Origin of the sequence: Actinotalea alkalitolerans (assembly GCF_023369855.1) — a bacterium.
Classification (GTDB): domain Bacteria; phylum Actinomycetota; class Actinomycetes; order Actinomycetales; family Cellulomonadaceae; genus Actinotalea.
Genome location: NZ_JAMBPP010000007.1, coordinates 57,672 through 111,476 on the forward strand (window position 1 = coordinate 57,672; position 53,805 = coordinate 111,476).

Here is a 53,805-nt window from a genome sequence, read left to right on the forward strand (position 1 = left end):
CTGGACCTGTGCTCCGACCTCCTGCTCGTCACCGCGCAGGACGTCCGTGGCGTGGCCGGTGCGCTCGCGGCCCGGAGCGCGCTGGAGCGTGCTGCCCGGACCGACCTCGTCCCGCACGGGCCGACCGGTGCGCTCGGTCCGCCCGGCGACGCGTCGTCGTCGGCCGCGCGGTGGCCGACCCGCCTGGTCCTGCGAGGGTCTCGACGGGCTCGTGTCGCACCGCTCGAGGTCGCCCACGTGGTGGACCTCCCGGTGGTCGCCGTCCTGCCCACCGAGCCCCGCCTCGCCGAGGCCGTCGACCGCGGCTTCGGGCCCATGGTCAGACGGCGTGGCGCGCTGGGACGTGCCGTGGGGCGGACCGTCCGTGGTCTCGCGGGCGAGGGCCGCTGAGTGCGCGCAGGCACCGGGCCGGTCACCCGGCCCGACCGTCGGGGGTCGGGCGTCGGCGCGGGAGCCGACGCCGAGCTGGTCGCCCGCGTGCGCGAACGCGCCGCGGCGCACGGCCCCGACCTCGACCGGGTGGACCTCGCGACCATCGTCCGAGAGCTCGGTGGGGTGATGGGGCGCACCGACCGCGCCCACCTCGAAGGACTGGTCCGTGCCGAGCTGCACGGTGCCGGGCCGCTCCAGGGCCTGCTCGAGCAGCCCGGTGTGAGCGACGTCCTGGTCAACGGACCACGCGAGGTGTGGGTCGACCGCGGCCGTGGCCTCGAGCGGGCCGATCTCGACCTCGGGGGAACCAGCGTGCGTGCGCTCGCGGTGCGGCTCGCCGCCGCCGGGGGGCAGCGGCTCGACGACGCCGCCCCGGTGGTCGACGCGCGGCTCCCCGACGGGACCCGGTTGCACGCCGTCCTGCCCCCGGTGGCCGGCGACGGCGCGCTGATCTCCTTGCGGGTGCTGCGTCGCAGGGCCTTCTCCCTCGACGAGCTGGTCCGGGCCGGCAGCGTCGCACCGGCCCTGGCGCCGGTGCTGCGCGCCCTGGTCTCCAGGCGGGCGAACCTGCTGGTGAGCGGGGCGACCGGAACGGGCAAGACCACCCTGCTCGCGACGCTGCTGGGACTGGTCCCCGCCCACGAGCGCATCGTGTGCATCGAGGAGGCGAGGGAGCTGGCTCCCGACCATCCGCACGTGGTGGGCCTGGTGGCTCGGCGGGCCAACGTCGAAGGGGCCGGCGAGGTCGACCTCGCCTCGCTGGTCCGGCACGCGTTGCGGATGAGACCCGACCGCCTCGTGCTGGGTGAGTGCCGCGGGGCGGAGGTCCGCGAGCTCCTGACCGCACTCAACACCGGGCACGAGGGCGGGTGCGGGACCCTCCACGCGAACTCGGTCGAGGAGGTGCCGACGAGGCTCGAGGCGCTCGGGGCCCTGGCCGGGATGCCCCGGGAGGCGGTCGCCGCCCAGGCGGCGAGTGCCCTGCACGCGGTGGTGCACCTGAGGCGCGAGGAGGGCAGGCGCCAGGTCGCCCAGGTGGGTGTCGTGCACCGCGAGCCGGGTGGTGAGCTCCAGGTGGTTCCCGCGATCGAGCAGGTCGGTGGACGGGTGCGACGCGGGCCGGCATGGCAGGTCGCCGTCGCTCGGTGGGGGCTCGAGGCCGACGCGGCGACCGCGACCGGTTCCTGGCCGGGCGACGGGTCACCGGGATGAGCAGGGTCGGCCGGCTCCGGCCCGAGCCCGCTCGGACGAGGGTCGGGCACCAGGTCGTCCCGTTCGGGGCGGAGTCCTTCGTCGCGCTCCTGCTCGAGGTCGTCGCAGCGGTGCGGTCCGGAGCGCCACCGGTCGAGGCGTGGCGACGCGTCGGGGTCGCGACCGATCCCGAGGGTCTGCCCCGGCTGGGTGCGCTGGTCGAGCGGACGCCCGACGACCCGGGGCAGGCGGTCGCGGTGCTCGCGGCCGCCACGCTCGCCGCGGAGCTCGGCGCCGCCCCTGGTGTCGTGCTCGAGCGGCTGCTCGTCTCGGTCGTGCAGGAGTGCGAGGCGGCGTCGCAGCGAGACGCTGCGCGAGCCGGGCCGCTGGCGACCGCACGAGTGCTGGCCTGGCTCCCGGTCCTCGGTCTGCTGCTGGGTGTCGCGCTGGGTGCCGACCCGCTGTCGGTGCTGCTCGACGGGGGTGTCGGCTCGGTGCTGCTGCTGCTCGGGGCGGCCCTGGTGCTCGCCGGCCGACGGTGGGTCAGGGTGCTGCTGCTCGCTGCCGAGAGGGCGGGCTCCCGGTGACCCGCGGGAGGGTCGCGCGACTCGCACGCACGACCGGCCCCCCTCGGCTGGACTGGCCACGACCCACGAAGACGGGCGCTCCGAGGCGCTGGGGTCGTCGCCGTGCGGTCGTCGTGCCCGCCGAGGTCGACGTCGCGGTGGTCCTCGACCTCCTCGACGCGGCCTGCTCGAGCGGGGTGAGCGTCCCTCGGGCGCTCGGTGCCGTGGGCGCAGCGGTGGGCGGTGCGCGGGGCCGCAGGCTCGAGCAGGCCGGGACGGGCCTGCTCCTCGGGTCGTCGTGGGTCGCGGCCTGGGGCGGCGGGCCCGGGACGGGCGGCGGGTCAGGTGACGGGGCAGGGGGCGGCAGCGGGGCGGGCCACGGGCTCGGGCCCGTGGTCGAGGCGCTCCGCGCGAGCTGGGAGGACGGGGCGCCTCCGTCCGCGGGCCTTCGCGCCGCCGCGGATCGGGTACGACGCGAACGTCAGGCACGGTCGCTCGAGGCCGCGGGCCGTCTCGGCGTGCGGCTCGTGCTGCCCCTGGGCCTGTGCTACCTGCCGGCCTTCGTCCTCGTCGGGCTGATGCCGGTGCTGATGTCGTTGGCTACGTCGGCCCTCGGGCGGTGAGGTCACCGGTGCTGATCCACAGGGTCTGCCGTCCGGGAGCCGTCCACCCGGGCCCCGGTGTGATCAGACACCTCGTGACCGGTCGGCCGACGGTGGTCGGGCGCGACAGCACGTCGCGCACCCATCGGCCGGAAGGTTCGGCCCGACGAGAGGTGACCACCATGACCACAGCCCTGCTGGAGGACCACGACCCCGTCCAGGACCACGACCCCGCCCAGGAGCACGCGCCCGCCCAGGGCCGCGACCCTGTGCCGGACCGCCCGCCCCTCGAGGGTCGTGATCCCGCGAAGGGTCCCGTCGGGCCGTCCGGCACCACCCCGGGGTCGATCGTCCTCCCGCCGCGCCGGCACCGAGCCCAGGTCCGCCGGCCGAGCCGCTCGCGACCGGTGTCCGGCCCCGCGAGGGTAGGGGCCGCACCACGGCTGCGGGTGCTCCCGGCCGACGCGGGGATGGCCACGGCCGAGTACGCGATCGCGACCGTCGCCGCCGCCGGCTTCGGCGGCCTGCTGATCCTGATCCTGCGCAGCGACGAGGTGCGCGGGCTGCTCCTCGGGATCGTGCGCGGGGCGCTGTCGGTGTGAGCGTGGAGCGACGGCGGCGCCTCCCGCGCGGGGACTCCGGTGCCGTGACCGCGGAGCTGGCTGTCACGTTGCCCGCAGTCGTCCTGCTGCTCGCCGTGCTGCTGGTGACCGCGGCGGCGACCACCGTGCAGCTGCGGTGCGCGGACGGCGCCCGGGCCGGCGCCCGGGTGGCCGCCCTCGGTCAGGACGACGCCCAGGTCGCCGCCGTCGCTCGTCGCGTCGCCGGGGACGCGGTGGTCGTCTCCGTCCGGCGAGAGCCACCGTTCGTCGAGGTCACGGTCGAGGGCGCGGTGGCGCCGGCCTGGTTCACCGGCGGTCTGCTGGGGCTGGCGGCAACCGCCACCGCCTGGGACGAACCGTGAACGGCCGATCGGCGGCCCTGGGCAGTGCTGCGTGGCAGGCGCGCGACGACAGGGGGTCGGGCACCGTCCTGGCACTGGCTCTCGTCGCGGTGATCCTGGTGCTCGCTGCGGGTCTGGGGACCCTGGGCGCCGCGCAGCGTGCCCGGCTGGGTGCTCAGTCTGCTGCCGACCTGGCCGCACTCGCCGCCGCGGGGACGATCGCACTCCCGCCAGGGGTGACGCGGGGGACCGCACCCACGGTGGGCACCGAGGACCCGGCCGTCGCCGCGTGCGCCGTTGCGGCCGAGGTGGTCGCGCGGAACAGGGCGCGCCTGACGGGGTGCGAGGTCCGCAGCGGCGAGGTCGTGGAGCTCGAGGTGGCCAGGGACACGGTGGTCGGGACTGCCACGGCCTCCGCGCGGGCCGGACCGGCCTCGGCGCGTGCCGCTCTGCCCTGACCGCTCTGCCCTGACCGCTCTCACGCCCCTGACGCGTCGACCAGGCGGTCTCTCACCTCGACGCGGCGCCGTCCGGCATCGTCGCGAGGACCGCGTCGAGGAGTCGGACCGCGGCAGCCTTCTCGAGCGGGCTGTTGCTGTTGCCGCACTTGGGTGACTGGATGCACGCCGGGCACCCGGTCGTGCAGGTGCATCCCGCGATCGCGTCGCGCGTCGCGCGCAGCCAGGTCCGGCCGAGGTGGAACCCGCGCTCGGCGAAGCCCGCCCCACCGGGATGGCCGTCGTAGACGAACACGGTCGCGCAGCCGGTGTCCACGTGGAGGGCGGTGGAGACCCCACCCAGGTCCCACCGGTCACAGGTGGCGAGCAGGGGCAGCAGCCCGATCGAGGCGTGCTCGGCGGCGTGCAGCGCCCCCGGGGCCTCGTCCTCGTCGATCCCGGCCTCGGCCAGCACCGACGCCGGGGCCGTCCACCACACCGCAGTGGTGGTCAGGGTGCGTGCCGGGAGGTCGAGCACCTCACCTCCGACGACCGTCATCTCCGGCAGCCGACGGCGCTGGTAGCTGATCACCTGGGTGGTGACGTCCACGGTGCCCAGACCCCAGGTCACCGGGCCGGTGTGCCGCTCCTCGCGAACCCCCCGGATCTCGATCGAGGTCACCCATCGGGACCACGTGCCGTAGTCCACGCTGCGCGGACGGACGAGGGCGACGGATCCCTCCAGGTCGAGGTCCTCGACCACGAAGGTCTCGCCCTGGTGCACGTACACCGCACCAGGGTGGACGGTCGAGTCGGCGGCCCCGGCGTCCACGGTGCCCAGCAGCCGGCCGGTACGTCCCTCGACGACGCGCACGGGGTCGCCCCCCGACCCGCGGAGGTCGGTCAGGCGCGCGGCCGGCTCGTGGTGGGTCCAGTACCAGCCCGAGGAGCGGCGGCGCAGGGCACCTCGTTCGACCAGCACGTCGAGCAGCTCCTCGGTCCCGGGCCCGAAGACCGCGAGGTCCTCGCGACGGAGCGGGAGCTCGGCGGCGGCGGCGCACAGGTGCGGGCCCAGGACGTAGGGGTTGGTCGGGTCGAAGACCGTCGCCTCCACCGGGCGGTCGAAGATCGCCTCGGGGTGGTTGACCAGGTAGGTGTCCAACGGGTCCTCACGGGCGATGAGGGCGACCAGGCCCTCGGCCCCCGCGCGCCCGGCCCGGCCGGCCTGCTGCCACAGCGACACCCGGGTCCCGGGCCATCCGGCGATCAGCACGGCGTCGAGCCCCGTGATGTCCACCCCGAGCTCGAGGGCGTTGGTCGTGGCCAGCGCCCGCAGCGCCCCTGAGCGGATGCCCTCCTCGAGGGCGCGCCGCTCCTCGGGCAGGTACCCGCCGCGGTAGGCCGCGACCGAGCGGCCAAGTCCCGGGCGCACCTGGTTCAGGTGGTCCCGCGTCGTGCTCGCGACCGACTCCGCGGCCCGTCGGGAACGGGTGAAGGCCAGCGTGCGGGCTCCCGCGAGGGTGAGGTCTGCCAGCAGGTCGGCCATCTCGGCGGTGGCCGTCCGGTGGGTCGGTGCCGTGGGGGTGGTCGGGCCACGCACCACGGAGGCCCCGCTCCCGCCCGTGGGACCGGTAGCGCCCACGAGACCGGCGCCAGTGCTGTCGTCGGCGGTGTCGAGCCCGTCGGGCTGGACCGCGAGCCCGGGGAGCTCGGGTGGCTGCCACAGGGCGAAGGTCTTGCGACCGCGGGGAGAGGTGTCGTCGGTGATCGCGACGACGTCCTGGGCGGCGACGCCCAGCAGCCGGGATGCGCTCTGGGCGGGGTCCGCGGTGGTGGCCGAGGCGAGGACGACCGTCGGCGCGGCCCCGTAGTGAGCGGCGAGCCGGAGCAGGCGCCGCAGCACCGCGGCCACGTGCGCCCCGAACACCCCGCGGAAGGCGTGGCTCTCGTCCACGACGACGAACCGCAGCGAGCGCAGCAGCCGCACCCACCGGCGGTGCCCGGGCAGCAGCGAGAAGTGCAGCAGGTCCGGGTTGGTCAGCACGACGTCGGCGTGGTCCTGGATCCACCGTCGGTCGGAGAGGTCGGTGTCGCCGTCGCAGGTCGCGGCTCGTAGGTCGCCGGTGCCCGAGGCGCTCACCAGGCGGTCGAGCCCGGTGAGCTGGTCGGCGGCGAGGGCCTTCGTGGGGCACAGGTAGAGCACCGACCCGCGCCGTCGGGTGGACTCGATGCGACCGGGGTCGAGCAGCCCGGCGGCGGCGTCGGCCCGGACCGCGGTGAGGGCCGGGAGCCAGAACGCCAGGGACTTGCCCGACCCGGTCGAGGTGGCCAGCACGGTGTGACGTCCCGACCATGCGGCGTCGGCCGCCCGGACCTGATGGACCCACGGCCTCTCGACACCCAGCGCCCGGTACCCGCGCACGAGCGCCGGGTCGGCCCACGTGGGCCAGTCGGTGACCTGACCCTCGCGGGCGGGAAGGTGCCGGACGTGGGTCAGCCGCTCCTCACGGCGTCCACCCGCGAGCAGCACGTCGAGCAACGCGTCGGAGCCCACCACGTGCTGATCCTGTCACCCCGCCTGTCGGCGACCGGTTGCCGCCCCCGGGGGGGTGCGGGGTGGCCCGACCCCGCACCCCCCGGGTCGTAGGTCCCAGGCGATGGTGCCGCGATCCCGCCAGGATCACTACATCTTGTGGCTCGGGGATGCGGAACTACTACATCTGGGAGCCGGTGTCCCCTGGACGGTAGTCCGTCCGGATTCAGCGAGGAGAACTCAGATGACTCACCCGACCGTGCCCGCAGGTGTCCTCAAGCGCTCCGGCGCGACCGCGGGCTTCGATGCCGGACGGATCCGCTCGGCGATCACCCGGGCGGGCGCGGCGACCCGTGAGCTCGACGCGGAGCGCGCCGCCGAGCTCACCGACGCCGTGACGGCACGGCTGCGGGTCGAGGGCGCGCCCTACCCCCAGGTCGAGCACATCCAGGACCTCGTCGAGCAGGTGCTGCTCCAGGACGGCAGCACGGCCACCGCGCGGGCCTACATCGCCTACCGCGAGCAGCACGCCCGGCTCCGCGACGACGCCCGTACCGTGGTCGAGGTCGGGACGTCGATCAACGAGTACCTGGACCGCAGCGACTGGCGGGTCAACGCCAACGCCAACCAGGGGTACTCCCTGGGTGGGCTGATCCTGAACACCTCGGGCAAGGTCACGGCCAACTACTGGCTCTCGCACGTGTACGAGCCGGAGATCGGCCGCGCGCACCGCGACGGCGACCTGCACATCCACGACCTGGACATGCTCGCCGGGTACTGCGCGGGCTGGTCGCTGCGCACGTTGCTCACCGAGGGCCTCAACGGGGTGCCGGGCAAGGTCGAGGCGAGGCCGCCGCGGCACCTGAGCTCAGCCGTGGGGCAGATCGTGAACTTCCTGGGGACGATGCAGAACGAGTGGGCCGGCGCGCAGGCGTTCAGCTCCTTCGACACCTACATGGCCCCGTACGTGCGGATCGACGCGCTCACCTACGACCAGGTGCTGCAGTGCATCCAGGAGCTGGTCTACAACCTCAACGTGCCCTCGCGGTGGGGCACCCAGACGCCGTTCACCAACCTCACCTTCGACTGGACCTGCCCCGAGGACCTGCGCTCGCAGGTCCCGGTGATCGACGGCACCGAGGTCGACTTCACCTACGGCGACCTGCAGGTCGAGATGGACCTCATCAACCGCGCCTACATCGAGGTGATGACCGCTGGTGACGCCTCGGGTCGGGTGTTCACCTTCCCGATCCCGACCTACAACATCACCAAGGACTTCCCCTGGGAGAGCGAGAACGCGGCGCTGCTGTTCGAGATGACCGCCAAGTACGGCCTGCCCTACTTCCAGAACTTCATCAACTCCGAGCTCGAGCCCCACCAGATCCGGTCGATGTGCTGCCGGCTCCAGCTCGACCTGCGCGAGCTGCTCAAGCGGGGCAACGGTCTGTTCGGCTCGGCCGAGCAGACAGGGTCCCTCGGCGTGGTCACGATCAACTGCGCCCGACTGGGGCACCGGTTCCGCGGCGACGAGGCGGGCCTGCTGCGTGACCTCGACCGTCTCCTGGACCTGTCCCGTGACTCGCTCGAGGTCAAGCGCAAGGTCATCCAGCGGTACATCGACGAGGGCCTGTTCCCCTACACCAAGCGATACCTGGGGACCCTGCGCAACCACTTCTCGACGATCGGGGTCAACGGCCTCAACGAGATGGTGCGCAACCTGACGGGAGACACGCAGGACATCAGCACCCCCGAGGGTCACGCACTGGCGGTCCGGGTGCTCGACCACGTGCGGGCCCGGATGGTCGAGTTCCAGGAGTCGACCGGTCACATGTACAACCTCGAGGCGACCCCGGCCGAGGGCACCACGTACCGGTTCGCCCGCGAGGACCGCAAGCGGTACGCCGGGATCCTCCAGGCAGGCACCGAGACCAACCCGTACTACACCAACTCCTCCCAGCTGCCGGTCGGGTTCACCGACGACCCGTTCGAGGCCCTCGAGCTGCAGGACGAGCTGCAGTGCAAGTACACCGGCGGGACCGTGCTGCACCTGTACATGGCCGAGAAGGTGTCGAGCTCCCAGGCCTGCCGTGAGCTCGTGCGCCGTGCGCTGACCCGCTTCCGCCTGCCGTACATCACCATCACCCCCACGTTCTCGATCTGCCCCAACCACGGGTACCTGCCGGGCGAGGAGCACGTATGCACCCGCTGCGCCCAGGAGAACCCCGGGACAGCGCCGGTCGAGTGCGAGGTCTGGACCCGGGTCATGGGCTACCACCGGCCGGTCAGCTCGTTCAACGTGGGCAAGAAGGGGGAGCACGCCGAGCGCACGCACTTCCAGGAGGGCTCGGTGGTCCCGACGCTGACCGTGCGGGCTCCGGTCGAACCGGTCCTCGTGTGAGGGGCGGGCAGGCCCGGCCCGAGGAGCTGCAGATCGCCGGGCTGACCCGGCTGTCGACCTGCGACTGGCCGGGGCGGCTCGTCGCGACGGCCTTCCTGCAGGGCTGCCCCTGGGCGTGCACCTACTGCCACAACCCTGAGCTGATCGACCCGCGCACCCCGGGCACTGTGGCGTGGAGCGAGGTGCGCGACCTGATCGCGCGCCGCCACGGGTTGCTCGACGGCGTCGTGTTCTCCGGTGGTGAGCCGACGCGTCAGCCCGCGCTCGTGGCGGCCGCGCGGGAGGTCCGGGACGCGGGGCTCGGGGTCGGTCTGCACACCGGCGGCGCGTACCCCCGTCGCCTGGAGGCGGTGCTGCCGCTGGTCGACTGGGTCGGGTTCGACGTCAAGGCGCCGGCAGATCTGTACCAGGCCGTCACGGGCGTGGCCTCGAGCGCGCGGGCGGTCGAGCGGTCACTGCGGCTGGTCCTGGACGCGGGGGTGGCCGTGCAGGTCCGCACGACCGTGGACCCCACCGTGCTCTCGGCCGACGACGTCTCCCGGCTGGGTCGCGCGCTGGCCGCCCTCGGTGTCACCGACCATGTGCTCCAGGAGGTGCGTCCGCAGGGCACCCGGCCCGAGTACGCCGCAGCCCTCGACGAGGTGCTCCGCAGCGGCGGAAGGACGTTGGTCCGGGACCTGTCGTCCGCAGCGATCTGAGACTGGTCCCATGTCTCGCACACTGCTGGCCCCGCCACCCGCCGCCGCACCCCTCGGGGAGCGGACCGTGACGACCGCGGGCTGGGCGTGCGCGGCGCGCCTGGGCCCGACGGTCTCGCGGACCCCCGCCACTGTGCTCCGGGTGCCCGACCGCCCGGCGCGGGAGGGTGCCGACGGGCTCGAGATCGCCGCGTGGTCGCCGACCTGCGAGCTCGGGTGGAGCGGTCGTCGTCCTGCGACGGTGCTGCTGCAGGGTTGCGCGTGGCAGTGCGCCGCGTGCCCCACGCCCCTGCTGCGCGACCCGATGGTCGGCGGGGCGGTGCCCTGGGCCGAGGTCCGCGCCGGCCTTCTGGGCGGTGCGTCGGCCGACGGCGACACCGCCGGGGTGGATGCCGTCGTGCTGTCGGGGGGCGAGCCGACCCGTCAGGACGGGCTGGTCGCTGCGCTGATGCAGCTGCGCGAGCTGGGCCTGGCGACGGGGCTGCGGACCTCGGGGGCCTACCCGCAGCGGCTCGCCGCCGTGCTGCCGCTGGTGGACCGCCTGTGGCTCGACATCAAGGCCCCCGCAGGCCTGTACCGAGCGGCGACCGGGGCCGGTGCGAGCGCGCACAAGGCCTTCGCGAGCCTGCGGCTGGCCCTGGACGCCGGGGTCGAACTGCAGGTGCGCACCGTGGCGGACCCGCAGCTCCTGGGGCCGGCCGACCTTGCCGAGCTGGCTCGTCACCTGCATGATCTGGGGGTGCGTGACCACGTGATCGAGGCCGCTCGGCCCGCTGAGGGCTGAGAGCTCCGCCACAGGTCGATCACCAACGGGGGCAAACCGACGCAAGCCAGGCGTCCCACGACTCTCTCAGGGTGTGCATCGGGCGAGCCCGTACGAGCATGGGCGAGACCTTTGGTTCAATGTGCAGGACCGACCGAGAAGGAGGGACCCGTGGACGTCTCTGTGACGAGCCGTGCCGTCGGCGACCGTACCGTTGTCGAGGTCGGTGGTGAGATCGACGTCTACACGGCGCCGGTCCTCCGGGAGGAGCTCTCCGACCTGATCGACGCCGACAGCACCGACCTGGTCGTGGACCTCACCGCGGTGCGGTTCATGGACTCGACCGGGCTCGGTGTCCTGGTCGGTGCCCTGAAGAAGGTGCGCACCCTGGGCGGTGACCTGCGCCTGGTGATCGACCAGGAGACCATCCTCAAGGTCTTCCGGATCACCGCGCTGTCGCAGGTCTTCACCATCCACTCGACGCTCGCGGACGCACTCGAGGAGTAGTCCCGCCGCCGCTCTCAGCGCCAGGTCGAGGCGAGCGGGCTCTGGTCGAGGTCGGCGAGCAGGCTCGCGACGTCGGGGTAGACGGCCACCGCGCCCGCCTCGCGCAGCGCGGCCTCGCTGCTGCCCCCGGTGAGCACGCCCACGCACCGGACCCCGGCCCGCGCCGCGGCCTCGACGTCCCAGACCGTGTCGCCGACCATGACGGCCCGCTCGGGCGGCACCCCGGCGATCTCGAGCGCCGCCTCGACCAGGTCGGGCGAAGGCTTGGCGTGCTCGACGTCCTTCGCCGAGGTGATCCCGGTGACGACGTCGTCGAGGTCGAGGACCTCGCGCAGGTGCTCGAGCGAGGTCGGACCGGCCGAGGTCGCCAGGACCGTCCGTGCGCCACGCTCGGCCACCGCGCGGACCAGCTCGCGGGCCCCGTCGAAGGCCCGCTGCTGCGCTGCGAGCTGCGTGTAGAGCTCACCGTGACGATCCTTGAGGGCCTCGCCGTGACGGTCGGCGTCCTGCTGGCCGACCAGGTCGGTGAGCAGGAGGCCCGAGCCCATGCCGATCGCGCGGTGCACCCGCCAGGAGTCGACCGTCAGACCGGCCTCGGCGAACGCCTGCGCCCATGCGTGCACGTGCAGGTAGTTGGAGTCGACGAGCGTGCCGTCGATGTCGAACAGGACGGCGCCCACGCCGGGCTGTGTCGTGCTGTCGTCCGGGTGCGCGGTGCTGGTGCTGGTGTCAGGGGTCACCCGTCAGTATCGACCCGGGCGCCGCCGGTTCGCGCGTCGGGCTACTCGACGACCACCTCGGCCGGGATGTAGTTCGCGGCGAGCAGCCCTGCCAGGGGGCCCTCTGTCGTTCCGTCGGGGTAGGTCACCTCCGTGAGCTCACCCTCGACCACCCCGTACGCCTGGTAGGTGCCCGCCGGCAGCCGCAGGGAGCGGGGCTCGGTGGTGCACAGGTGCAGGCTGCCCTCGACCTCTTGGGACGACGTCGCGCCGGCAGTCAGGTCGGTGAGGACGGTCAGGTCGTCGGCGACACTCCGGGCGACGACCACACCGTCCTTGGCGAGCACCAGGGTCGGCACCGACGTCCTGGCGACCACGTGGCGTTCCTCGGTGGTGCGCAGAGTGACCCTCCCGGTGACGTCCGCCCCGGGTGCGTAGGTCGCCGGGGGAAGGTCGAGGTCGAGCAGCAGCGGGGGCTGTCCGTCGTCGAGCCACACCTCCGACCCGCACGCGGGGAACGGCGCAGGGTTGGGGTTCGCGAGGATCTCGGCCAGGACTCGCTCGCTGTCGGCCGTCAGCGAGACGACCGCCTCCTCCTCGGGAGACCGCTCGTGGACGGAGAACGGCCAGGGTCCACCCAGGTAGATCGAGGCGGGGTCGTCTCCGCGCTGCCCGACGGCGTAGGCCTCGTAGGCGCCCGGCGGGAGCAGGGTCGTCCCCGAGCAGTCCGCGAGGTTGTGGAGCACCCGGTAGATCTGGGTCTCCCCGGGCTCGAGCGCGTCCACGGTGTCGGTCCCTTCCATCGCGTTCCGCGCACCGACGGGACGGCCGTCGAGGGTCACCACGATCTCGGGAGTGAGGGTGCTGATGTCGGTCGCCGTCTCCCCGGTGCCGGTGAGGGTCAGCTGGACATCGAGGTTCTCGCCCAGGGCGACCGGTGCGATCGCCTCGGCCCCGGCGGTCAGACCGATGCCAGCGCCCTCGGCGAGGTCCAGCGGGAAGCAGGTCTCCAGGTCGCTCGCCTGCTCCGACCCGTTCGACGGATCCTCCTGCTGCGGCTCCTCGGTCGCCGAGGGCGCCAGGGCCGTGTCCCTGCCCCCCAGCCCCTGCGCGCCGGCGAGCACGACGGCGGCCACCGCTGCGACCCCGACCACGCCCTGGGCGGTGTGGCGGGCAGCCCGCCGTCGCCGGATCCGGGTGACCATGTGGTGCACCTGACCGGACATGCGTGCCGTGGTGGCGTCGTCGTGCACCGAGCCGGCGATCTGCAGGAGCGCGCGCTCCAGGTCGATGCTCATCGTGAGGTCCTCCCGGTGATGACGGTGATCTCTTCGCTGGTGGTCGTGGAGACCGCCGAGTCCTTCGGCTGGGCATCCTCGGTCCCGGTCGGGCCCGTGGGCAGCGGGCCCAGCAGGGCCTCCATGCGCCGCACCCCGTCGGACAGGTACCGCTTGACCGCGCCCTGGCTGACGAGGAGCTCCTCGGCGATGGCCGCGACGGTGAGGTCCTCGTAGAAGCGCAGCACCACGCAGGCCCGCTCACGAGGAGCCAGCGAGCGCAGGGCGTCCTGCACGTCGAGCCGCTCGGTCGTCACGCCCTCATGACCGGCGGAGGAGTCGTCCCGGCTGACGAGGTGGCGCACCGCCGCCCAGCGTCGCCGTCGGCGGAACCCGTCCAGGTAGGTCGTCAGCACGGCCCGGCGGACGTAGCCTTCGACGTTGGTCGCCCGCAGGCCGGCCCGCCCACGGGAGTAGGTCTTGACCAGTGCGTCCTGGACGAGGTCCTCGGCCTCGCGGCGGTCCCCGCACAGGAGGTACGCGTACCCGACCAGCGCCGAGCCGCGGGTGCGGACCAGGTCGTCCAGGGAGTCCTCCCACGCAGCCATCGGTTCCCTCTCTGGTGGCGCCGACCCGTTGCCTGCACCGCTGACCATGATGACGGCCCGGGCGCGCGAAACGTTGGGGTCGTCGACCGGTGCCGATCCACCCGTAGACTGCGCCCGTCGCGGCTCAGGGGGAGCCGCGACAGGTCGACGGCAACGGTGCCGTGCCGACCGACGCCCGCCGCCGAGGAGGACGAATGCTCACGCTCGGGTCCACGAGCCTCATGATCGTCAGTGTCATCGCCGCCGTCGCCGTCGCTTCCCTGGCGTACGCGCTGGTGCTGCGCAAGCAGGTGCTCGCGGCCGGTGAGGGCACGCAGGGGATGCAGGACATCGCCCGGGCCGTCCAGGAGGGTGCCTCGGCGTACCTGAGCCGCCAGTTCCGCACCCTGGTGCTCTTCGCGCTCGTCGTGTTCGGGCTGCTCTTCCTGCTCCCCGGCGACACCGGCATCCGGCTGGGCCGCTCGGTGTTCTTCCTGCTCGGTGCAGGTTTCTCGGCGGCCATCGGCTACCTCGGCATGTGGCTCGCGACGCGGGCGAACCTGCGGGTCGCGGCAGCGGCCTCGCTGCCCGGCGGGCGAGCCGAGGGTGCGCGCATCGCCTTCCGCACCGGTGGGTTCGTCGGCATGTGCGTGGTCGGGCTCGGGCTGCTGGGTGCGGCGTCGGTCGTGCTCATCTACCGGGGCGACGCGCCGGCGGTGCTGGAGGGCTTCGGGTTCGGAGCGGCCCTGCTGGCCATGTTCATGAGGGTCGGCGGCGGCATCTTCACCAAGGCGGCCGACGTCGGGGCCGACCTGGTCGGCAAGGTGGAGAAGAACATCCCCGAGGACGACCCGCGCAACGCCGCGACCATCGCCGACAACGTGGGCGACAACGTCGGCGACTGCGCGGGGATGGCGGCCGACCTCTTCGAGTCCTACGCGGTGACCCTGGTCGCCGCCCTCATCCTGGGCAAGGCGGCGTTCGGCGAGCAGGGTCTGGTCTTCCCCCTGATCGTCACCGCGATCGGTGCGCTGGTCGCGGTGCTGGGCGTCGTGATCACCAAGGTGCGCGGGTCGGAGAGCGGCCTCGCCGCCATCAACCGCGGCTTCTACACCTCGGCGCTCGTCGGAGCCGTCCTGGCCGGTGTGGCGGCCTTCCTCTACCTGCCCTCGACCTTCGCCGAGCTCACCGGGGGCACCGCGGGCCTGGAGACGCACCCGGGCGACCCGCGGCTCGTCGCGGCCCTGGCCGTCGCGATCGGCGTGGTGCTGGCCGGGGTCATCCTGTGGATCACCGGCTACTTCACCGGCACCACCTCCAAGCCCACGCTGCACGTGGCCCGGACCTCGCTGACCGGTGCCGCGACCGTGGTCCTCTCGGGCATCGGGGTCGGTTTCGAGTCGGCCGTCTACACCGCGGGGATCATCGCCGCGGCGATGTGCGGGGCGTTCCTCCTGGCCGGTGGGTCGGTGTGGCTCTCGCTCTTCCTGATCGCGCTCGCGGGCTGCGGCCTGCTGACGACCGTCGGCGTGATCGTCGCGATGGACACCTTCGGTCCGGTGAGCGACAACGCGCAGGGCATCGCGGAGATGTCCGGCGACGTCACCGAGGAGGGTGCGCAGATCCTCACCGACCTCGACGCCGTCGGGAACACCACCAAGGCGATCACCAAGGGCATCGCGATCGCCACGGCGGTCCTGGCGGCCACCGCGCTCTTCGGCTCCTACGCCGACGCCGTCGGCACGGCGCTCGCGCAGGTCGGTGACGCGACGGTCACCAACGACGTGGTCGCCGCCATGCTGTCCTACTCGATCATCTCCCCGATCACCCTGGTGGGCGTCATCCTCGGCGGGGCCACGGTGTTCCTGTTCTCGGGCCTGGCCATCGACGCGGTCACCCGGGCCGCGGGGGCCATCGTCTTCGAGGTGCGTCGCCAGTTCCGGGAGAACCCCGGGATCATGACGGGCGAGGTGCGGCCCGAGTACGGCCGGGTCGTGGACATCTGCACGCGGGACTCGCTGCGTGAGCTCGCGACCCCGGGTCTGCTCGCGGCCTTCGCGCCGATCGCCGTCGGCTTCGGCCTGGGGGTCGGGCCGCTCGCCGGGTTCCTCGCCGGGTCGATCGGCGCCGGTGTGCTGATGGCCGTGTTCCTGGCCAACGCGGGCGGGACCTGGGACAACGCGAAGAAGATCGTCGAGGACGGCAACTACGGCGGCAAGAACTCCGAGGCCCACGCGGCCGTGGTCATCGGGGACACCGTCGGCGACCCGTTCAAGGACACCGCCGGACCCGCGATCAACCCGCTGATCAAGGTGATGAACCTCGTGGCCCTGCTGATCGCCCCGGCGATCGTGCAGATCAGCGTCGGGGACGACGCGAACCACGTGGTGCGGCTGTCGATCGCGATCCTTGCGACGGCCATCGCCTTCGGGGCGGTCATCATGTCGCGGCTGCGCGCCGCGAAGGTCGACCGCGAGGGCCGCTTCGAGCACGAGGCGCACCTGGTGTGACCCCCGGCGCACCGGGGGCGGTCCCCCTGACCGAGCTCCCGCTCGTGGAGTCCCTGCGGGCGGACCTGGACCGCAGCGGCCTGACGGTCGAGGCGGTCGAGGGCCTGCTCGGCCCGGTGGCCTCGGCCGCGCTGCACCGTGAGCAGCGACTCCCCGCCCTGCGCGAGGTCGACCGCGCCGCGGGCACCGGGTCGCACGCCGTGGCAACCCTCGTGCGCCTCTTCGTGCTCGGGGGAGAGGTCACCCGCGTGGCCCTCGACGCCGCCCTGCCGGGGACCGGGACGCAGGGGTGCGCGCAGCTCGGCCTGGTCGGGGCGGCCGGTCAGGGGCGTGCGGACGCGGTGCGGGCCAGGGTCGACCTGCGCCCCTACGCGGCCGCGGACGCCGCGGGGTCGGTGAACTGGTGGTTGACCTCGGACCTCGGCGAGCTGGCGACCGGGGCGGCGGTGCACCCCGACCACGTGCTCGGCGTGGGTGGGGCCTCGACCACCCTGGCCCAGGTGACCGTGCGTGACCGTCGCCGGCGCACCCTCGACCTGGGCACCGGCTGCGGGATCCAGGCCCTCCACGCGACCCGTCACAGCGACCTCGTGGTGGCCACGGACATCTCTCGCCGGGCGCTGGCCTTCACCGCGTTCAACGCCGCCCTGGCAGGTCTGGACGGACCGGGTCTGGACCTGCGCCGCGGCTCGATGCTCGAACCGGTCACCGGTCCGCTCGACGAGCCCTTCGACCTCGTGGTCTCCAACCCGCCCTTCGTCATCACCCCCCGCGGGGGGCCGGGCGGTGCGGCCGACTCCCCGGGTGTCCCGCACTTCGAGTACCGCGACGGGGGTCGCGCGGGGGACGACCTGGTGCGCGACCTCGTCCAGGGCATGGGCCGGGTGCTCGCGCCCGGTGGCGTCGCGCAGCTGCTGGGCAACTGGGAGCACCGACGTGGTGAGGACTGGCGCGAGCGGGTGGGCTCGTGGGCGCAGGCCTCGGGGCTGGACGCGTGGGTGGTCCAGCGCGACGTGCAGGACCCGGCCGAGTACGCCGAGACCTGGCTGCGCGACGGGGGGACGACGGCCGAGCGTGACCCGGCGGGCTGGGAGGCGGGGTACCTGGCCTGGTTGGACGACTTCGCCGCGCGGGGGGTCGAGGCGGTGGGCTTCGGGTTCGTGCTCCTGCGGCGACCGTCGACCGGTCGGGCGACCCTGCGTCGCGTCGAGGAGGTCACCGGGCCGGTGCGCCAGCCTCTCGGGGCGCACCTCGCGGCCGCACTGGCCGGCCATGACTGGCTCGAGGCGAGGGACGACGACGCGCTCGGTGCCGCCCGGCTGGTCGTGGCGGCCGACGTCACCGAGGAGAGGTACCTGGTCCCGGGGGCGGGCGACCCGAGCGTGGTGCTGCTGCGTCAGGGGGAGGGGTTCGGCCGTGCCGTGCAGGCCGGCACAGCCCTGGCAGGGCTGGTCGGGGCCTGCGACGGCGAGCTGGCGGTCGGCCAGATCGTGGCAGGCGTCGCAGCGATCCTCGACGTCCCGGTCGTTGAGCTGCGGTCCGAGCTCCTGCCCCAGGTGCGGGACCTCGTCCGCGACGGGCTGCTGCGACCCGACACCGGAGTCTCCTCGCTGCCGGACCCAGGCCCTTCCTCGCTTACGGTGGGTGGGTGAGCGCACCACCCTCCTTCCCGCCGGCTCGAGGCGGCCCCGCCGCACCGGGGCACGCTGACGCGCCACCGGCCGGTCCTGCCCTCGAGGGTGGACGGGCTCCGCAGCGACGGCAGGGCGGCCGCGAGGTCCGGGCGGGTCACCTCGCCCCGGCGATCGTGGTCGCTGCCGTGTCCGCGGTGGGTGTGTGGGCGGTGTGGCGGGTGTTCGTCGGCTCGCTGACGGGCCAGCGCCTGGAGGAGGCGGCGTTCGAGGGCGCTGCCCTGGGGCAGCACCGGTTGTGGCAGGTGGCCGAACCGGTCCTCGAGATCATCTCGGTGCCCTTCATCGCGGGTGTGCTGGTCGCCACGATGCTGCTGGCGGTGCTGCGCCGGCGCATGCTGCTCGCCCTGCAGGTCGCGGTCCTCATGGGTGGGGCGAACCTCACCACCCAGCTGCTCAAGCACGTGGTCTTCGACCGCCCCGACCTCGGGGTGGGCGTCTCGCTCGCGAACGCGCTGCCCAGCGGTCACACGACGGCGGCCGCCTCGGTCGCGGCGGCGCTGCTCTTCGTGGTGCCCCGTCGGATGCGACCGGCTGCGGCTCTGATCGGTGCGATGTATGCCGCCGCGACGGGGGTCTCGACGCTCGTGGGCAGGTGGCACCGCCCGAGCGACGTGGTGGCCGCGGTGCTGGTGGTGCTGGTGTGGGCGGGGATCGCGACCGCCCTGTCGGTGCGGGGTGACGTGGCCGCAGGCCCGGACCGTCCGGGCCGGAGCCGCGCAGTGGTCGGGCTGCTGAGCCTCGCCGGGGTGACCGCGCTGATCGGAGGCGGGCTGGCCCTGCAACGCAGTGCGGCCCACCTGGACGCCGGGCTCACGAGCACCACGGACCTGCTCACCGCGTACGGTGGTGGTGCCCTCAGCGTCGTCGGCGTCACGTTCCTGGCCTTCGCGGTGCTGCTGGCGCTGCGGCGTGCGACCGAGCCTCGGACGGCGGTCTGAGCGGCACCGGCGGGTGCCTGTCGGTGCGAGCTGGACGCACCGCGTGGACGGGGCGGTCAGCCGGGAGTTGACCTGAGGTCGTAGAGTGCCCGATCGACAGGGCTCGGTCGTCCGTCGCCACGGCTCGGGCGCCCGATGTGAGCGCCCCGGCGCTCGTACCTCATGCTGGAGTCCCGACCAGGCCACGAACGGTCTCGTCCCACAGGAAGCAGGTCCGTATGTCCGCTGGTCGCAAGCTCGTGATCGTGGAGTCGCCCGCCAAGGCGCGCACGATCGCCGGCTACCTCGGTGACGGCTTCGTCGTCGAGGCGTCCGTGGGGCACATCCGGGACCTGCCGCAGCCCTCCGAGCTGCCGGCCGAGATGAAGAAGGGCCCCTTCGGGAAGTTCGCCGTCGACGTCGACAACGGCTTCGAGCCGTTCTACGTGGTCGACGCGGACAAGAAGAAGAAGGTCGCGGAGCTGAAGAAGCTCCTCAAGGGTGCTGACGAGCTCTACCTCGCGACCGATGAGGACCGCGAGGGCGAGGCCATCGCCTGGCACCTGCTGGCCGAGCTCAAGCCGACCGTCCCGGTCAAGCGGATGGTCTTCCACGAGATCACACGTGAGGCCATCAACCGGGCCCTCGAGGCCACCCGTGAGCTCGACACCCGGCTGGTCGACGCCCAGGAGACGCGACGCATCCTCGACCGGCTGTACGGCTACGAGGTCTCGCCGGTTCTGTGGCGCAAGGTCCGCCAGGGGCTGTCTGCGGGCCGGGTGCAGTCCGTGGCGACCCGCATGGTGGTCGAGCGTGAGCGTGAGCGCATGGCGTTCTCGGCTGCCGAGTACTGGGACGTGCGTGGTGAGTTCGCCGTCGCGCAGCCCACCGACGAGTCCGCCCACGGCGCCTTCTCGGCGCGGCTGGCCTCGGTCGACGGTGCGCGGGTGGCGACCGGGCGCGACTTCGACGACCGCGGGACCCTGACCGGCAAGGGTGTGGTGCCCCTCGACGAGGCCGCGGCGACCGCACTGGTCCGTGGCCTGGCCGAGGCGGAGTTCAGCGTCCGGAGCCTGGACACCAAGCCGTACACGCGCAAGCCGGCGATGCCGTTCACCACCTCGACCCTGCAGCAGGAGGCCTCGCGCAAGCTGCGGATGAGCTCGCGGCAGACGATGCGCACCGCGCAGGGCCTGTACGAGAACGGCTACATCACCTACATGCGGACGGACTCGCCGTCGCTGAGCGCGCAGGCCATCGACGCCGCGCGACGCCAGGCCGCCGAGCTGTACGGACCCGAGTTCGTCCCCGACGCTCCGCGCATCTACGCCCCGAAGAACAAGGGCGCCCAGGAGGCCCACGAGGCGATCCGTCCGGCGGGGGACTCGTTCCGCACCCCCGCGCAGGTCGCCCGCGAGCTCTCGGGCGACCAGTTCAAGCTGTACGAGCTGATCTGGAAGCGCACGGTCGCCTCCCAGATGGCCGACGCCAAGGGATCGACCGCCTCGGTGCGGCTGGGGGCGACGACCACGCAGGACGTCGTCGTCGCCCAGCGCCCCGCGGCGCGGGTCGACGCCGAGTTCGCGGCGTCGGGCACGGTGATCACCTTCCGTGGCTTCATGGCCGCGTACGAGGAGGGTCGCGACACCGACCGGTACGCCGATGCGGGCGGCGCCGTGGTCGACGCCGGCACCGAGGGTGCCTCCGCCACGGCCAAGAAGGCCGATGCGCGGCTGCCGCGGATGTCCGAGGGTGACGCGCTGGACGCCCGGGGGGTCGAGGCCGAGGGCCACCGCACCTCGCCGCCGCCCCGCTACACCGAGGCGAGCCTGATCAAGGCGCTCGAGGAGCGGGGCATCGGCCGTCCGTCGACCTATGCGGCCACCATCTCGGTGATCGTCGACCGCGGGTACGTGCTGCCTCGCGGCCAGGCCCTCGTGCCGAGCTGGCTGGCCTTCGCGGTGATCCGTCTGCTCGAGGAGCACTTCGCGCGTCTGGTGGACTACGACTTCACGGCCGAGATGGAGAGCGACCTCGACCTCATCGCGGCCGGCGACAAGGAGCGGGTCGCCTGGCTCAGCCGCTTCTACTTCGGCGACGGCACCGGGACCCCGGAGGGTGAGGGGCTGCAGCACCTCGTCCAGGACCTCGGGGACATCGACGCACGGGACATCAACTCGGTGCCCATCGGTGACGGGATCACGCTGCGGGTCGGTCGCTACGGGCCGTACGTCGAGGAGGCGGGCGTCGCCGTCGGGTCGCCGGGCGCCGACGGGCCCGAGGGTGCGGGTTCCGGGGCGACGGGTGGCGGTGCAGGTCCCGACGGGCCCACGGTCGAGCCCAAGCGCGCGTCGGTCCCCGACGACCTCGCCCCGGACGAGCTGACCGTCGAGAAGGCCCGCGAGCTGCTCGACAGCCAGGCCGACGGTGACCTGGTCCTCGGCGAGGACCCCACGACCGGGACGACCATCGTCGCGAAGAACGGCCGGTACGGCCCGTACGTGACCGAGCTGCTGCCTGAGCCCGAGCTCGACCCGGGCCTGTCGGCCGCCGCCAAGAAGAAGGCGCTCGCCGCCCAGCCCAAGCCGCGCACCGCGTCGCTGCTCAAGACCATGCAGGTGCAGTCGGTGACCCTGCAGGACGCGCTGCGGCTGCTGTCGCTGCCGCGCGTGGTGGGTGTGGACCCCGAGTCGGGGGTCGAGATCACGGCCCAGAACGGGCGCTACGGCCCGTACCTCAAGCGGGGGACGGACTCGCGGACCCTGCCCACCGAGGAGGCGATGTTCGACATCACCCTCCAGGAGGCGCTCGAGATCTACGCCCAGCCCAAGCGCGGGCGCGGGGCGACCGCTGCTCCGCCGCTGCGTGAGCTCGGCGAGGACCCGGTCAGCAAGAAGCCCGTCGTGGTCAAGGAGGGACGCTTCGGCCCCTACGTGACCGACGGCGAGACGAACGCGACGCTCCGCAAGGAGGACGCCGTGGAGTCGGTGACCCTGGAGCGAGCCGCCGAGCTGCTCGCCGAGAAGCGGGCCAGGGGCCCGGTCAAGAAGACCGCCCGCAAGCCCGCTGCCCGCAAGGCACCGGCCAAGAAGGCACCGGCCAAGACGTCGACCAAGAAGGCCTGAGGGTCACACAGGCTCGTCGTCGGTGCGGAAGCCGATGACCTTGTGGCTGCCGTCGCAGTAGGGCTTGATGCCCGACGCGCCGCACCGGCACAGCGCGACGGTCGAGCGTCGGCGTGGTGCCGGCTCGCCGGTCGCGAGGAGGATCTCGACCTCGCCGCGCACCAGCAGCGGCCCGTCGGGGCATGCGGTGATGCTGGCCCAGGGGGTCGCGGGGGGCGTCGGGGCCGAGGTGGGCCCAGGGCCGGCGTCGCGCAGGTGATCGGTGGTCACCCACCGCAGTCAACCTCGTCGGGGCGGGGTCCGCGCGGCGAGCGGCACGGTGGTACCGGGTGGGGCCTCGGCTCGGCGCAGGGTCGACTCGTGCGGGTCCGTGCACGTGACGACCGTCTCTGCCGTCCCGGATGCGGCACCGCCCGCCCGGTGTCAGCCTGACGGAGCGGCGCTGAGGGTGCCGTGACCCACCGCGTGGCGGTGGCACCTGACGAGGAGGATCTGATGCGACGACCCGCAGCCCGCGGACCGGTGAGCGCTGCGCTCCTCGAGGCGTTGGTGCGTGAGCCCGGACCGGTGGTCACGATGCAGGCGGCCCTCGACCGAGCCCTGGCCGACGGCCGCCGTCCTGCGACGCAGGTGCTCGACGACGAGGACCTCCAGCTCAGCCTCTTCCTGCTCTACGAGCTGCACTACCGGGGCGTCGACGGGGTCGACGAGGCCTGGGAGTGGAGCCCGGACCTGCTGCGGTGCCGTGCTGTGCTCGAGGGCGTGCTCGAAGGTGCGATCCGCGAGATGGTGCCGGTGCCGGCGGGTGAGCCACGCACGGCGTCGGAGGTCGCGGCGCTGCTGTTCGCCCTGACCGCGGCGGACGGTGGGCCGAGCGTCTCGTCGTTCGTCGCGAAGAAGGCCACCGACGAGCAGGTGCGTGAGCTCGTGATGCACCGGTCGGTGTACCAGCTCAAGGAGGCGGACCCTCACACCTGGGCCCTGCCTCGGCTGAGCGGCCGGCCGAAGTCCGCCCTGATCGAGGTGCAGGCCGACGAGTACGGCAACGGGCGCCCTGGTCACACCCACGCCGAGCTGTTCGCCGGGCTGATGCGCGCCCTCGGCCTGGACGACTCCTACGGTGCCTACCTCGACGTGGTGCCGGCGCCGACGCTCGCCTCGGTGAACATGATGAGCCTGTTCGGTCTGCACCGGCGCCTGCGCGGGGCGATCATCGGGCATCTCGCGGCCTTCGAGATGACGTCGTCGATCCCGTCGCGGAAGTACGCCAACGGCCTGCGGCGCCTAGGCCACGGCCCCGAGGCCACGCACTACTACGACGAGCACGTCGAGGCCGATGCGGTGCACGAGCAGATCGCGGGTCGGGACCTCGCCGGCGGTCTGGTCGAGCTCGAGCCGCAGCTGCGCAGCGACGTGCTGTGGGGTGCTGCCGCGTGCCTCGCGGTGGACGGACACGCGGGCGCGCGGATGCTCGAGGCGTGGCAGCAGGGGCGCAGCGCGTTGCGGCCGGCGCGGGACCTCGCTGCCTGAGCGCCCCGTGCCCCCCCGTGCGGCCTCGGCGCGGACTACGGTGGAACCCATGACACACGCCGACGACCCCCGCAGCGCCCCTCCGATCCGCTGGGGGATCCTCGGCCCCGGGGGCATCGCGAACACCTTCGCCGCCGCCGTCAACCACCACACCCGGGCCCAGCTCGTCGCGGTCGGCTCGCGCAGCCGTGACCGCGCCGAGCGCTTCGCCACGCACCACGGCGTCCCGACCACGCACAACGGGTACGACGCCCTGGTCCGGGACCCGCAGGTCGACGCGATCTATGTCGCGTCCCCCCACTCCGAGCACCGCGAGCACGCGCTCCTGGCGATCGCCGCGGGCAAGCACGTGCTGGTCGAGAAGGCGTTCACCCGCAACGAGGCCGAGGCGCAGGAGGTCGTGGATGCGGCGCGTGCCGCGGGGGTCTTCGTGATGGAGGCGATGTGGACCCGCTTCCTGCCCCACGTGGTCGCCCTGCGCGAGGTCCTCGCCCGCGGTGAGATCGGTGAGGTCGTCTCGCTGATCGCGGACCACGGCCAGGCCTTCGGCCACATGCCGACCACGCACCGGCTGCACAACCCCGACCTCGCAGGTGGGGCGCTGCTCGACCTCGGGGTGTACCCCGTCTCCTTCGCGCACGACCTGCTCGGTGTCCCCGACACCGTCCAGGCGACAGGTTCGTTGACCCCCACGGGCGTCGACGGTCAGCTGAGCATCGCCCTGGGCTACGGTGACCGCGTCCAGGCCTCCCTGCACACCACGCTGTGGGCGCGCACCGCGACCACGGCAGTCATCGGCGGCACCGAGGGTCGGATCGAGATCGCCGACAGCTTCTACCGTCCGACGTCGTTCACGGTGATCCGCAACGACGGTGCCCGGTGGACCTACGACATGCCGGTCGACGGCGGCTTCCAGTACCAGGCGGCCGAGGTCGCCCACCGGGTCACCCAGGGGGAGACCGAGAGCCCCCGCATCACGCTCGAGCACACCCTCGAGGTGATGCGGACGATGGACGAGATCCGCCGGCAGGTCGGTGTCGTCTACCCCGGTGAGTGAGGACACCGCCGGGTCTGCGCGGGTCACCGCCTGTCGCCCCTGACGGCTACCCTGACGCGGTGACCGTCCCCTCCCCAGGTGCGCCCGCCCGTGGTGTCTTCGTCTCCTTCGAGGGCGGCGACGGCGTCGGCAAGTCGACCCAGCTCGGGCTGCTGGGTGACTGGCTGCGCACCACCCGGCATCGCGAGGTCGTGACCACGCGTGAGCCCGGCGGGACGGCCCTGGGCCTGGAGCTGCGCGACGCCGTCCTGCACGGCGGCCACGTGAGTGCCCGGACCGAGGCGCTGCTGTACGCGACCGACCGTGCCCACCACGTCGACACGGTGGTCCGACCGGCCCTCGAGCGCGGTGCGGTGGTGCTCACCGACCGGTACCTGGACTCGTCGGTGGCCTACCAGGGCGACGGTCGTGACCTGGGCGCCGAGGAGGTCGAGCGGCTCTCGCTGTGGGCGACCGAGGGCCTGCTGCCCGATCTCACGGTGCTGCTCGACCTCGACCCGGCGGTCGGTCTGGGTCGTCTGACGGGCGCCCCCGACCGGCTCGAGAGGGCCGGCGCGGAGTTCCACGAACGCACCCGCCGCGCCTTCCTGGACCGGGCCGCCGTGGGTGGCGAGCGCTGGTTGGTCCTGGACGCGACGCGCAGCGTCGAGGAGATCCAGGAGCGCATCCGCGCCCGTGCGGCCGCGGTGCTCGACGCACGGCCGGCGGCGACCAGCGGACCGGCGACCAGCGGACCGGCGAGCAGCGAGACCCGACGGTGAGCGTGTGGGACGACGTCGTCGGGCAGAGCGGCGCGGTGGGGGTGCTGCAGGAGGCCCGCCGGGATCCGGGCGCGATGACCCACGCGTGGCTGCTGACCGGGCCGCCCGGCTCGGGACGCTCGAACGCGGCGCGTGCGTTCGCGGCCGCGCTGCAGTGCCTCGACGCCGGGTGCGGGCACTGCCAGGCCTGCACCACGGCCCTGGCGGGCACCCACGCGGACGTCACGGTCGTGGCCACCGAGAAGGTCAGCATCAGCATCGAGGAGGTGCGTGACCTCATCGGGCTGGCCCAGCGCTCGCCGTCCCAGGGTCGGTGGCGCGTCATCATCGTCGAGGACGCCGACCGGATGACCGAGCGCACCTCGAACGTGCTGCTCAAGGCCATCGAGGAACCGCCTCCGCGCACCGTCTGGCTGCTGTGCGCACCCAGCCCCCAGGACGTCGTGGTGACCATCAGGTCGCGGTGCCGCGGGGTGGCCCTGCGCATCCCTCCGGTGGCCGACGTCGCCGCCCTCCTGGTCTCGCGGGACGGCGCCGACCCGACGGTGGCCGACGTCGCCGCGCGAGCCGCCCAGAGCCACATCGGTCTGGCCCGGCGACTGGCCCGTGACCCCGACGCCCGGGCCCGTCGCTCGCGGACCCTTGCGGTGGCAGCGGCGATCCGGGGGGTGGGCGACGCGGTGCTTGCAGCCGCCGACCTGGTCGAGGTCGCCACCGCGGAGTCCAAGGCCGCCACGGAGAACCGGGACGCCGCCGAGAAGGCGGCGCTGCTGCGCACCCTCGGCGCCGAGGACGGCAAGACCCTGCCACCGACCCTGCGAGCCCAGGTGAGGCAGCTCGAGGACGACCAGAAGCGTCGCGCGACCCGTGCCCAGCGGGACGTGCTCGACCGGTCCTTGCTCGACCTCCTCTCGTTGTACCGGGACGTGCTCGTCGTCCAGATGGGCGCCGATGTCGACCTGGTCAACGCCGCGCACGAGGACGAGGTCCGGCGTCTGGCCGGTGCGAGCACCGCGGTGCAGAGCATCCGACGCATGGACGCGATCGGCGAGGCGCGCACCCGGCTCGCCGGGAACGTCGCCCCGCTGCTCGCGATCGAGGCGATGGCCGTCGCCCTGCGTCCGCAGGGCTAGGTCCCGTCCCGAACCACTGTCGCCGGGGGTCTGGCTGCGGGAGGCTGGGTCGATGACGACCTACGCCGACCAGTGGTCCTCGACTCCCGGGTACCTCAACGCCGCGAGCATGGGCCTGCCGCCCCGGGGCGTCCTCGCGGCGCTCCAGGCCACGCTGACCGGGTGGCAGGCCGGGACGGTGTCGGCGCCCGGCTTCGACGCCGACGTGCACGCCGCGCGGACGGCCTTCGCGCGCCTGGTCGGGGTCGACGTCGGACGGGTCGCCGTGGGCCCGCAGGTCTCGACCTTCATGGGCCTGGTGGCCTCGGCCCTGCCCGACGGTGCCCGGGTGGTCTGTCCGACGGGCGAGTTCACCTCGGTCACCTTCCCCTTCATGGTGCACGCCGACCGTGGCCTGATCGTCGAGCACGTCCCGCTGGACGCCCTCGCCGAGGCGGTGCGACCCGGGGTGGACGTGGTGGCGTTCTCCCTGGTGCAGTCGGCCGACGGCGCACTGGCAGACGCTGACGCGGTGGTCCGCGCCGCGCGCGAGGTCGGTGCGCTGGTGGTGGTGGACCTGACCCAGGCGGCCGGGTGGCTGCCGGTCGACGCGAGCGCGTTCGACATCACCGTCACCGGTGCCTACAAGTGGTTGTGCGCACCACGTGGTTCCGCGTTCCTCACGATCAGCGAGGAGGCCGGGCGTCGGCTGCGCCCCCTGCACGCCGGGTGGTACGCGGGGGAGTCGGTGTGGGAGTCGGTCTACGGGCCGCGGATGCAGCTCGCGGCCGACGCGCGCCGTTTCGACGTCTCGCCGGCGTGGATCGTGTGGGCCGGGACGGCCCCTGCTCTCGGGCTCTTCGCCGACCTGATGCGGGGAGATCCGTCGACCGCGCAGGCCGTGCGCCGGCACGGGGCCGACCTGGCCGACCTGGTCCGCGCGGAGCTGGGCCTGGAGCCGACGGGCCTGCCGATCCTGTCCCTGCCCGATCCGGACGGCGCCGTCCTGGGACGTCTGACCGCGGCCGGGTGCACGGCGGCCGCCCGGGCCGGTGGCGTGCGACTGGCCTTCCACCTGTGGAACGACCAGGACGACGTCGACCGGGTGGTGAGCGCACTCGGGGCGGGGGCGGCTCGACCCGAGGGCGTCCAGGTGCAGGCCTGAGGGTCCTGGCGCGCACGGTCACGGGCTGTCACCGGCGTTCGTTACGGTTGACCCCGTGCTGAACGCCAAGAACCCGACCCGTCCACGACTGCGGACAGGGGTCCTGGCCGTCACGCTCGCCCTGCTGCTCGCGGGCTGCGTCGCTCCCAAGGAGCAGACGACCCCCCCGCAGGACAGCGAACCCACGAGCGATGCCCCGGGGCTCGCCGGCGGGATCGAGGGCTTCTACGACCAGGAGGTCGTGTGGTCCGGGTGCGAGGACGGCGCCGAGTACGAGTGCGCGACGGTCAAGGCGCCCCTGGACTGGGACGACCCCGACGCCGCGACGATCGACCTCGCGGTCAAGCGCCTCCCGGCGCAGGGGGCCGCCGCGGACCGGATCGGGTCGCTGATCCTCAACCCCGGCGGGCCGGGCGGCTCGGGCGTCGACTACCTCTCGTACGCCGTGAGCAGCACCCTGGGCGAGGACGTCCTGGCTGCCTTCGACGCGGTCTCGTTCGACCCGCGGGGTGTGGGGCAGTCCTCCGCGGTGAGCTGTGGTGACGACAGCGTCCTCGAGGAGTTCTTCACCACCGACGTCCCTCTGGAGAGCCAGGAGGACGTGGACGCCGCACGCGAGAAGGTCCGCGCCTTCGGTGAGGTCTGCAGCGCCGAGACCGGACCCCTGCTGGGTGAGGTCGACACCGTCAGCTCGGCCCGCGACCTCGACCTGCTGCGCGCCGTCCTGGGTGACGACGAGCTGTACTACGCGGGCTTCTCGTACGGGACGTTCCTGGGGGCCACCTACGCCGAGCTCTTCCCGCAGAACGTGGGCCGGCTGCTGCTCGACGGTGCGCTGGACCCGTCGATGTCCAACGACGACCTCGTGATCGGGCAGGCGATCGGGTTCGAGAACGCCCTGACCGCCTACGTCGCGGACTGCCAGGCCGGGCGCGGCTGCCCGCTGACCGGGACCGTGGACGACGGGCTCGCGCAGATCGCCGCGCTGATGGAACGCGCGTACCGCACCCCGCTCGACGCCGGCGACGGGAACGTCGTGAACCGCACGATGGCCTTCCACGGCCTGGTCGTCACGCTCTACGACGACACGTACTGGCCGCTGCTGACGATGGCCCTCGCCGAGGCCCTCCAGGACAACCAGGGGACGGTCCTGCTCGAGCTCGCGAACGCCTACCTCGAGCGCACCCCCGAGGGTGAGTACCTGTCGAACATGATGATCGCCTTCACCGCGATCAACTGCGTGGACTACCCGACCGAGGAGCGCGACTACGAGGAGATGGTCCTGTTCGCCAAGGAGATCGAGGCCGTCGCCCCGACCTTCGGCAGGAGCTTCGGGATGGCCGTGGGCTGCGAGGAGTGGCCGGTGCGCTCGGAGGTCGTCCGCGCACCGATCGCCGCCTCGGGGGCGGAGCCGATCCTGGTGGTCGGCACCACGGGGGACCCTGCGACCCCCTACGCCTGGAGCGTGGCACTGGCCGAGCAGCTCGAGTCGGGGGTGCTGGTCAGCTGGGAGGGTGAGGGTCACACGGCCTACGGCCGGTCCAACGAGTGCGTGAGCGGGGCCGTCGAGGACTACCTGGTCAGGGGAGTCGTCCCGCAGGACGGGCTGACCTGCTGACCTGGAACCCGGCCCGAGCAGGTGACGCCGCGGCGGCGCACAGGCCCGCTTTGGAGCCTCGCCTGCGGCTGGGTACAGTAGGCCCCGCTCGCCACGTGCCCGCCGGCACGGGGCAGCATCGCCGCCTTAGCTCAGTCGGTAGAGCGTCTCACTCGTAATGAGAAGGTCATCAGTTCGATTCTGATAGGCGGCTCCGACCACGAGGCCCGGTACAGCACCTGCTGATGCCGGGCACTCTGCTGTCAGCCCATGGTCCTGCCGACACCCACCTCGGCGAGACCTTGCCGCTGGGAGTGCGCCCGGAGGATCGTGGCGTGCATGGCGACGGCCGTCTCGGTGCAGCACCTGCAGAAGCGGTACGGCCCGACCGTCGCGGCCGCGGACGTGTCCTTCGACGTCTCCGACGGTGAGATCTTCGGCCTGCTCGGGCCCAACGGCTCGGGCAAGACGACGACGGTCGAGTGCCTCCAGGGGCTCCGGCACGCCGACGAGGGCCGGCTCGAGGTCTTCGGGCTCGACCCGCGGACCGATCCGGCCGGTGTCCGGCGCCTGGTCGGCAGTCAGCTCCAGGACTCGGCCCTGCCCGACCGGCTGCGGGTGGGGGAGGCGCTGCGCCTGTTCTCCACGATCCGGCCAGGTGGTCGTCCGTGGGAGGCGGCCCTCGAGGAGTGGGGGTTGGGGGACCAGCGCCGGACGGCGTTCGGTGACCTCTCGGGCGGCCAGCGGCAACGGCTCTTCGTCGCCCTGGCGCTCGTGGCGGATCCGAGGCTGGTGATCCTCGACGAGATGACCACCGGGCTTGACCCCGCAGGACGCCGCGTCGCGTGGGACCTCGTCGAGGCTGTTCGTGACCGCGGCGCGACCGTGCTCCTGGTGACCCACTTCATGGACGAGGCGCAGCGCCTGTGCGACCGGCTCGCGGTGCTGGTCGGGGGCGGCGTGGTGGCCACCGGTACGCCGGCCGAGGTCGTGGCGTCTCAGTGCCGGTCCGTGGTGGTCACGTTCACGGTCGCACCGGGATCCGACCTGGGCTTCCTCCGCTCCGTCGCCGGGGTGGACGCGGTGGAGCAGGATGGCGGCGGCCGCGCGCGCGTGACGGGCGCTGGCCCCCTCCTGGCCCGGGTCGGGCACGCCCTCGTCTGCCACGGGCTCGAGCCGATCGACCTCCGCGGGGAGCTTCCCACCCTCGAGGACGCGTACCTGGCGCTGACGGCCGGGGATCCTGCATCTCCGGGGCAGGAGGAGGCGGGCGCGTGAGAGCACTGGTCGCGGTGACCGCCACCGAGCTGCGGCTGTTCAGCCGGGAGCCGATGACGGTCCTCTTCGTGCTGGTCCTCCCGGTCGTCATCCTGTACGTCCTCAACGGCGTCTTCGGTGGACAGCCGGCAGACCCGTCGGTGTGGGAGGGCATCGGCGCCGTCGACTTCTACACCTCGGCCTACGTCGCCCTCGTGGCGGCGACCGTCGGTGTCCTGACCGTCCCGGTGCACCTGGCCGGGTACCGCGAGCAGGGCGTGCTGCGCCGGTTCCGCGCGTCGGCGCTGTCCCCCGTCGCGCTGATCGGGGCGCACGTGGTGGTGGCGACGTGCGTGGCGACCGTCGGCGCCGTCGTCGTGGGTTGCGTGTCCGTCGTGGCCTACGGCGCGCTCACCCCCCAGGACTGGATCGGGGTGGTCGCGGCTCACCTGCTGTGCGCGGTCTCGTTCGCGGTGCTCGGTGCGCTGCTCGGCCTCGTGCTGCCGACGGCGCGGGCCGCTCAGGGGCTCGGGGTGCTGCTCTTCTTCGTGTTCGTGATGCTGGGCGGAGCCGGGCCTCCCAGCGAGGTCCTCCCCGACACCCTCGCACGCGTCGGAGACGCCCTCCCGGTGACGTACGGCGCCCGCCTGCTACGCGGACCCTGGCTCGGGAACGGGGTGGACCTGCAGGCCGTCGCCGTCATCTCCGGTCTGCTCGTGGCCTGCGCGGTGCTGACCGCCTGGCGGCTCCGCACCGATGACCGGTTGTAGGACGCTCTCTTCGGGGAGATCTCGCCGAGCGCGCCTGATCCTCCGGTCGGACCTCGGCAGGACCTCTCTCTGCGCAGCGCGTCACGTCCAGCGGAAGAGCTTGGCCGACAGCGCGCCCGCGACCACGGTCCACGCGGTGAGGACCGCGAGGTGCAGGCTGCTCGGTGCCTGGCCGACCCAGGCCGCCGAGAGCGCAGCGCTCGCCGCGCCGAAGGGCAGGCGCTCACCGATCGTGGCCAGCGCGTCGGGGAGGTTCTCGACCGGGCCGAACCCGCCCCCGAGGGCGAGCATGACGAAGAAGGCCACCAGGCCGACCGCCAGGGCCCCGTTGACGCTGCGTGCCGTGGCGGCGATGAGCAGGCCCACGGCGTACATCGAGCCGACCAGTCCCAGGCCGGCCAGCAGGGCCCACCCGGGCGCTGCCGGGAGGGTCGCGCCGAAGGCCACCACACCGAGCGTGACGGCGAGTCCGGCCCCGATGAGGAACTGGACCAGACTCACGGCCATCTGGCTGACCAGCACCATCGAGGGGCGTGCCGGGGTGACGGCGAGCCGGCGCAGGATGCCGTGCTTGCGGTAGGACGCCAGGAACGACGGCATGTTCACCACGCCGACCAGGGCCGCCACCATCGACAGGGTCAGCGGCAGGATGATGGCGCTCATCACGGTGCTCCCGTTCGCGAGCACCTGGTCGGCGCCGTCTCCGATGCCGTTCATCACCAGGATGAGCACCGGCATCCCGATCGGGAGGATGAGACCAGCGGTGTCCCGCACCACCACACGGGCCTCGCCCAGGACGAGCTGCGCCCAGGCGGCGGGGCCGGGCCGGTGGGCCACGGGCAGGGTCTCGGTGTCGTGGCTCATGTCAGTCCTCCGTCATCGCCAGGAACGCGTCGTCGAGGCTCGGTCGGTGCGTCCGGAGGTCGCTCATCACGACGCCGTGGTGCTCGAGCGCGTCGGTGATCTCCCGGACCAGTGCGCCGTCGTGCACGAGGTCGGCGTGGCCCGTCGCGTGCACCACCTCGCCCCGGACGTCGACGTCGTGCACGCTCGCGAGTGCGGTGAGCATCGTGGGCTCGAAGCTGCCGTGAACCCGGAAGCTCACCGCAGGGGCCGCGTCGGCGCGGTCGACCAGGCCCGCCGGGGTGTCGAGGGCCACGACCTTGCCCGCGTGCATCACGGCGATCCGGTCGCAGAGCCGCTCGGCCTCTTCCATGATGTGCGTGACGAGGACGACGGTGACGCCGTCGTCCCGCATCCCTTCGACCAGTCCCCACATGTCGCGCCGGGCCGGGGAGTCCAGCCCTGTGGTCAGCTCGTCGAGCACCGCGACCCGAGGGGCGCCGACCAGGGCCAGGGCGATCGAGAGCCGTTGTGCCTGGCCGCCCGAGAGGTGGGCGAACGGCGTCCTGCGTGACTCCCACAGCCCGAGCCGAGTCACGAGCTCCTCGGGGTCGGCGCCCGTCGGGTAGAACGAGCGATACATCCGGACGAGCTCGAGGACCCGCAGGCCGTCGTGCAGCTCGGCCTGCTGGAGCTGGACCCCGACCACCTGACGCAGCCGGTCGCGATCGGCGTGCGGGTCGAGACCCAGGACGCGGGTACGGCCGCTGTCGGCCTTGCGCAGGCCGACGAGGCACTCGACGGTCGTGGTCTTGCCTGCGCCGTTGCGCCCGAGGACGCCGAAGATCTCCCCTCGCTCGACCGCGAAGCTGACACCGTCCACGGCGACCGTGCCGCCGTAGCGCTTGCGCAGGTCCTCGACCTCGATCGCCGCCATGCGTCCTGCCTCCTCGAGTCGTCCGACCGTTCCGGCTCCCACGCTAGGGAGGTGCGCCCGAGTGCCACATCTGCCGGTCGTCACCGGAGCGCACCATGACTTCCGGCACCTCACCTGGGCATGGCCGGCTCCGTACGCTGACCTGATGCAGCGGAGCCGGTACGTCGAGATGTGGGCCGCCGCGTGCCTGGTGGTGGTGTGCCTGCTCGTCGCCGTGGTCGAGGGCTCGGGCGTCGCGGCGGTCGGCACGCCGCTGATCCTGGGGACCTGGCTCGTGGCCTTCGTGACCTACCTGGTCGGGGTCGCCGTGGTGTCGGTGCGCTCGACACCACGGTCGGTCCGTGGCCGGCTCGTGCTGGTCGCGGTGCCGGTCGTGGCCGGCGCCGTCGTCGTGCTGCTCTCGCCCAACCGTGGCGGGATGTCCGCGATCCTCCTGGTCATCGTCGCCGCGTCGGCAGCCCTTCACCTGAGCGTCCGGGCGACGCTCGCGGTCGTCGCTCTCAACAGCGCGGTGGTGGTCGCAGCGTCCTCGGCGGCCGGGCCGCTGGTGACCACACCCAGCCCCTGGGGTGAGGTCGTGCTCGTCGGCGTGCTGTACGCCCTGCTCCAGATGGCCAGCGCGAGCATGGTCTGGAGCCAGGAGCGCGTGAGCGAGGCGCTCGGTCAGGTGACCGTGGCGCACGTCGAGCTGCGCAGCACGTCCGCCCTGCTGGCCCAGTCGAGCCAGGCCCAGGAGCGTCTGCGGATCTCCCGTGAGCTGCACGACGTGCTCGGCCACCAGCTCACCGCGCTGGCCCTCGAGCTGGAGATCGCGACCCACCGCACCGAGGGTCCGGGCCGCGAGCACGTCGTGCGTGCGCGTGCCCTGGCCAAGGAGCTGCTCGGTGACGTCCGTTCGGTCGTGGGGACCGAGCGGGCCCAGCCCTTCGACCTGCGCACCGCCCTCGCGGAGGTCGTGGGGGACATCCCGTACCCCACGGTGCACCTGGACGTCGATCCTGACCTCGACCTGGACGACGCCCGGGCGACAGCTCTCGTGCGCGCGGTCCAGGAGATCGTCACCAACGCGATCCGTCACGCGCAGGCCGAGAACCTCTGGGTCACGCTGAACCGTGCCGAGGACGGCGACGTGCACCTCGAGACCCAGGACGACGGTGTCGGAGGGGCGCCCGTCGTCGTCGGGAACGGGCTGCGGGGGCTGCAGGAGCGGGTCGCAGCGCTCGGCGGCCAGGTCGAGCTCGACGGCTCCTCCGGCTTCCGGGTCAACGCGGTGCTCCCGCGCCGGGCCGCGGTGCCGACGTGATCCGCGTGGTCGTCGTGGACGACCAGCGGCTCGTCCGCCAGGGGATCGAGAGCTTGCTGGGGCTGAGCGACACGATCGAGGTGGTGGCGCTGGCCGCGGACGGTGACGAGGCCCTCGGCCTCGTGGGCACCTGCCAGCCCGACGTGCTGCTGCTCGACCTGCGCATGCCGGGGCGGGACGGCCTGGCCACGCTCGAGGCGCTGCGCGAGCGTGGCCACACGGTGCCCGTCCTAGTCCTCACGACCTTCGACGACGACGACCTCGTGCTGCGCGCGCTCCGCGCCGGGGCGAAGGGCTACCTGCTCAAGGACGTGAGCCTGGAGGAGCTGGTCGGTGCGATCACCACCCTCGCCGAGGGGGGAACCGTCGTGCGGCCCGCGCTCACCGACAGTCTGCTGAGGGCGATCGAGACCCAGCCGGAGCCCGACGGGTTCGCGCACCTGCCCCCCGCGGAGCCGATGACCGAGCGTGAGACGGAGATCCTGCGGCTGCTCGCCGGTGGCTACACCAACCGTGAGATCGCCGAGGCGATGTTCCTCGCCGAGGGGACCGTGAAGAACCACATCTCGTCCGTGCTGGCCAAGCTCGGCGTCAAGGACCGGACCCGTGCGGTGCTCCGCGCCCTGCACCTGGGGCTGCTCGGCGACGCGTGAGGCTTCCCGGCGGTTCGGAGCGGTCCGCGGTCGACGACGAGCGCCGGTGCGCAGATGTTCACTGACGCGCACAGAACCCTCCCAGAACCCGCCCCCCGAGCGGCGGACACGGCCGGGCGGTGATCTCTAGCGTGACGGACATGGACGACCCCGGCACGCCGCTCCCGCCGACACCCCCGCCCCCGTCGGCACCCCGGCCCCCGTCGGACCGTGCGGTGACACCGACCGCGACGTCGCCGGGCCGGCCCGGTCCGTCCGCGCCGTCCGTCCCACCCGGCCCGACCACCACCCTCCTGCGGGCCCCCGGCCCGACCGTCTCCCTGCCGCGGCCGCCCGGACCCGTCACGACCGCCCTGCGGGACTTCTGGGCCGAGGACCGCCGGACGGTGCCCGCCCCGGTGCTCGTCGGGATCACGGTCTCCGGGCTGGCGGGCGGGATCCTGGTCGTGGGGCACCGGCCGGGTCTGGGCATCGGGCTCGTCGGGCTCGTCGTGTGGGGCGCAGCCGTCCCGGCCCTGCTCCGACGGCGTGCGGTCGGCGACCTGGCGACGGCGGCCCTGTGCGTCGCACTCGTGGCCGTGGTCGCGGTGCGTGACGCGGGCTGGCTGGTGGGACTGTGCGTGGCAGCGGCGGCGGTGGTGGGCGCGACCGCGGCGACCTCCGCGCGGTCGGCACCCGCAGTGCTGCTCGGTGTCCTGAGCTGGGCCGCGGGAGGCCTGCGAGCGGTGCGTTGGCTCTCGCGCAGCGCGGGCGAGCTCGTCGGCCCACGGCGCGCGCAGGCGCTGGTCGTGCTGCGCAGCGTGGCCGTCACGGCGGTCCTGCTGCTCGTCTTCGGGCTGCTGTTCGCTGCTGCCGACCTGGTCTTCGCGAGCTATCTGCGGGTCGACCTCGGCCTGCTCCCCGGACGGGTCGTGGTGGGTGTGCTGGTGGCGGTCCTCGCCGCGACCCTCGCGCACCTGGCTCTGGCACCCCCGGCGTGGTCCACGCTCGGCCTGCCACCGGCCCGGCCGGTCAGCCGTGGCGAGTGGCTGCTCCCGGTGCTCGCCCTGGACGCGATGGTGCTGGCCTTCGTGACGGTGCAGGTCGTGGCCCTGCTCGGGGGCCACCAGCACGTCCTGGAGACCGCAGGACTGACCTACGCGCAGTACGCGCGGCAGGGTTTCGCCCAGCTCGTGGCCGCCACCGCGCTGACGCTCGTGGTGGTCGCCGTCGCCGCGCGGCGGGCCCCCCGGGAGACCGCACGTGACCGGCTGGTGACCCGTGCCGCCCTGGGCGTGCTGTGCGTCGCAACCCTGGGTGTGGTGGTCTCCGCGCTGCACCGGATGAGCCTGTACGTCGACGCGTTCGGGCTCACCCGTCTGAGGGTGTCCGCCGTGCTCGCCGAGATCGTCCTGGGCCTCGTGCTCGTCCTGGTCCTGGTCGCCGGGGTGCGTTGGCGGGGCGGGTGGCTGCCGCGCGCCGTCGTGCACGTCGCCGCGGCGGCCCTGCTGGGGCTCGCGGTCGCCAACCCCGACGCGATGATCGTGCGGTACAACGTCGCAGCCGACCCCGGGGCCGATGCCGGCAGCCGTACGGCTGCCGCGCTGGACGTCACCTACCTGCAGGGTCTGTCGGCCGACGCCGTGCCGACGATGGCCGAGCTCGACGAGCCGCTGCGGTCGTGCCTGCTGGCCGGGGTCGAGGTCGCCCCCGCGTCCGGTGGCCTGGCGGGGTGGAACCTTTCACGCGCGCAGGCGCACTCCACCTGGTCGGACGGTTCGCACCGGTCGCTCGTGACCGGCCGCTGCTAGGACTCGACCCCGAGCCCGCCGACCACCCGGAGCGGGTGCGTCTCGAACTCGCCCGTCAGCATCGGCATCGCACGACTGATCTGCTCGCGCACCGCGGGGAGCTCGAGCGACCCCTCGTGGTGGGCCTGGGACTCCCAGACCTCGCTGACCCACACGAGGTCGTCGTCGGTCTCGCTCACGCCCACCACGTAGAGGTGGCAGCCGGCCTCGCGGAGTGCCGCGGCGCCCTCGGTGAGGATCGCGACGACCTCGTCGCGGCGGCCTGGTCGGGTGCGCATCGACCCGAGGTGTCCGTAGGGCATCGTGGTTCTCCAGAGGTCGGGGGTCTCAGGCCTCGGGGCGCCTGGCTCGGCTGGGCTGGACCCGGGTCGGCTCCCCGGGCATCTTCGGGTACTCCGGGGGATAGGGGAGGTCGTCGTGCCCGTGGTCACGTTCGTCCTTGTCGGCGAGCTCGAGCAACGGCTCGATCGAGTACGCCAGGTCGCCGCGGTCGAACAGGTCACCCACCTCGGCGAAGCGGGCGGGCATGGTCGTGACGTCGAAGTCGTCAGGGTGGACCTGGTCGACCTCCTCCCAGCGCAACGGGGCGGAGACCGTGGCGCGCGGGTTGGCACGCACCGAGTAGGCCGAGGCGATGGTGCGGTCGCGTGCCATCTGGTTGTAGTCGATGAAGATCTTCTGCCCGCGCTCCTCCTTCCACCACTTCATCGTCACCAGCTCGGGCAGCCGTCGCTCGACCTCGCGGCCCAGGGCGATGGTCGCGCGCCGCGCCTGGGTGAAGGTCCAGCGTGGCTCGATCGGCACGAACAGGTGGATCCCGCGCCCGCCCGAGGTCTTGGGCCAGGCCTCCATGCCGAGCTCGTGCAGCAGCGCCCGCACCTCGGGGGCGACCCGCGCGGCGTCGTCGTAGTCGGTACCGGGCTGCGGGTCGAGGTCGATGCGCAGCTCGTCAGGGGAGTCGACGTCGGCCGAGCGCACCGGCCAGGGGTGGAAGGTGAGGGTGCCGAGGTTCGCGGCCCAGGCCACCACGGCGAGCTCGGTCGGGCACACCTCGTCGGCGGTGCGTCCGCTGGGGAAGGAGATGCGGGCGGTCCGCACGTAGTCCGGTGCGCCCTGGGGGACCCGCTTCTGGTAGAACGCGTCGCCCGAGGAGTCGGTGCGGGTCGCGAGCCGGGCGCCCTCGAACACCCCCTTGGGCCACCGTTCGAGGGTCGTCGGCCGATCTCTCAGCGCCCCCAGGATCCCGTCGCCCACCGCCAGGAAGTACTGCACGACGTCGAGCTTGGTCAGGCCTCGCTCGGGGAAGACCACCCTGTCGGGACTGGTGACCCGGACGGTCCGTCCCCCCACGTCGAGCTCGACCGCCGGCGTCGTCGCGCGTGCCATGGCCTCACCGTAGACGTGGGGGGTGCGTGCGGCCAGGGGAATCAGCCGGCACCGATCAGCCCGCGGCGGTGGGCCACCGAGACCGCTTCGGCGCGGCCGGTGACCCCGAGCTTGGCGAGGAGGTTGGACACGTGGACGCTCACGGTCTTGCCGCTGATGAACAGCTGCTCGCCGATCTGCCGGTTCGAGAGCCCTCGGGCCACCAGGGCAAGCACCTCGGCCTCACGGTCGGTCAGCACCGACGACGGCGCACGACGGACCCCCGGCAGGTCCAGGCGCGCACGACGGGCCAGGGAGTGCACGGCCTCGAGCAGCGGGGCGGCGCCCATGGACTGCGCCTCCTCGGCCGCCCGGGCGGCCTGCTCCTGGGCGCCGCGGCGGTCACCCGCGGCCACCAGGGCCTCAGCCCATCGCCACCGGCTGCGGGCCTCCTCGTAGCGGTAGCCGTACCCGAAGCCCTCGACGGCCTCGCGCCACGCGTCGGCACCGCCGTCGCCCAGGAGGCGGGCGTGCTCGGCGCGGGCCCTGGCGAGCCAGGCACGTCCCTCCGGCCCGAGACGGCCTCCCCGGGGTCGCCCCCGCTCAGCGGTGCGGATGGCCCGTTCGACCAGCTCGGTCCCCAGGCGCACCCTCGCGGCGGGATCCTTGCCCGCGAGCCGCTCGGCGGTGGCGGCGTCGGCCAGGGCGGAGATGCCCAGCGCCGCCAGCCAGATCCCGCCCAGGAAGTAGTCGGTCCAGGCCCTGCCCAGGTGGTCGATGAGATCGGTGGCCAGGCTCACGGCCTCGTCGAGGCGCCCGACCCAGGTGAGCGCGTCGATGGTGCAGCCACCCGTGATGAGAGCGACCTGGCCGTCCCATGCCCACACCGGCGGGATCTCCACGGCCGAGAGGATCTCCTCCCACTCGCCGCGCGCGACCGCCGAGTACTGCTGCACGGCGCCCAGCAGGGCCGCCTGGGACTCGGGCAGCGGCTCGGCCCAGCCCGGGTCGACCGCGAGGTCACCGCGGGCGTAGCGCACCAGGTCCCGGAAGAAGCGCTGGGAGACGCCGAACTCGCTCCACGTCAGGCCCGCACCGCGGGTGCGCACCTGCGCTGCCTCCAGCACGGCGGCCGACTCCTCCAGGTGACCGGCGTAGTAGTGGGTCGTCGCGAGGTTGTACGCGCAGCGCTGCTCGGTCACCAGGTCACCCGCCTCGCGCGCCCTGCGCTGTGCGGTCGCCAGCAGCTCGGCCGTGCGGGCGTGGTCGTCGACCACGAGCACCGCGAGGGTCGCGAGCGCGTCCGCCTCGGCTGCCGGGACCTCGGCCGCCCGCGCGGCCTCGATGGCGAGGGTGGCCACGGCGGTCGCCTCCTCGTCGAGGTCGTTGACCAGGCAGCACCGCGCGTGCGTGGCGAGCGTCCAGGCCCGCTCGGCCGGTGGGGTCTGCTCGGTCAGCTCGGCGCGCGCCGCGGTGGACTCCGCGAGGGCCTCACGTTCGCGCTCGGCACCGAGCAGGTGGCGGGCCAGGGCCGCGCGCAGCGGTGCCCGGCGGGCCCGGTCGGGGGCGGCCGAGGCGACGGCGTCCCGGGCCAGGGCGACGGCCCGCTCGGCCTCACCCGCTCGCCCGGCGGCGAGCGCCGTCCGCCCGAGGACGGCGATGCGGTCCTCGCCGACGAGGGTCGCGGCGTCCGGCACCGCGTCCCACAGTCGCAGGACCGTCTCGAGATGACGGAGCTCCTCGGCGGGGGCGAGCACCACGGCCGCGTCCAGGGCGGCCGCGTGGGACGCTGCGAGCGCCGCCGGGAGGTCGTTGGCGCGCAGGGCGTGCGCGGCGACGCTCGACGGGGGGCCCAGCGACGGGTCGGCCCTCATCGCCTCGAGGTAGGCGCGGTGCAGCGTCGTCTGCTCCCCGGGCAGCAGGTCGCCGTAGACCACCTCAGCGAGCAGGGCGTGACGGAAGGCCATCCGGCCGTCCTCACCCACCAGCAGGTGGTGCGTGACCGCCTCGCGGAGGGTCGCGTCCAGCCCTTCCTCGCGCAGACCCGGCCCGGCGTCGGTGGCCAGGACGGCGCGCAGCAGCGGCTCGGCGACCCGTCGCCCGGCCACCGAGGCGACCTGTGCGAGTCGCTGCACCGGGGGGTCGAGCTGCTCGATCCGCGCGCGCAGGACGTCCGCGAGGGTCCCCGGGAGTGCTGACCCCCCGAGCCCGCCTGCAAGGAGCTCCTCTGCGAAGTACGCGTTGCCCTCGGAGCGCGCCATGACGCTGTCGAGCGTCGCCTGCCCCACCGGTGCGCCCGTGACGGCGGTCGTGAACTCGCGGAGCTCGTCCGCGGTGAACGGCTCGAGGTCCAGCCGCTCGACCCGTTGGTGGCGCCACAGCTCGGCGAGGATCGGGCGCAGCGGGTGGCGGCGGTGGAGGTCGTCGGTGCGGTAGCTGGCCACGATGAGCAGGTGCTCGGTGCGCAGCCGGGCCACGAGGTACCGCAGGACGTCACGGCTCGAGGAGTCCGCCCAGTGCAGGTCCTCGAGGATCAGCACCAGGGGAGCGCCCGGCCGGCCGACGGCACCCAGGACCTCGGCGATCCCGTCGAAGAGCTGCAGCCGCACCGACCTGTCCTCGCCGGGCGGGTCCTGCGTGGGTGCCCGCGAGGGCAGCAGACGGCCCAGGGCCGGGCGCACGGCGGCGACCTCGTCGACCACGCCGTCCATGGCCCGTAGCTGGGCCAGCGCCTCGGCGAACGGCAGGTAGGGCAGGCCGACCTCGCCCAGGTCCACGCAGTGGGTGGTGACGGCCGTCGCTCCGGCGTCCGTGCTGATCTCGGCGAAGCGCGACAGCAGCCGGGACTTGCCGACCCCGGCGTCGGCGCCGACCAGGACCGTGCCCGGGACGCCGTCGGCAGCCCGGTCGAGAGCCGCGCGGAGAGCGGCGACCTGGGTCTGCCGGGCGACGAACGGTGAGGTCAACGTGCCACGTGCCATGTCCTCGATCCTGGCAGCGACCACCGACGTCCGGTAGAGCGCGCGGCGGTCCCGCGGCGCACGGCAGCGGAGACGCGAGCGGGTACCGGGGCCGGGTCCTCCGGCGCCGGGCGGGCCACGCGCGGGCGGGCCTGGGCCTGCACGCGCTCCTGTCGGTAGGCGATCTCGGCGTCGAGCGCGGGTCCCCAGGTGATGGTCATGTCGTCCTCCGGTGCGGCCTGCCGAGCGGTTCGCTCGGTGCTTCCACACTCGCCCTGAGGTGCCTTGCGGCACATCGGGAGGTTGACCGGTGCGCAGGACCGGACCGGGCCGCGACCTGTCTGAGGTGCCTCAGACCGGACCGCCGGTACCGGTCGGACCTAGATGACCTCGAGGCGACGGCTGCCCAGGGGGACCCGGAGGATCTCGCCGTCCCCGAAGTCGACGATCACGGCTTCGATGCCGTCCAACGCCACGACGCGACCCATGCCGTGGCGCTCGTGCGAGACACGGGCGCCGATGGGGATGGGGTCCGCGGGGAGCAACGCGCGCTCGCGGGCAGCGTTGAACGGACTGTTGGGCAGGTGCCGGCGTCTACCGGGGGGCGAGGAGGACATCAGGACCAGTGTCCTCCTATCCGGGCCGTTCTGGAACCGCTCTCCGGTGAAGGTTTATCCGGCCGCCGCGCGACGGTCCCATCGGGCCCGTGCCTTGGCGGCCTCGACCTCGCGATCCTTGGCGGGCGCGGTGGTCACCAGCGCCTCGAGGAGGTGCCGGGTGAGGTGGGCGATCTCCTCGACCGCCCGGTCGAAGACCTCCTGGTTGGCCCGGGACGGCCGGGTGGTCCCGCTGACCTTGCGGACGTACTGCAGCGCCGCGGCGTGGACCTCGTCCGGGGTCGCCGCGGGCTCGAGGTTGTTCAGGGGGCGGATGTTGCGGCACATGCTCCGAATGTACGACGGCCTCCTGGTCGGTGGGGAGGGGCCTGTCGGTGCCGCACGTGATGATGGCGGGGTGACCAGAGATGACTGACCGCGGTGACGCGTCCTGGCCCCCGACGACGACGACCGTGGTCGGGGCCGACTGGTACGCCCGGGACATCTCGGGCGAGCATCACACCGGGGTGGCCTTCGTCGACGTCGACATGACCGAGGTGACCGGAGACGGCGCGACCTTCGAGGACTGCGCGTTCCGCAACGTCCGCTTCAACGCCTCGGTGCACCGGGACTCGGCCTTCACCGGGTGCGGCTTCGTGCGGTGCACCTTCTTCGACACCCGGTTCGAGCGGTGCAAGCTCGTGGGCAGCAGGTTCCAGGCGTGCACGATCAACCTGCTCACGGTCGTGGGGGGCAACTGGTCGTTCGTCGGCCTGGCCGGGGCGGACCTGCGGTCGGCGACCTTCACCGGGACGCGGCTGCGGGAGGCCGACCTGACCGGCGCGCAGTGCCAGGGCGGGACCCTGCGCGACCTGGACCTGTCCGGTGCCTGGTTCGAGCGGGCCGACCTGACCGGCTGCGACCTGCGCGGCAGCGACCTGTCGAGCCTGGACCCGCGCACCGTGGAGCTGCGAGGTGCGGTGGTGCTGGTCGACCAGGCGGTGGGGGTGGCCGAGCGGCTCGGGCTCGACGTCCGCGCCGAGTAAGCGCCACGGGGCACGCTAGCGTCACCCCATGGACAGGGTGCGGTGGGGGATCATCGGCGTCGGCGACGTCACGGAGGCCAAGAGCGGGCCCGGCTTCCGGCGGGCCGACCGGTCGGAGCTCGTGGCGGTCATGCGGCGTGACGGCGCGAAGGCGGCTGACTACGCCCGCCGGCACGGCGTGCCGCGCTGGTACGACGACGCGGACGCGCTCCTGGCCGACCCCGAGGTCGACGCCGTCTACATCGCCACCCCGCCCGACTCCCACCGGCACTACGCCGTGCGGGCGGCCAGGGCGGGCAAGGCTGTCTACGTCGAGAAGCCGATGGCGCGCAGCGCCGCCGAGTGCGAGGCGATGATCGAGGCCTGCCGCACCGCGGGGGTGCCGCTCTTCGTGGCGTACTACCGCCGGGCCATGCCCCGGTTCGGAGTCGTCAAGGCCCTGCTCGACGACGGTGCGATCGGCACGCCCCGCTCGGTGGTGGTGCGGACGCAGAAGCCCGCCGACCCGGCCGACCACGACCCGGCCGGGCTGCCCTGGCGGGTCCGGCCCGAGATCTCCGGCGGGGGGTACTTCGTCGACCTGGGATCCCACACCCTTGACCTCCTGGACCACCTCCTCGGGCCGGTCACCCACGTGACCGGCACCGCCGCGAACCAGGCGGGCCGCTACGCGGCCGAGGACCTCGTCACCGCGACCTTCCGTCACGCCTCAGGGGTCGAGGGGGTCGGGCTGTGGTGCTTCGACGCCCACGAGCACCAGGACGAGGTCGAGATCGTCGGGACGCACGGGTCGCTCAGGTTCTCCTCGTTCGGTCAGGAGCCGCTGCGACTGTCGAACGGTGACGGGACCCGGGAGATCGACGCTCCCTACCCGGACACCGTGCAGCTCCCGATGATCCAGTCCGTCGTGGACGCGCTGACCGGGCACGGCAGCTGTCTGAGCACCGGGGAGAGCGCGCTGCGCACCGCCCGGGTCGTGGACACGCTGCTCGCCGAGTACCGGCAGCGCAGCAGCCTGGGAGCCTGACCCGGTGCAGGTCGCAGCGTCCGACTTCGGTCCGGGCGCCCGGACTGGTACACCTGTGGTCGTGAGCTTCGACGAGCCGGTCAGCGCGGGGTTGCGCGACGCCAAGGCCAACGCGCGGTCCACCCACTACACCGTGGGCGAGCTGCGGCAGGACCCGGACGGCACCGTGTGGCTCGAGTGCTCGTGCGGGACGACGCTGTCCAACGGTCCGACCTGGACCCTCGACGAGCACGTGCGGCTGCACCGCGCGGAGGCGAAGTACCTGGCGCTCTCCCAGGCCGCACCGCCCGGGATCCCCCGCCTGATCGACCTCGCCTGGCAGCAGCCCGGCCGTCCGACCGCCTGACGCCCCTCAGCCCGCCGCGACCCGGTCGCGGGCCGACGCGGCGCCCAGCCACGTGTGCGGGTTGCGGTCCCAGCACCAGCCGAGCTTGGCACGCCGGTCGCTGATCCAGACCGCGGGCACCCGCTGGTTGGTCGCACGGGAGCCCATCAGCGAGTAGCAGCGGTTGGGCCGCAGCATGTCGGGTCGCAGGATCGTCAGGGCGACGCCCTCGGTGATCGTCAACGGGGTCCGTCCGGCCGCTCGTACGGCGAGCAGGGCGTCCTCGGGCCTGGTGCCGCAGTAGTTGCTGCCGGTGTCGATGCCGGTCAGCAGGTAGGCGCCGCCCCCGGGGACCTCGACCCCCGCGACATCGCGGTAGGTGGCCAGCTCCTCGCGATCGATCACGCTGACACCGGTGCGGCCCGCGCGTCGCATGGCCGGTACCGCGTCGTTGAGGTCGTAGTCACCGGTGAGGACGAGCACGAAGGGGACGGCGTCGCCCCTGTCGGCCCCCGCGTCACCGGCGCCCGCGGCGGACTCCTCGACGAGGTCGGCCAGGGGGAGCAACGCGGACCGGAACGCCTGCCCGGTGACGCCGAGAAGCTCCGGCAGACCGAGCGCGAGGTACACCTCCGTCTGGCGTCGCAGCTCGGTGCGAGGGTCCGCATCGAGGTCGACGGGCAGGTCCGGGGTCGCTGCGCGGACGGTCGGGAGGTCCGGGTCGACAGCGGTGATCGTGGTGGGCACGGCTGCTCCTGGGGGTCGGGGTACGCCGCTCGGCGAACGGGCCCCTGGTCAACGTGGGGCGTGGAGCGGGAGTTCCGCGACGTCGCGCCGTGGCGGTGCACGATGTCGGCCGCAGGGCGTGGAACCCTGGGGCGGTGAGCACCAGCGCGCGCGACGCCGTCCGGGGTCGCGCCCCCGGACTCGTCCTGGACCGGACCTTCAGCGCGGTCCTGTTCGACATGGACGGGACGCTCATCTCCTCGATCGGCTCGGTGGTCCGTTCCTGGACACGGCTCGCCCAGGAGTTCGCGATCCCGGCGGAGCGGTTCGGGGACTTCCACGGGACGCCGGCACGTGCCCTGCTCGACCACCTCATGCACGACCGGACGGCGAGCGAGCGGGCACGGGCCGTCGAGCGGGTCGAGGAGCTCGAGGTCGCGGATCTTGACGACATCGCGATCCTGCCCGGGGCGAGCCGCGCACTGCACGCCGTGGACGCCCCGGGCCGGAGCGCCATCGTGACGTCGTGCACGCGCCGGCTCGCACAGGCCCGCCTGGTCGCGACCGGGCTGCCGGTGCCGCGTGTCGTGGTGACCGTGGACGACGTGACCCGCGGCAAGCCCGACCCCGAGCCCTTCCGGCTCGGCGCCGACCGGCTGGGTGTACGGCCGGAGGACTGCCTCGTCGTGGAGGACGCGACCGCGGGGGTCCAGGCGGGCGAGGCTGCAGGGGCGGCGACGCTGGCCTTGACCACCACCGCGGCCGACGGCCGGATCGAGGCGGATCTCGTGGTGCGCGACCTCTCGGCGGTCCGTCTGCTGCTGGTGCCCGACGGCGTCCGGGTCGAGCTGTGCTGAGCGCGCACCTCGGTCAGGTGCCACGCCCGGGAGGTCCGGCAGGCGGTGGACAGGTGAGGCCTACCCTGGGGGCAGGGCACGTCGTCGTCCCTGCGGGAACCGGGCTTGAGGTCCGTCCTGGCGGGGTCGACGCGCCAGGGAGGCCCTGATGGACCACCCTAGGGGGGTGTGGTGAGCCGATGGCGTGGTGTCGAGGAGACGAGGTGAGGTCCGTGAGCGGTGAGCATGCTCGTCGCACCTCCTCGGGCCGCACCCTCCGCCTCGTGCTCGGTGCCCAGGAGCCGCCACCGGAACCGCCCCCCTCGGAGACCGCCGGCGGGACGCAGGACTCCGACGGCATCGTCCTTCCCTCGCAGCGCAGGTCAGTCGCCGTCGGTCGCCACTGGGTGGTGCAGAGCGCCGTCGGGCACGGTGTGACCGGGATGGCGAACCAGGTCGTGGAGCTGCTCTCGAGCGAGCTGCTCGCCAACGCGGTGCTGCACGGTCCCGAGGGCGGGGCGATCGGGGTCCGGGTGCACCACGACTCCGGTGTCCTGCGGGTCTCGGTCGCGGACACGGGCGCGCAACCGCCGGTCGTGCTGCGTCAGGAGCCGACGGCGGCCAGCGGCCGGGGCATGGCGATCGTCGAGGCCATGGCGACCCGCTGGGGCGTCGAGGAGCACGGAGATGGCGGCAAGACGGTCTGGTTCGAGCTCGACCTCGACGACTTCTGACCCACCTCAGGGCAGTGTCGTGACCGTCCGCACCGGTCCGGTGACTGTGCCCAGCGAGTTCGTGGCGACCAGCCGGTAGTGGTAAGTCCTGCCGGGGAGCAGGCCGTCGAGCCTGAACGTCACGGTCTTCTCCCAGGTGAGCGCGTCGACCTGCTGCGGGACGGTGCTGCTGCCCAGCGCCGGGGACGTGCCCCACTCGAGCCGCGCGGAGGTGGCGAGCAGGTGGGGGTGGACCCCTACCCGCACGGTGGCCGAGGTGCGGGTGCGGTCCGCGCCCAGGGTGCCGGTGCTCGTCGGTGGGCCGTGGGTGTCGGTGACCCGCGTCAGCACCGACGTCCCTGCCACGGTCGTCGCGGTGACCCGCCAGTAGACCCTCGACCCCACGGGCAGCCCGCTCGCGGTGTGGGTGACGTGCTTGGCGTAGGGGACGTCTGCGACGTCGATCACCGGGCTCGAGCTGCCGTAGCCGGTGGACGGGCCCCACTCGAACCGGACCGTGGCCGCGTGACCGTGCGGGTTCACCCAGGCGTTGAGCTGGATCGACGTCGCAGTGCGCTCCCGCTCGCTCGCGGTCAGGGTGGGCGCCGGCGCCGCCTGCACGGTGCGGCGGTCGACGTTGCTCGAACCGGTGGCGTCGGTCACGGTCAGCCGAGCCTCGTAGGTCCCCGCGGCGTAGGTGTGCGTGAGGTCCGAGGGTGGCTGGCCCTGTCCCGTCCGCACGGTCCCGTCGCCCAGGGCGAGGGACCAGCTCGTGATGCCGGAGCCGTTGCGCGAGGCCGTCCCGGTGCTGCCCGACGCGTCGAGGGTCAGGGTGAGCGGCGCGGTCCCGTGCGTGACCGAGGGGCGCAGCCACGCGTTGGCCCGGGCGTGGGCGGTCGATCGGGCACCTGCGTCGACGAAGCCCTGGAGGGACGTGGGGGTCGAGTCGACCCACCAGGCGCAGTTGCCGTGCGCGTGGAAGGCCACGACTGCCTTGACCTCGGGCCACCCGGCCAGGGTGGACATCGACTCGCGGTACCAGTTGGCCTTGCGGGTCGAGGAGGTCGAGTCCTCGAACGAGCCCCACTCGGCGAGCATCAGGGGCTTGCCGCGCGCCTGACCCCAGGCCCGGAAGGGACCGGCGATCTCCGACATGGGTCGCCAGCGGGAGGGGACACCGGTGGTGCAGGCGTTCCAGTTGTACGGGTCGAGGGCGAGCCAGTCCACGACGTCGTCCCCCGGGTAGTAGGCCTCGGCGCCCGCGGTGACCGCTGCGGCACCGAAGCTGCCCGGGGTCATCACCCAGGTCCACGCGACGTTGGTCGCACCCTCCTGGCGGAAGACCTCCACGAAGTGCCGCCACGCCGCACGGAACTCGGCGGGGGTCCCGTGCCCGGTGGCGTAGTCGGGCTCGTGGTGGAAGGTCAGGAAGACCGGCACCCCGAGGGAGCGCACCGCTGCGGCCTGCTCGCGGATGCGCGTGTCGTGGGCGCCCTGGGCGATCTGCGCCCAGGGGAGCCGGGTGCGGTCCTCCAGGGTCGGCTCGATCGAGAGCACGGGTGTCCGTCCGCGCTCGATCGTCCGGACCACCGGGTTCGGGGGCATCGGGGTGTCCCAGCGGACGTACCACCGCATCAGGTCGAGCTTGCGGCCGATGTCGGTCTCGAAGGCCGCGACGCTGCTCTCGGCGTCGCCCGCAGCACGGCCGGCGACGTGCGCACCGAAGAGCATCCCGCGGGCGGGGGTGAGCTGCTCCGACGCCGTGCGCGGGTCGGTCTCGCCGACCGAGCTCGCTGCGGCAGGGGATGCCTCGGCCGACGGGACGGTGAACGACCCCGCGGCGACCAGGGCCGCGGCCAGGGTCATGACGGTGGTGACCCGGACCCGCAGGGTCGTCGAGGGTGGGCGGACTGAGGGCACGGTGACCTCCGAGAGGTGGCGCGCGGCGACCCGCGGCGCGATGGCGTGGACGGCGACGGAAGATGACCGCTGCGACCGGCCGGGGTCACCCGCCGTCGGGTGCCGGTCTGGTCGCGCGCTGGTCAAGGGGTGCTACGACTCATCGCCGGCCCGGGCCCGTACCTGAGGTGTCCGACCGGGTGGTTCGGTGCCGGGACCCCTAGGGGAGTCTGCGTGCGAACCGGGGTCGGGTCAGGGCTCATCCCGGAGGTGCGCGCCGTCCGGCCGCGGCAGGGTGGTGGTGTCCGGACCGGACCGCCCGACCCATCGACCAGGAGAAACCCGTGAGCATCCAGGACAGCTTCACCCGTCAGGGCCTCGTCCGGCCCCGTGACGGACGTGTCATCGCCGGCGTCTGCGCGGGGGTCGGTCGCCGGCTGGGACTCGAGCCGTGGCCGACGAGGTTCCTCTTCCTCCTGCTGCTGCTCGTGGTGCCGGGCAGCCCGATCCTGATCTACCCGATCCTGTGGATCCTCATGCCGAACGAGCCGACCCAGGTGACCTGGGACGTGCCACGCGACTGAGGTCGTGGCCACGGCCGAGGTGCGCGGCCCCGCGGGCGCGTCCAGGTCGCGCGGGGATCAGGACGCGTGGCTGAGCTCGGAGAGGGCTCGCGCCGGGGCGAACTCGGGGGGCGGACCGCCGAAGAAGCAGCGGCACGCACCGTCGAGGTGGAGGAAGCCGGTGGAGGGCCGCGCTGCGCACGGGACGGCTGCATCGGTGAGGTCGTGCTCTGAGGGGTGCATCAGGACCTCCGGGTCCGCGTTGACCGCTTCCATACCAGAACATTCGGCACGGCGGTGGCGTTCCTGAGGGGTTGGCCGCGAGGGATGGTCGCGATCCCACGCAGGTCACCCGTCGGGACGGGCTCCGGTCCGAGCGCCTCGCCCGGCCCCGGGCGTGCGACGTCCGGTCCGGCCGAGCAGACTGTGAGCTCCGGCCGGGTGGTCGGTGGCCCGCCCGGACCCGAGGGCGGCACCTCCTGGCCGGGCGCGGACGAGGAGGAGCACCGTGTCTCGTGGACCGACCCCGGACCCCGACCACGAGGGGGGCGAGCAGGACTCCCGGCCCCGGGTCCTCGTGCTCGCCGCGACGCCGTTGCTGAGCCTGGTGATCGAGCCCACGCCTCCCGACGACGCGCCCCAGGTGCACCTGCACCTCGGTGGTCAGGGGCTGTGGCTGGCTCGCATGGCCTCGGTGCTCGAGGCCGACGTCGTGGTCTGCGGACCCTTCGGGGGAGAGTCGGGTGAGGTGCTCGCCCACCTGGTCGAGCACGAGGGGATCGGCGTGCGTCCGACCCCCTACGCAGGGGCCAACGGCACCTCGATCCTGGATCATCGTGACGGCGCCCAGGTCGAGGTGGTCCGGACCACGCCGTCGCCGCTCGACCGCCACGAGATCGACGACCTCTACGGCACCGTCCTGGTCGGGTCACTGGACGTCGACGTCGTGGTGGTTGCCGGGGCCGACCCGCCCACGACGCTGCCGGCCGACGTCTTCGGCCGGCTGGCCGACGACCTGCGCGCCACGGGCCGGACGGTGGTCGCCGACCTCTCGGGGGAGGCCACCCGGGCCGTGCTCGGTCCCGGGGTGGACGTCCTGAAGATGAGTCACTCGGAGATGCTCGACGGGGGGTTCGCCGAGCGCAGGTCGCGGGCGGGTCTGGTCGACGGCGCTCGTCGGATGCTTGCCGACGGGGTGCGCGCCATGGTGGTCTCGCGTGCGCAGGACCCGACCCTGGTGGTCACCCGGGAGCGGGCCGTGGAGGTCAGGGTTCCGCACGTGACGCCGGTCGAGCACCGTGGCGCCGGGGACTCGATGACCGCGGGGATCGCCGTCGGCCTCGGGCGCGGGCTCGACCTGGAGGAGGCGGTCCGGCTGGGAGCCGCCGCGGGGGCGCTCAACGTGGCGCGGCACGGACTGGGCACCGGTCGGCGCGAGCAGATCGAGCGCTTCGCGCACGAGGTGGCCGTCCACGAGATCACCTGACCGGCCTGCCGCGTGGCACGCCCCGTGCGGCAGGCCGGACCGGACCGGACCGGACAGGACAGGACAGGAGGCAGCATGAGAGCGCTCATCACCAACGACGACGGGATCGAGTCCGAGGGCCTCGCGGTGCTCGCACGGGTCGCCCTCGCCGCAGGGTACGAGGTGACCGTCGTGGCACCCGCCCACGAGTACTCGGGGGCCAGCGCGTCCCTGCTCGGTGTCGAGCGGGACGGCACGCTGGTCAGGCGTCCGCAGCCCTGTCCCGGGCTGCCCGAGGGCGTCCCGTCGTTCGCGGTGGGCGCCTCGCCGGGGCTCATCGCGTTCCTGGCGGCGCACGATGCCTTCGGGCCTCGACCCGACGTCGTGCTCAGCGGGGTCAACCGGGGGCCCAACACGGGCAACGCGGTGATCCACTCGGGGACGGTCGGCGCGGCGTTCTCGGCGATGACGCACGGCATCCATGGTCTGGCGGTCTCGTGCGCTGCTGCCCGGCCCCGCCACTGGGGGACGGCCGAGCGGGTCGCCGCGCACGGGCTCGCCTGGCTGACGGGGCGCGAGGCGTCGGGCGGGGTGCTCAACGTCAACGTCCCGGACGTGCCGCTGGCCGAGCTGCGCGGGGTCCGGCAGGCGCCGCTGGCGTCCTTCGGCGCGGTGCAGGCGACGGTCGACGAGGTCGAGGGTGGCGACCTGACCGTGACCTACGCCGAGATCGACCCGACCACCGACGTGGACTCCGACGCCGGGCTGCTCGCGGCCGGCTGGGCGACCCTCACCCTGCTGCGCGCCCCGTGCTTCGACCCCGACGTGACGCTGCCCGAGCACCGGGGCGGCTGGCCCGGCGAGGGGTGACGACGCGCCGGGAGCGGGGCGCCGCGAGAGGGCACGCGGAAGGTTTTGTGTCGCAGAACTGTAGTGCTACATTGGTACAAGTTCGCTACACAAAGGAGTCCTGATGCAGGCCACCGCGTTCCTCCTGATCGGCTTCACGGTGCACGCCGTGATCATGATCGTGCTGTACAGCCGTGGAGCGAGTCGCGCCGCGCGGGCTCACCGCTTCGCCCGTACCGTCGACCTCGCGCTCGACGAGACGAACGAGCCCGCCGTGACACGTCGGCTCGCCCGGCGGGAGAGGGCGGGCGCGATCGGCGTGATCGTCGCGGTGTGGTCCGTCGCGGCCTGGCTGTACGTCGGCACGGACCTGTTCGAGCGCATCACCTACGCGCCGTTCCTGGTCGTCGCCGCGGTCTTCGCCGGGCACGCGACCGGGAACGGCGTCGTGGCCTGGCGCGAGTCCACCCGGCCGACGGCGTCCGCCGGGCCCCGGATCGCCCGGGCGTCGACCCCCACCCATGCCGACTACGTGCCCGGGTACGAGCGGTGGTCCACCTGGGTCCTGGCGGGTGCGTCCGCGCTCCTCGCGGCGGCCGCGGCCCTCGTGGACCGGACCGGTCTGCTCGATCTCGGCGAGGTCCCCGCGGGGCTGCTCGTGCTGTGCGGCGTGGTGCCCGCCGCGGTCGTCGTGGTGGACGAGCTGCTCGCGCACCGGCTCGTCCAGCAGCGTCAGGTCGCGACCACGAGCCTCGAGCTGGCGTGGGACGACGCCCTGCGGGCCAGGACGCTGCGTGATCTGACCACCCTCTCGCTGTTCGTCGGTGCCGCGGGGCCCGTGGTGCTGTCGGGGGTCATCAGTGACGGCCTCGAGGGCGGCTGGCCGGCGAACCCCGCGGTCGGCGTCACTCTCGCGGTGCTGCCGATCATCCTCGTCGCGGGCGCGGTGATGACGGTCGTGAGCCTGGTGAGCAACCCTCAGCGGCACTTCCGGCAGCGGCTGTGGCCCGCGCCGGTCCCGGCTGACCAGGCAGCCCAGGCGGGACAGGCGGCCCACCGATGATGCTCGTGGTCGACCCTGCCTCGCACGTCCCGCCCTACGAGCAGGTCCGGGCCCAGATCGACACCCTGGTGTCCCAGGGAGGTCTGGTCCCCGGGCACCGGCTGCCCACGGTGCGCAGGCTCGCCGAGGACCTGGGGCTGGCCGCCAACACGGTGGCGCGGGCCTACCGCGAGCTCGAGCAGAACGGGGTCGTGATCACCAGGGGGCGGGCAGGTACCTTCGTCGCCCTGCGCGGCGCGGACCGCGAGCGTGAGGCCCGGATCGCTGCGGGGCAGTTCGCCCAGCGGGTCAGGGAGCTGGAGGTCGACCCGGTCCGGGCGCTCGACCTCGCCCGGGAGGCCCTGGAGCGCTGACCGGGCGGTGTCGGCGGGGGTCGCCGGTGCCCGAGGCGCTGACGTGCGTGGTTCGTGGGACTCAGCGGGCGTAGCGCGCCACGAAGTTCGCCAGGATGCGGGGAGGCTGGTCGACGACCGCGCCGCTGACCGCCTCGATGACCTGGGTGAGCTCGTCGGGCGGGAAGTACCCGGCATGGCGGTAGACCTCGACCCGGGCCACGATCCCGGGCACGTCCAGCTCGGGATGGAACTGCGTGGCGTACAGGTTCTCCTTGATCCGGAAGGCCTGCACCGGGCAGTGCGGCGAGGTCGCGAGCACCACGGCGCCGGGTGGAGGGGTCCGAACGGCCTCCTTGTGCCCGACGAAGGCGTCGAACGTGCTGGGCAGGCCCGCGAAGAGCGGGTCCTTGCGGCCCGCCGCCGTCAGGGTGATGGGGACCGCGCCGACCGGCTCGCCGTAGGTGCGGTCGATCACCCCGCCCTGGTGGACGCCCAGGGTGCCGACCCCGTAGCAGGCGCCGAGGAAGGGCATGTCACGTGCGACCACCTCGTCCAGGAGGGACGAGATCTCCCGCTCGACCCTCAGCTGGCCCGGGGACTTGGACTCGACCGGGTCGCTCGCGTTGAAGGGGCTGCCGCCGATGATGACCCCGGCGTAGCGGCGCAGGTCGATGTCGGGCAGCGAGGACGCCTCCGCCCGGACCCGGTGGAGCTGGTCGGGTGCGAGACCGCCGAACCGCAGCAGGGCCTCGTACTCCCCGTCGGCGGCTGCGTCGTCGGCACGTGTCGCGAGCAGCAGGAACGGGGTCACGGCCGGAGCCTAACCCGTCGGTGTGGAGGGTTCGATCTGGTTCCTCCTGGTGCATTCGCCCCGGGTGCCGTAGTGTCGTGCCCGAAGTTGCAGTGCTTGCACGTCTCGACTGTGCCGAACCCCCGGGTCCGGTACGCCTTCCTTACCAGGAGCGGACGACGAACACCGCGATGAGCGGCCCGAACGTCGGGTCCGATTGACACTCCTGAAGGAGACAAACATGGCTACTGGCACCGTGAAGTGGTTCAACGCCGAAAAGGGCTTCGGCTTCATCGCTCCCGACGACGGCGGCGCCGACGTCTTCGCGCACTACAGCGCGATCGCGTCGAGCGGGTACCGCTCGCTCGAGGAGAACCAGAAGGTCGAGTTCGAGGTCAAGCAGGGCCCCAAGGGCCCCCAGGCGGACGACATCCGCCCGCTCTGACTCTTGTTCGGTGAGCTGACGCTCACCATCGATCCACACCGAACGCCCCCCCCCCCCCCCCCGCCGGGCGGGGGGGCCCGGGCGGGGGGGGGGGGGGGGGCGGGGGCCGGGGCGGGCGGGCGCGCCCC

The 53,805-nt window shown here is 73.4% G+C and carries 53 protein-coding genes and 1 tRNA gene (1 of these 54 cut by a window edge); 38 read left to right on the top strand and 16 right to left on the bottom strand.

The window, feature by feature from the left end; all coding sequences use genetic code 11:
* The 7 genes from M1R94_RS10155 to M1R94_RS10185 form a co-directional block, all read left to right on the top strand.
* Positions 1 to 390, top strand: partial view of a P-loop NTPase gene (locus M1R94_RS10155; RefSeq protein WP_249381579.1) — the final stretch only. Its footprint begins 513 nt before the window's first position; 390 of the gene's 903 nt are visible here — the last part of the coding sequence; its start codon lies off the left edge, out of view; its stop codon occupies positions 388 to 390.
* Entirely contained in the window at positions 391 to 1,644 is a 1,254-nt protein-coding gene (locus M1R94_RS10160) for a TadA family conjugal transfer-associated ATPase (RefSeq protein ID WP_249381580.1), read from the top strand.
* Positions 1,641 to 2,210, top strand: coding sequence for a type II secretion protein F (locus M1R94_RS10165; protein WP_249381581.1), 570 nt, complete (start codon positions 1,641 to 1,643; stop codon positions 2,208 to 2,210). Before M1R94_RS10160 ends, M1R94_RS10165 begins: the two co-directional genes overlap by 4 nt.
* A 113-nt stretch (positions 2,211 to 2,323) precedes the next feature.
* The gene (locus tag M1R94_RS10170) at positions 2,324 to 2,812 is read left to right on the top strand and encodes a type II secretion system F family protein (RefSeq protein WP_249381582.1); all 489 of its coding nucleotides are present in this window, start codon (positions 2,324 to 2,326) and stop codon (positions 2,810 to 2,812) included.
* Between the two features lie 161 nt (positions 2,813 to 2,973).
* Entirely contained in the window at positions 2,974 to 3,393 is a 420-nt protein-coding gene (locus M1R94_RS10175; RefSeq protein ID WP_249381583.1) for a DUF4244 domain-containing protein, read from the top strand.
* A gap of 44 nt (positions 3,394 to 3,437) precedes the next feature.
* On the top strand, positions 3,438 to 3,755 hold the full coding sequence (locus tag M1R94_RS10180) for a TadE family type IV pilus minor pilin (protein WP_249381584.1): 318 nt from the start codon (positions 3,438 to 3,440) through the stop codon (positions 3,753 to 3,755).
* Positions 3,752 to 4,192: an Rv3654c family TadE-like protein gene (locus tag M1R94_RS10185; RefSeq protein ID WP_249381585.1), complete on the top strand. Its 441-nt coding sequence runs from the start codon at positions 3,752 to 3,754 to the stop codon at positions 4,190 to 4,192. The genes M1R94_RS10180 and M1R94_RS10185 overlap by 4 nt, the downstream gene beginning before the upstream one ends.
* A 52-nt stretch (positions 4,193 to 4,244) precedes the next feature.
* Here the strand turns inward: M1R94_RS10185 and M1R94_RS10190 are convergent, their stop codons facing one another.
* Complete coding sequence (locus M1R94_RS10190) at positions 4,245 to 6,725, bottom strand: DEAD/DEAH box helicase (RefSeq protein ID WP_374109459.1); 2,481 nt, start codon at positions 6,723 to 6,725, stop codon at positions 4,245 to 4,247.
* Positions 6,726 to 6,948: 223 nt separating this feature from the next.
* Here M1R94_RS10190 and M1R94_RS10195 point away from each other — a divergent pair, with 223 nt between their 5' ends.
* From M1R94_RS10195 to M1R94_RS10210, 4 genes are all read left to right on the top strand, one after another.
* On the top strand, positions 6,949 to 9,102 hold the full coding sequence (locus M1R94_RS10195; RefSeq protein WP_249381587.1) for a ribonucleoside triphosphate reductase: 2,154 nt from the start codon (positions 6,949 to 6,951) through the stop codon (positions 9,100 to 9,102).
* On the top strand, positions 9,099 to 9,800 hold the full coding sequence (locus tag M1R94_RS10200; RefSeq protein WP_249381588.1) for an anaerobic ribonucleoside-triphosphate reductase activating protein: 702 nt from the start codon (positions 9,099 to 9,101) through the stop codon (positions 9,798 to 9,800). Before M1R94_RS10195 ends, M1R94_RS10200 begins: the two co-directional genes overlap by 4 nt.
* 10 nt (positions 9,801 to 9,810) lie before the next feature.
* Positions 9,811 to 10,584 carry a radical SAM protein gene (locus M1R94_RS10205; RefSeq protein WP_249381589.1) on the top strand — a complete coding sequence of 258 codons (774 nt, stop codon included), beginning with the start codon at positions 9,811 to 9,813 and terminating at the stop codon, positions 10,582 to 10,584.
* A gap of 150 nt (positions 10,585 to 10,734) precedes the next feature.
* Complete coding sequence (locus M1R94_RS10210; RefSeq protein ID WP_249381590.1) at positions 10,735 to 11,070, top strand: STAS domain-containing protein; 336 nt, start codon at positions 10,735 to 10,737, stop codon at positions 11,068 to 11,070.
* A 14-nt stretch (positions 11,071 to 11,084) separates the two neighbouring features.
* Here the strand turns inward: M1R94_RS10210 and M1R94_RS10215 are convergent, their stop codons facing one another.
* Genes M1R94_RS10215 through M1R94_RS10225 form a run of 3 tightly spaced genes read right to left on the bottom strand, consistent with a single transcriptional unit; the run spans position 11,085 to position 13,674 of the window.
* Positions 11,085 to 11,810 (bottom strand): HAD family hydrolase, encoded by a 726-nt coding sequence (locus tag M1R94_RS10215; RefSeq protein WP_249381591.1) that lies wholly within the window; start codon positions 11,808 to 11,810, stop codon positions 11,085 to 11,087.
* A gap of 41 nt (positions 11,811 to 11,851) precedes the next feature.
* A complete protein-coding gene (locus tag M1R94_RS10220; RefSeq protein ID WP_249381592.1) occupies positions 11,852 to 13,087 on the bottom strand; it encodes a hypothetical protein in 1,236 nt (411 codons plus the stop codon).
* Positions 13,084 to 13,674, bottom strand: coding sequence for a sigma-70 family RNA polymerase sigma factor (locus tag M1R94_RS10225; RefSeq protein WP_249381593.1), 591 nt, complete (start codon positions 13,672 to 13,674; stop codon positions 13,084 to 13,086). Before M1R94_RS10225 ends, M1R94_RS10220 begins: the two co-directional genes overlap by 4 nt.
* 194 nt (positions 13,675 to 13,868) lie before the next feature.
* Between M1R94_RS10225 and M1R94_RS10230 the strand changes: the two genes are divergently transcribed.
* The 4 genes from M1R94_RS10230 (at position 13,869) to topA (ending at position 21,899) form a co-directional block, all read left to right on the top strand.
* On the top strand, positions 13,869 to 16,163 hold the full coding sequence (locus M1R94_RS10230) for a sodium-translocating pyrophosphatase (RefSeq protein ID WP_249381594.1): 2,295 nt from the start codon (positions 13,869 to 13,871) through the stop codon (positions 16,161 to 16,163).
* Complete coding sequence (locus M1R94_RS10235; protein ID WP_249381595.1) at positions 16,160 to 17,815, top strand: DUF7059 domain-containing protein; 1,656 nt, start codon at positions 16,160 to 16,162, stop codon at positions 17,813 to 17,815. The genes M1R94_RS10230 and M1R94_RS10235 overlap by 4 nt, the downstream gene beginning before the upstream one ends.
* Positions 17,812 to 18,795 carry a phosphatase PAP2 family protein gene (locus M1R94_RS20735; RefSeq protein WP_249381596.1) on the top strand — a complete coding sequence of 328 codons (984 nt, stop codon included), beginning with the start codon at positions 17,812 to 17,814 and terminating at the stop codon, positions 18,793 to 18,795. Before M1R94_RS10235 ends, M1R94_RS20735 begins: the two co-directional genes overlap by 4 nt.
* A gap of 218 nt (positions 18,796 to 19,013) precedes the next feature.
* Complete coding sequence (gene topA, locus M1R94_RS10245; RefSeq protein ID WP_249381597.1) at positions 19,014 to 21,899, top strand: type I DNA topoisomerase; 2,886 nt, start codon at positions 19,014 to 19,016, stop codon at positions 21,897 to 21,899.
* A 3-nt stretch (positions 21,900 to 21,902) separates the two neighbouring features.
* Here the strand turns inward: topA and M1R94_RS10250 are convergent, their stop codons facing one another.
* Positions 21,903 to 22,169, bottom strand: coding sequence for a CDGSH iron-sulfur domain-containing protein (locus tag M1R94_RS10250; protein ID WP_374109456.1), 267 nt, complete (start codon positions 22,167 to 22,169; stop codon positions 21,903 to 21,905).
* Between the two features lie 225 nt (positions 22,170 to 22,394).
* On the opposite strand from M1R94_RS10250, the gene M1R94_RS10255 reads away from it, so the two are divergent.
* The 9 genes from M1R94_RS10255 to M1R94_RS10295 all read left to right on the top strand — a co-directional run bounded on the left by M1R94_RS10255 (position 22,395) and on the right by M1R94_RS10295 (position 31,148).
* Positions 22,395 to 23,429 (top strand): iron-containing redox enzyme family protein, encoded by a 1,035-nt coding sequence (locus M1R94_RS10255; RefSeq protein ID WP_249381598.1) that lies wholly within the window; start codon positions 22,395 to 22,397, stop codon positions 23,427 to 23,429.
* A gap of 49 nt (positions 23,430 to 23,478) precedes the next feature.
* Complete coding sequence (locus tag M1R94_RS10260; RefSeq protein WP_249381599.1) at positions 23,479 to 24,486, top strand: Gfo/Idh/MocA family protein; 1,008 nt, start codon at positions 23,479 to 23,481, stop codon at positions 24,484 to 24,486.
* A 59-nt stretch (positions 24,487 to 24,545) separates the two neighbouring features.
* Positions 24,546 to 25,247 (top strand): dTMP kinase, encoded by a 702-nt coding sequence (gene tmk / locus M1R94_RS10265; RefSeq protein ID WP_249381600.1) that lies wholly within the window; start codon positions 24,546 to 24,548, stop codon positions 25,245 to 25,247.
* Positions 25,244 to 26,380 carry a DNA polymerase III subunit delta' gene (locus M1R94_RS10270; RefSeq protein WP_249381601.1) on the top strand — a complete coding sequence of 379 codons (1,137 nt, stop codon included), beginning with the start codon at positions 25,244 to 25,246 and terminating at the stop codon, positions 26,378 to 26,380. The genes tmk and M1R94_RS10270 overlap by 4 nt, the downstream gene beginning before the upstream one ends.
* Positions 26,381 to 26,432: 52 nt before the next feature.
* Positions 26,433 to 27,524, top strand: coding sequence for an aminotransferase class V-fold PLP-dependent enzyme (locus M1R94_RS10275; protein WP_249381602.1), 1,092 nt, complete (start codon positions 26,433 to 26,435; stop codon positions 27,522 to 27,524).
* A 55-nt stretch (positions 27,525 to 27,579) separates the two neighbouring features.
* Positions 27,580 to 29,142 carry an alpha/beta hydrolase gene (locus tag M1R94_RS10280; protein ID WP_249381603.1) on the top strand — a complete coding sequence of 521 codons (1,563 nt, stop codon included), beginning with the start codon at positions 27,580 to 27,582 and terminating at the stop codon, positions 29,140 to 29,142.
* Between the two features lie 120 nt (positions 29,143 to 29,262).
* Positions 29,263 to 29,335, top strand: a tRNA-Thr gene (locus M1R94_RS10285).
* Between the two features lie 125 nt (positions 29,336 to 29,460).
* Positions 29,461 to 30,399: an ABC transporter ATP-binding protein gene (locus tag M1R94_RS10290; RefSeq protein ID WP_249381604.1), complete on the top strand. Its 939-nt coding sequence runs from the start codon at positions 29,461 to 29,463 to the stop codon at positions 30,397 to 30,399.
* Complete coding sequence (locus tag M1R94_RS10295; RefSeq protein WP_249381605.1) at positions 30,396 to 31,148, top strand: ABC transporter permease; 753 nt, start codon at positions 30,396 to 30,398, stop codon at positions 31,146 to 31,148. Before M1R94_RS10290 ends, M1R94_RS10295 begins: the two co-directional genes overlap by 4 nt.
* An 81-nt stretch (positions 31,149 to 31,229) precedes the next feature.
* On the opposite strand, the gene M1R94_RS10300 is transcribed toward M1R94_RS10295, so the two are convergent.
* Complete coding sequence (locus M1R94_RS10300) at positions 31,230 to 32,012, bottom strand: ABC transporter permease (RefSeq protein WP_249381606.1); 783 nt, start codon at positions 32,010 to 32,012, stop codon at positions 31,230 to 31,232.
* 1 nt (position 32,013) lies between these two features.
* Positions 32,014 to 32,928 (bottom strand): ABC transporter ATP-binding protein, encoded by a 915-nt coding sequence (locus M1R94_RS10305; RefSeq protein WP_249381607.1) that lies wholly within the window; start codon positions 32,926 to 32,928, stop codon positions 32,014 to 32,016.
* A 145-nt stretch (positions 32,929 to 33,073) separates the two neighbouring features.
* Here M1R94_RS10305 and M1R94_RS10310 point away from each other — a divergent pair, with 145 nt between their 5' ends.
* From M1R94_RS10310 to M1R94_RS10320, 3 genes are all read left to right on the top strand, one after another.
* Positions 33,074 to 34,231, top strand: coding sequence for a sensor histidine kinase (locus M1R94_RS10310; RefSeq protein WP_249381608.1), 1,158 nt, complete (start codon positions 33,074 to 33,076; stop codon positions 34,229 to 34,231).
* Positions 34,228 to 34,884 carry a response regulator gene (locus M1R94_RS20740; protein ID WP_249381609.1) on the top strand — a complete coding sequence of 219 codons (657 nt, stop codon included), beginning with the start codon at positions 34,228 to 34,230 and terminating at the stop codon, positions 34,882 to 34,884. The genes M1R94_RS10310 and M1R94_RS20740 overlap by 4 nt, the downstream gene beginning before the upstream one ends.
* 140 nt (positions 34,885 to 35,024) lie before the next feature.
* Positions 35,025 to 36,674 carry a DUF4153 domain-containing protein gene (locus tag M1R94_RS10320; protein ID WP_249381610.1) on the top strand — a complete coding sequence of 550 codons (1,650 nt, stop codon included), beginning with the start codon at positions 35,025 to 35,027 and terminating at the stop codon, positions 36,672 to 36,674.
* On the opposite strand, the gene M1R94_RS10325 is transcribed toward M1R94_RS10320, so the two are convergent.
* The 5 genes from M1R94_RS10325 to M1R94_RS10350 form a co-directional block, all read right to left on the bottom strand.
* A complete protein-coding gene (locus tag M1R94_RS10325; protein WP_249381611.1) occupies positions 36,671 to 36,976 on the bottom strand; it encodes a putative quinol monooxygenase in 306 nt (101 codons plus the stop codon). The two genes, M1R94_RS10320 and M1R94_RS10325, sit on opposite strands and share 4 nt — an antisense overlap.
* A 25-nt stretch (positions 36,977 to 37,001) precedes the next feature.
* On the bottom strand, positions 37,002 to 38,060 hold the full coding sequence (gene ligD, locus M1R94_RS10330) for a non-homologous end-joining DNA ligase (protein WP_249381612.1): 1,059 nt from the start codon (positions 38,058 to 38,060) through the stop codon (positions 37,002 to 37,004).
* A gap of 41 nt (positions 38,061 to 38,101) precedes the next feature.
* Positions 38,102 to 41,020 carry a helix-turn-helix transcriptional regulator gene (locus tag M1R94_RS20350; protein WP_283253217.1) on the bottom strand — a complete coding sequence of 973 codons (2,919 nt, stop codon included), beginning with the start codon at positions 41,018 to 41,020 and terminating at the stop codon, positions 38,102 to 38,104.
* A gap of 359 nt (positions 41,021 to 41,379) precedes the next feature.
* Complete coding sequence (locus M1R94_RS10345; protein WP_249381613.1) at positions 41,380 to 41,616, bottom strand: hypothetical protein; 237 nt, start codon at positions 41,614 to 41,616, stop codon at positions 41,380 to 41,382.
* 54 nt (positions 41,617 to 41,670) lie between these two features.
* On the bottom strand, positions 41,671 to 41,943 hold the full coding sequence (locus M1R94_RS10350) for a DUF2277 domain-containing protein (RefSeq protein WP_249381614.1): 273 nt from the start codon (positions 41,941 to 41,943) through the stop codon (positions 41,671 to 41,673).
* A gap of 80 nt (positions 41,944 to 42,023) precedes the next feature.
* Here M1R94_RS10350 and M1R94_RS10355 point away from each other — a divergent pair, with 80 nt between their 5' ends.
* From M1R94_RS10355 to M1R94_RS10365, 3 genes are all read left to right on the top strand, one after another.
* Positions 42,024 to 42,641: a pentapeptide repeat-containing protein gene (locus tag M1R94_RS10355; protein WP_249381615.1), complete on the top strand. Its 618-nt coding sequence runs from the start codon at positions 42,024 to 42,026 to the stop codon at positions 42,639 to 42,641.
* A 28-nt stretch (positions 42,642 to 42,669) separates the two neighbouring features.
* Entirely contained in the window at positions 42,670 to 43,668 is a 999-nt protein-coding gene (locus M1R94_RS10360) for a Gfo/Idh/MocA family protein (protein ID WP_249381616.1), read from the top strand.
* Between the two features lie 61 nt (positions 43,669 to 43,729).
* On the top strand, positions 43,730 to 44,014 hold the full coding sequence (locus M1R94_RS10365) for a hypothetical protein (RefSeq protein WP_249381617.1): 285 nt from the start codon (positions 43,730 to 43,732) through the stop codon (positions 44,012 to 44,014).
* 6 nt (positions 44,015 to 44,020) lie between these two features.
* Here the strand turns inward: M1R94_RS10365 and M1R94_RS10370 are convergent, their stop codons facing one another.
* A complete protein-coding gene (locus M1R94_RS10370; protein ID WP_249381618.1) occupies positions 44,021 to 44,740 on the bottom strand; it encodes a DUF5701 family protein in 720 nt (239 codons plus the stop codon).
* A 134-nt stretch (positions 44,741 to 44,874) separates the two neighbouring features.
* On the opposite strand from M1R94_RS10370, the gene M1R94_RS10375 reads away from it, so the two are divergent.
* Together M1R94_RS10375 and M1R94_RS10380 are read left to right on the top strand one after the other, a co-directional pair.
* On the top strand, positions 44,875 to 45,576 hold the full coding sequence (locus M1R94_RS10375) for an HAD-IA family hydrolase (protein WP_249381619.1): 702 nt from the start codon (positions 44,875 to 44,877) through the stop codon (positions 45,574 to 45,576).
* Positions 45,577 to 45,788: 212 nt separating this feature from the next.
* The gene (locus M1R94_RS10380) at positions 45,789 to 46,289 is read left to right on the top strand and encodes an ATP-binding protein (RefSeq protein ID WP_249381620.1); all 501 of its coding nucleotides are present in this window, start codon (positions 45,789 to 45,791) and stop codon (positions 46,287 to 46,289) included.
* Positions 46,290 to 46,295: 6 nt separating this feature from the next.
* Here the strand turns inward: M1R94_RS10380 and M1R94_RS20745 are convergent, their stop codons facing one another.
* Positions 46,296 to 48,188 carry a PKD domain-containing protein gene (locus M1R94_RS20745; RefSeq protein WP_249381621.1) on the bottom strand — a complete coding sequence of 631 codons (1,893 nt, stop codon included), beginning with the start codon at positions 48,186 to 48,188 and terminating at the stop codon, positions 46,296 to 46,298.
* Between the two features lie 323 nt (positions 48,189 to 48,511).
* Between M1R94_RS20745 and M1R94_RS10390 the strand changes: the two genes are divergently transcribed.
* Positions 48,512 to 48,751: a PspC domain-containing protein gene (locus M1R94_RS10390; protein ID WP_249381622.1), complete on the top strand. Its 240-nt coding sequence runs from the start codon at positions 48,512 to 48,514 to the stop codon at positions 48,749 to 48,751.
* A gap of 57 nt (positions 48,752 to 48,808) precedes the next feature.
* Here M1R94_RS10390 and M1R94_RS10395 read toward each other — a convergent pair whose 3' ends face one another.
* On the bottom strand, positions 48,809 to 48,973 hold the full coding sequence (locus M1R94_RS10395; protein ID WP_249381623.1) for a hypothetical protein: 165 nt from the start codon (positions 48,971 to 48,973) through the stop codon (positions 48,809 to 48,811).
* Between the two features lie 265 nt (positions 48,974 to 49,238).
* Here M1R94_RS10395 and M1R94_RS10400 point away from each other — a divergent pair, with 265 nt between their 5' ends.
* From M1R94_RS10400 to M1R94_RS10415, 4 genes are all read left to right on the top strand, one after another.
* Positions 49,239 to 50,216 carry a 1-phosphofructokinase family hexose kinase gene (locus tag M1R94_RS10400; RefSeq protein WP_249381624.1) on the top strand — a complete coding sequence of 326 codons (978 nt, stop codon included), beginning with the start codon at positions 49,239 to 49,241 and terminating at the stop codon, positions 50,214 to 50,216.
* A gap of 75 nt (positions 50,217 to 50,291) precedes the next feature.
* The gene (gene surE, locus M1R94_RS10405; RefSeq protein WP_249381625.1) at positions 50,292 to 51,065 is read left to right on the top strand and encodes a 5'/3'-nucleotidase SurE; all 774 of its coding nucleotides are present in this window, start codon (positions 50,292 to 50,294) and stop codon (positions 51,063 to 51,065) included.
* Between the two features lie 103 nt (positions 51,066 to 51,168).
* Complete coding sequence (locus tag M1R94_RS10410; RefSeq protein ID WP_249381626.1) at positions 51,169 to 52,107, top strand: hypothetical protein; 939 nt, start codon at positions 51,169 to 51,171, stop codon at positions 52,105 to 52,107.
* The gene (locus M1R94_RS10415; protein ID WP_308199900.1) at positions 52,104 to 52,460 is read left to right on the top strand and encodes a GntR family transcriptional regulator; all 357 of its coding nucleotides are present in this window, start codon (positions 52,104 to 52,106) and stop codon (positions 52,458 to 52,460) included. The genes M1R94_RS10410 and M1R94_RS10415 overlap by 4 nt, the downstream gene beginning before the upstream one ends.
* Positions 52,461 to 52,521: 61 nt before the next feature.
* On the opposite strand, the gene M1R94_RS10420 is transcribed toward M1R94_RS10415, so the two are convergent.
* Positions 52,522 to 53,253 carry a glutamine amidotransferase gene (locus M1R94_RS10420; protein WP_249381627.1) on the bottom strand — a complete coding sequence of 244 codons (732 nt, stop codon included), beginning with the start codon at positions 53,251 to 53,253 and terminating at the stop codon, positions 52,522 to 52,524.
* A gap of 220 nt (positions 53,254 to 53,473) precedes the next feature.
* Here M1R94_RS10420 and M1R94_RS10425 point away from each other — a divergent pair, with 220 nt between their 5' ends.
* Positions 53,474 to 53,677 carry a cold-shock protein gene (locus tag M1R94_RS10425; protein WP_249381628.1) on the top strand — a complete coding sequence of 68 codons (204 nt, stop codon included), beginning with the start codon at positions 53,474 to 53,476 and terminating at the stop codon, positions 53,675 to 53,677.
* Positions 53,678 to 53,805 lie beyond the last annotated feature (128 nt).

Coding starts and splice junctions, on each gene's coding strand:
- M1R94_RS10205 (WP_249381589.1), top strand. CDS start 9,811: ATGTCTCGCACACTGCTGGCCCCGCCACCCGCCGCCGCACCCCTCGGG.
- M1R94_RS10305 (WP_249381607.1), bottom strand. CDS start 32,928: ATGGCGGCGATCGAGGTCGAGGACCTGCGCAAGCGCTACGGCGGCACG.
- M1R94_RS20350 (WP_283253217.1), bottom strand. CDS start 41,020: ATGGCACGTGGCACGTTGACCTCACCGTTCGTCGCCCGGCAGACCCAG.
- M1R94_RS10325 (WP_249381611.1), bottom strand. CDS start 36,976: ATGCCCTACGGACACCTCGGGTCGATGCGCACCCGACCAGGCCGCCGC.
- M1R94_RS10225 (WP_249381593.1), bottom strand. CDS start 13,674: ATGGCTGCGTGGGAGGACTCCCTGGACGACCTGGTCCGCACCCGCGGC.
- topA (WP_249381597.1), top strand. CDS start 19,014: ATGTCCGCTGGTCGCAAGCTCGTGATCGTGGAGTCGCCCGCCAAGGCG.
- M1R94_RS10345 (WP_249381613.1), bottom strand. CDS start 41,616: ATGTCCTCCTCGCCCCCCGGTAGACGCCGGCACCTGCCCAACAGTCCG.
- M1R94_RS10175 (WP_249381583.1), top strand. CDS start 2,974: ATGACCACAGCCCTGCTGGAGGACCACGACCCCGTCCAGGACCACGAC.
- M1R94_RS10350 (WP_249381614.1), bottom strand. CDS start 41,943: ATGTGCCGCAACATCCGCCCCCTGAACAACCTCGAGCCCGCGGCGACC.
- M1R94_RS10355 (WP_249381615.1), top strand. CDS start 42,024: ATGACTGACCGCGGTGACGCGTCCTGGCCCCCGACGACGACGACCGTG.
- M1R94_RS10220 (WP_249381592.1), bottom strand. CDS start 13,087: ATGAGCATCGACCTGGAGCGCGCGCTCCTGCAGATCGCCGGCTCGGTG.
- M1R94_RS10310 (WP_249381608.1), top strand. CDS start 33,074: ATGCAGCGGAGCCGGTACGTCGAGATGTGGGCCGCCGCGTGCCTGGTG.
- ligD (WP_249381612.1), bottom strand. CDS start 38,060: ATGGCACGCGCGACGACGCCGGCGGTCGAGCTCGACGTGGGGGGACGG.
- M1R94_RS10290 (WP_249381604.1), top strand. CDS start 29,461: ATGGCGACGGCCGTCTCGGTGCAGCACCTGCAGAAGCGGTACGGCCCG.
- M1R94_RS10425 (WP_249381628.1), top strand. CDS start 53,474: ATGGCTACTGGCACCGTGAAGTGGTTCAACGCCGAAAAGGGCTTCGGC.
- surE (WP_249381625.1), top strand. CDS start 50,292: ATGAGAGCGCTCATCACCAACGACGACGGGATCGAGTCCGAGGGCCTC.
- M1R94_RS10415 (WP_308199900.1), top strand. CDS start 52,104: ATGATGCTCGTGGTCGACCCTGCCTCGCACGTCCCGCCCTACGAGCAG.
- M1R94_RS10300 (WP_249381606.1), bottom strand. CDS start 32,012: ATGAGCCACGACACCGAGACCCTGCCCGTGGCCCACCGGCCCGGCCCC.
- M1R94_RS10320 (WP_249381610.1), top strand. CDS start 35,025: ATGGACGACCCCGGCACGCCGCTCCCGCCGACACCCCCGCCCCCGTCG.
- M1R94_RS10410 (WP_249381626.1), top strand. CDS start 51,169: ATGCAGGCCACCGCGTTCCTCCTGATCGGCTTCACGGTGCACGCCGTG.
- M1R94_RS10260 (WP_249381599.1), top strand. CDS start 23,479: ATGACACACGCCGACGACCCCCGCAGCGCCCCTCCGATCCGCTGGGGG.
- M1R94_RS10165 (WP_249381581.1), top strand. CDS start 1,641: ATGAGCAGGGTCGGCCGGCTCCGGCCCGAGCCCGCTCGGACGAGGGTC.
- M1R94_RS10230 (WP_249381594.1), top strand. CDS start 13,869: ATGCTCACGCTCGGGTCCACGAGCCTCATGATCGTCAGTGTCATCGCC.
- M1R94_RS10275 (WP_249381602.1), top strand. CDS start 26,433: ATGACGACCTACGCCGACCAGTGGTCCTCGACTCCCGGGTACCTCAAC.
- M1R94_RS10195 (WP_249381587.1), top strand. CDS start 6,949: ATGACTCACCCGACCGTGCCCGCAGGTGTCCTCAAGCGCTCCGGCGCG.
- M1R94_RS10255 (WP_249381598.1), top strand. CDS start 22,395: ATGCGACGACCCGCAGCCCGCGGACCGGTGAGCGCTGCGCTCCTCGAG.
- M1R94_RS10360 (WP_249381616.1), top strand. CDS start 42,670: ATGGACAGGGTGCGGTGGGGGATCATCGGCGTCGGCGACGTCACGGAG.
- M1R94_RS10395 (WP_249381623.1), bottom strand. CDS start 48,973: ATGCACCCCTCAGAGCACGACCTCACCGATGCAGCCGTCCCGTGCGCA.